At 72.3% G+C, this 57,671-nt stretch carries 42 protein-coding genes, 1 tRNA gene and 2 pseudogenes (1 of these 45 running past the window's edge); 19 read left to right on the top strand and 26 right to left on the bottom strand.

Translation table 11 applies throughout. The features are described from left to right. Together IE118_RS31220 and IE118_RS31215 are read right to left on the bottom strand one after the other, a co-directional pair. On the bottom strand, positions 1–75 hold the start of the coding sequence (locus tag IE118_RS31220) for a hypothetical protein (protein ID WP_189561464.1). It extends 630 nt beyond the left edge of the window; only the first 75 of its 705 coding nucleotides appear in the window; the start codon lies at positions 73–75; its stop codon lies beyond the left edge, outside the window. A gap of 634 nt (positions 76–709) precedes the next feature. Then, positions 710–1,945 carry an IS701 family transposase gene (locus IE118_RS31215; RefSeq protein ID WP_189561463.1) on the bottom strand — a complete coding sequence of 412 codons (1,236 nt, stop codon included), beginning with the start codon at positions 1,943–1,945 and terminating at the stop codon, positions 710–712. A 238-nt stretch (positions 1,946–2,183) separates the two neighbouring features. Here IE118_RS31215 and IE118_RS31210 point away from each other — a divergent pair, with 238 nt between their 5' ends. Then, entirely contained in the window at positions 2,184–2,465 is a 282-nt protein-coding gene (locus IE118_RS31210) for a hypothetical protein (protein WP_229847031.1), read from the top strand. 154 nt (positions 2,466–2,619) lie between these two features. Here IE118_RS31210 and IE118_RS31205 read toward each other — a convergent pair whose 3' ends face one another. The 4 genes from IE118_RS31205 to IE118_RS31190 form a co-directional block, all read right to left on the bottom strand. Continuing rightward, positions 2,620–3,066 carry a hypothetical protein gene (locus IE118_RS31205; protein WP_189561461.1) on the bottom strand — a complete coding sequence of 149 codons (447 nt, stop codon included), beginning with the start codon at positions 3,064–3,066 and terminating at the stop codon, positions 2,620–2,622. Further along, positions 3,063–3,329 (bottom strand): hypothetical protein, encoded by a 267-nt coding sequence (locus IE118_RS31200; RefSeq protein ID WP_189561460.1) that lies wholly within the window; start codon positions 3,327–3,329, stop codon positions 3,063–3,065. Before IE118_RS31200 ends, IE118_RS31205 begins: the two co-directional genes overlap by 4 nt. A 586-nt stretch (positions 3,330–3,915) precedes the next feature. Then, positions 3,916–5,712 (bottom strand): GmrSD restriction endonuclease domain-containing protein, encoded by a 1,797-nt coding sequence (locus tag IE118_RS31195; RefSeq protein WP_189561459.1) that lies wholly within the window; start codon positions 5,710–5,712, stop codon positions 3,916–3,918. Between the two features lie 232 nt (positions 5,713–5,944). Beyond that, positions 5,945–6,748, bottom strand: coding sequence for a GntR family transcriptional regulator (locus tag IE118_RS31190; RefSeq protein WP_189561458.1), 804 nt, complete (start codon positions 6,746–6,748; stop codon positions 5,945–5,947). Between the two features lie 237 nt (positions 6,749–6,985). Between IE118_RS31190 and IE118_RS31185 the strand changes: the two genes are divergently transcribed. Beyond that, a complete protein-coding gene (locus IE118_RS31185; RefSeq protein ID WP_189561457.1) occupies positions 6,986–7,435 on the top strand; it encodes an ATP-binding protein in 450 nt (149 codons plus the stop codon). 86 nt (positions 7,436–7,521) lie between these two features. Here the strand turns inward: IE118_RS31185 and IE118_RS31180 are convergent. From IE118_RS31180 to IE118_RS31150, 7 genes are all read right to left on the bottom strand, one after another. Further along, positions 7,522–7,597: transfer RNA gene (locus tag IE118_RS31180), tRNA-Arg, on the bottom strand. 303 nt (positions 7,598–7,900) lie between these two features. Then, positions 7,901–8,311: a nuclear transport factor 2 family protein gene (locus tag IE118_RS31175; protein WP_189561456.1), complete on the bottom strand. Its 411-nt coding sequence runs from the start codon at positions 8,309–8,311 to the stop codon at positions 7,901–7,903. A 459-nt stretch (positions 8,312–8,770) separates the two neighbouring features. Further along, a complete protein-coding gene (locus IE118_RS31170; RefSeq protein WP_189561455.1) occupies positions 8,771–9,844 on the bottom strand; it encodes an LLM class flavin-dependent oxidoreductase in 1,074 nt (357 codons plus the stop codon). Positions 9,845–9,887: 43 nt separating this feature from the next. Then, entirely contained in the window at positions 9,888–10,655 is a 768-nt protein-coding gene (locus IE118_RS31165; protein ID WP_189561454.1) for an SDR family NAD(P)-dependent oxidoreductase, read from the bottom strand. A gap of 70 nt (positions 10,656–10,725) precedes the next feature. Beyond that, complete coding sequence (locus tag IE118_RS31160; protein WP_189561453.1) at positions 10,726–11,187, bottom strand: nuclear transport factor 2 family protein; 462 nt, start codon at positions 11,185–11,187, stop codon at positions 10,726–10,728. 38 nt (positions 11,188–11,225) lie between these two features. After that, positions 11,226–11,666, bottom strand: a complete 441-nt coding sequence (locus IE118_RS31155) for a nuclear transport factor 2 family protein (protein WP_229847030.1) — start codon at positions 11,664–11,666, stop codon at positions 11,226–11,228. A gap of 4 nt (positions 11,667–11,670) precedes the next feature. Continuing rightward, a complete protein-coding gene (locus tag IE118_RS31150; protein WP_221345349.1) occupies positions 11,671–12,024 on the bottom strand; it encodes an antibiotic biosynthesis monooxygenase family protein in 354 nt (117 codons plus the stop codon). A 168-nt stretch (positions 12,025–12,192) separates the two neighbouring features. Here IE118_RS31150 and IE118_RS31145 point away from each other — a divergent pair, with 168 nt between their 5' ends. The 3 genes from IE118_RS31145 to IE118_RS31135 all read left to right on the top strand — a co-directional run bounded on the left by IE118_RS31145 (position 12,193) and on the right by IE118_RS31135 (position 15,528). Then, the gene (locus IE118_RS31145) at positions 12,193–13,812 is read left to right on the top strand and encodes an FAD-dependent monooxygenase (protein WP_229847029.1); all 1,620 of its coding nucleotides are present in this window, start codon (positions 12,193–12,195) and stop codon (positions 13,810–13,812) included. Between the two features lie 95 nt (positions 13,813–13,907). After that, positions 13,908–14,777: an SDR family oxidoreductase gene (locus IE118_RS31140; RefSeq protein ID WP_189561450.1), complete on the top strand. Its 870-nt coding sequence runs from the start codon at positions 13,908–13,910 to the stop codon at positions 14,775–14,777. Between the two features lie 103 nt (positions 14,778–14,880). Then, the gene (locus IE118_RS31135; protein ID WP_189561449.1) at positions 14,881–15,528 is read left to right on the top strand and encodes a TetR/AcrR family transcriptional regulator; all 648 of its coding nucleotides are present in this window, start codon (positions 14,881–14,883) and stop codon (positions 15,526–15,528) included. 58 nt (positions 15,529–15,586) lie between these two features. On the opposite strand, the gene IE118_RS31130 is transcribed toward IE118_RS31135, so the two are convergent. Next, positions 15,587–16,486: an AfsR/SARP family transcriptional regulator gene (locus tag IE118_RS31130; RefSeq protein WP_229847028.1), complete on the bottom strand. Its 900-nt coding sequence runs from the start codon at positions 16,484–16,486 to the stop codon at positions 15,587–15,589. 673 nt (positions 16,487–17,159) lie between these two features. Between IE118_RS31130 and IE118_RS31125 the strand changes: the two are divergent. Both IE118_RS31125 and IE118_RS31120 read left to right on the top strand, forming a co-directional pair. After that, a pseudogene (locus tag IE118_RS31125) lies at positions 17,160–22,658 on the top strand (type I polyketide synthase); the annotation flags it as partial. A 108-nt stretch (positions 22,659–22,766) separates the two neighbouring features. After that, positions 22,767–29,270, top strand: a complete 6,504-nt coding sequence (locus IE118_RS31120) for a type I polyketide synthase (protein ID WP_189561447.1) — start codon at positions 22,767–22,769, stop codon at positions 29,268–29,270. Between the two features lie 91 nt (positions 29,271–29,361). Here IE118_RS31120 and IE118_RS31115 read toward each other — a convergent pair whose 3' ends face one another. Continuing rightward, on the bottom strand, positions 29,362–30,093 hold the full coding sequence (locus IE118_RS31115; protein ID WP_189561446.1) for a TetR/AcrR family transcriptional regulator: 732 nt from the start codon (positions 30,091–30,093) through the stop codon (positions 29,362–29,364). Positions 30,094–30,440: 347 nt separating this feature from the next. Between IE118_RS31115 and IE118_RS31110 the strand changes: the two genes are divergently transcribed. After that, positions 30,441–31,223 carry a siderophore-interacting protein gene (locus IE118_RS31110; RefSeq protein ID WP_189561445.1) on the top strand — a complete coding sequence of 261 codons (783 nt, stop codon included), beginning with the start codon at positions 30,441–30,443 and terminating at the stop codon, positions 31,221–31,223. A gap of 66 nt (positions 31,224–31,289) precedes the next feature. Here IE118_RS31110 and IE118_RS31105 read toward each other — a convergent pair whose 3' ends face one another. Both IE118_RS31105 and IE118_RS31100 read right to left on the bottom strand, forming a co-directional pair. Beyond that, on the bottom strand, positions 31,290–33,476 hold the full coding sequence (locus IE118_RS31105; protein ID WP_189561444.1) for an ATP-binding protein: 2,187 nt from the start codon (positions 33,474–33,476) through the stop codon (positions 31,290–31,292). A 1,271-nt stretch (positions 33,477–34,747) separates the two neighbouring features. Continuing rightward, positions 34,748–36,223, bottom strand: a complete 1,476-nt coding sequence (locus IE118_RS31100; RefSeq protein WP_189561443.1) for a GMC oxidoreductase — start codon at positions 36,221–36,223, stop codon at positions 34,748–34,750. Positions 36,224–36,609: 386 nt separating this feature from the next. Here IE118_RS31100 and IE118_RS31095 point away from each other — a divergent pair, with 386 nt between their 5' ends. Genes IE118_RS31095 through IE118_RS31080 form a run of 4 tightly spaced genes read left to right on the top strand, consistent with a single transcriptional unit; the run spans position 36,610 to position 40,594 of the window. Then, the gene (locus IE118_RS31095; RefSeq protein WP_229847027.1) at positions 36,610–37,749 is read left to right on the top strand and encodes an acyltransferase domain-containing protein; all 1,140 of its coding nucleotides are present in this window, start codon (positions 36,610–36,612) and stop codon (positions 37,747–37,749) included. A gap of 11 nt (positions 37,750–37,760) precedes the next feature. Then, positions 37,761–39,029: a beta-ketoacyl-[acyl-carrier-protein] synthase family protein gene (locus IE118_RS31090; protein ID WP_189561441.1), complete on the top strand. Its 1,269-nt coding sequence runs from the start codon at positions 37,761–37,763 to the stop codon at positions 39,027–39,029. Continuing rightward, positions 39,026–40,261, top strand: coding sequence for a ketosynthase chain-length factor (locus IE118_RS31085; protein ID WP_189561440.1), 1,236 nt, complete (start codon positions 39,026–39,028; stop codon positions 40,259–40,261). The genes IE118_RS31090 and IE118_RS31085 overlap by 4 nt, the downstream gene beginning before the upstream one ends. Positions 40,262–40,318: 57 nt before the next feature. After that, the gene (locus IE118_RS31080; RefSeq protein WP_189561439.1) at positions 40,319–40,594 is read left to right on the top strand and encodes an acyl carrier protein; all 276 of its coding nucleotides are present in this window, start codon (positions 40,319–40,321) and stop codon (positions 40,592–40,594) included. Positions 40,595–40,697: 103 nt separating this feature from the next. Here the strand turns inward: IE118_RS31080 and IE118_RS31075 are convergent, their stop codons facing one another. After that, the gene (locus IE118_RS31075; protein ID WP_189561438.1) at positions 40,698–41,798 is read right to left on the bottom strand and encodes a phosphotransferase family protein; all 1,101 of its coding nucleotides are present in this window, start codon (positions 41,796–41,798) and stop codon (positions 40,698–40,700) included. 238 nt (positions 41,799–42,036) lie between these two features. On the opposite strand from IE118_RS31075, the gene IE118_RS31070 reads away from it, so the two are divergent. Both IE118_RS31070 and IE118_RS31065 read left to right on the top strand, forming a co-directional pair. Then, positions 42,037–42,765: an SDR family NAD(P)-dependent oxidoreductase gene (locus IE118_RS31070; protein ID WP_189561437.1), complete on the top strand. Its 729-nt coding sequence runs from the start codon at positions 42,037–42,039 to the stop codon at positions 42,763–42,765. A gap of 162 nt (positions 42,766–42,927) precedes the next feature. After that, a complete protein-coding gene (locus IE118_RS31065; RefSeq protein ID WP_229847026.1) occupies positions 42,928–43,854 on the top strand; it encodes a zinc-binding dehydrogenase in 927 nt (308 codons plus the stop codon). A gap of 218 nt (positions 43,855–44,072) precedes the next feature. Here IE118_RS31065 and IE118_RS31060 read toward each other — a convergent pair whose 3' ends face one another. Together IE118_RS31060 and IE118_RS31055 are read right to left on the bottom strand one after the other, a co-directional pair. After that, complete coding sequence (locus IE118_RS31060; protein ID WP_189561436.1) at positions 44,073–44,720, bottom strand: hemerythrin domain-containing protein; 648 nt, start codon at positions 44,718–44,720, stop codon at positions 44,073–44,075. Between the two features lie 70 nt (positions 44,721–44,790). Further along, positions 44,791–46,362 (bottom strand): DHA2 family efflux MFS transporter permease subunit, encoded by a 1,572-nt coding sequence (locus IE118_RS31055; RefSeq protein WP_229847025.1) that lies wholly within the window; start codon positions 46,360–46,362, stop codon positions 44,791–44,793. Positions 46,363–46,623: 261 nt separating this feature from the next. On the opposite strand from IE118_RS31055, the gene IE118_RS31050 reads away from it, so the two are divergent. After that, positions 46,624–47,568, top strand: a complete 945-nt coding sequence (locus IE118_RS31050) for an MBL fold metallo-hydrolase (RefSeq protein WP_189561435.1) — start codon at positions 46,624–46,626, stop codon at positions 47,566–47,568. 94 nt (positions 47,569–47,662) lie between these two features. On the opposite strand, the gene IE118_RS31045 is transcribed toward IE118_RS31050, so the two are convergent. Both IE118_RS31045 and IE118_RS31040 read right to left on the bottom strand, forming a co-directional pair. Then, positions 47,663–48,604: an aromatase/cyclase gene (locus tag IE118_RS31045; protein ID WP_189561434.1), complete on the bottom strand. Its 942-nt coding sequence runs from the start codon at positions 48,602–48,604 to the stop codon at positions 47,663–47,665. Between the two features lie 81 nt (positions 48,605–48,685). Further along, the gene (locus tag IE118_RS31040; protein WP_189561433.1) at positions 48,686–49,483 is read right to left on the bottom strand and encodes an SDR family NAD(P)-dependent oxidoreductase; all 798 of its coding nucleotides are present in this window, start codon (positions 49,481–49,483) and stop codon (positions 48,686–48,688) included. A 202-nt stretch (positions 49,484–49,685) separates the two neighbouring features. Between IE118_RS31040 and IE118_RS31035 the strand changes: the two genes are divergently transcribed. Further along, positions 49,686–50,207 (top strand): flavin reductase family protein, encoded by a 522-nt coding sequence (locus tag IE118_RS31035; RefSeq protein WP_189561432.1) that lies wholly within the window; start codon positions 49,686–49,688, stop codon positions 50,205–50,207. A gap of 202 nt (positions 50,208–50,409) precedes the next feature. Here the strand turns inward: IE118_RS31035 and IE118_RS31030 are convergent, their stop codons facing one another. Further along, complete coding sequence (locus IE118_RS31030; RefSeq protein WP_189561431.1) at positions 50,410–52,101, bottom strand: MFS transporter; 1,692 nt, start codon at positions 52,099–52,101, stop codon at positions 50,410–50,412. Between the two features lie 129 nt (positions 52,102–52,230). On the opposite strand from IE118_RS31030, the gene IE118_RS31025 reads away from it, so the two are divergent. After that, positions 52,231–52,845, top strand: coding sequence for a TetR/AcrR family transcriptional regulator (locus IE118_RS31025; protein WP_306430413.1), 615 nt, complete (start codon positions 52,231–52,233; stop codon positions 52,843–52,845). 405 nt (positions 52,846–53,250) lie between these two features. Beyond that, positions 53,251–55,338, top strand: coding sequence for a BTAD domain-containing putative transcriptional regulator (locus IE118_RS34255; protein ID WP_229847024.1), 2,088 nt, complete (start codon positions 53,251–53,253; stop codon positions 55,336–55,338). Between the two features lie 90 nt (positions 55,339–55,428). Here IE118_RS34255 and IE118_RS31015 read toward each other — a convergent pair whose 3' ends face one another. Continuing rightward, a complete protein-coding gene (locus tag IE118_RS31015; protein ID WP_189561429.1) occupies positions 55,429–55,620 on the bottom strand; it encodes a hypothetical protein in 192 nt (63 codons plus the stop codon). A 130-nt stretch (positions 55,621–55,750) separates the two neighbouring features. Between IE118_RS31015 and IE118_RS31010 the strand changes: the two genes are divergently transcribed. Next, positions 55,751–56,479, top strand: coding sequence for a TetR/AcrR family transcriptional regulator (locus IE118_RS31010; RefSeq protein ID WP_189561428.1), 729 nt, complete (start codon positions 55,751–55,753; stop codon positions 56,477–56,479). Between the two features lie 47 nt (positions 56,480–56,526). Here IE118_RS31010 and IE118_RS31005 read toward each other — a convergent pair whose 3' ends face one another. Further along, the gene (locus IE118_RS31005; RefSeq protein ID WP_189561427.1) at positions 56,527–57,276 is read right to left on the bottom strand and encodes a thioesterase II family protein; all 750 of its coding nucleotides are present in this window, start codon (positions 57,274–57,276) and stop codon (positions 56,527–56,529) included. Positions 57,277–57,410: 134 nt separating this feature from the next. Next, positions 57,411–57,671 (bottom strand): annotated as a pseudogene (locus IE118_RS31000) (hypothetical protein); the annotation flags it as partial.

Below are 57,671 nucleotides of genomic sequence, written 5' to 3'. Positions count from 1 at the left end.
GCAGCCGGCCAGCAGGGCCACCGCGGTAAGTGCCACCACAACAGCCTGGACTCGCCGCAGTCCGTCCACTTTCATTCCCGCTCCTTCGATACCAGCGCCCGGGCAATTGGCACCTGGGTCACATCCGGAAGAAGATGGCATAACGCGGCAGGGGTCGCGTCACTCGAAATGCGTACATTCGCTAAGCACACGGCCAGTTGGAGAACGAAACGGTCGCGGAACCCAGCAAGTGCCTCGATGGGGATCACCGTGTCCAGATGTTGGCCTGCGTGGAGGCGCAGATCATGCCGTTGTCGAATGGCTTGGACTGATACACGCAGACCGTGCACCCCGTGCGCATGCCCTTCCGTCAGGCCTCAGAGCCGAAGGGTCCTGCCTCCAGGCCGAACGAGCCTCACCGCCGGCTACCGCATGACCTGCTGCCAAGGACTATCACTACCCGCTTCCCCACGGGCGCCAGCGACAGGGCTCAAAATACCCCCGGGCGTCTCGCAGACGCCGGGGAGCACGTCATGTGCCTTGCTTCCGCCGACTTCGAAAAGGACTTAACGAGCACCATGATCGACCGTACAGCTCCTAGTAGTGCTTCGTTAGGTTCTGTGCTGTCTGCGGCGGCTTCGAGGGTTGGGCAGGGGGCGTCCGCAGGTGGTGCAGGCACCGGTCCAGCACCTCAGCAGGTCCTGAAGGGCGTCGAGGACCTGGTAGAGGGTCAGGCCGGTGTGCGGACTTTTGGGTCGAGCCGCCTGAGGGTGAGGAAAGCCTGGGCGGCGGTGACGAGGGTGACGTGGTGGTGCCAGCCGCACCAGGTGCGGCCCTCGAAGTGGTCCAGGCCCAGTCCGTGCTTGAGTTCGCGGTAGTCGTGCTCGATCCGCCAACGCATCTTCGCCCACCGCACCAGGTCAGTGACGGGGGTGCCGGCGGGCAGGTTCGATATCCAGTAGTCCGTAGGAGCCTCGTGTCCGTCCGGCCACTCGGCCAGGAGGGTCTGGGTGGGCAGGATGCCGTCCCAGCGGTTGCGGCCGCCGCCTGCTTCCTGGGCTGCGGCCAGGGACTGCTTGCCCGCAGGCCGCACTGTCAGGACCGCGAACCGTGAGGTCATCGCGCCTTTGCTGCCTTGCCGCCAGGTCACCTCGGTGAACCGGTCCTCACCGGTCTCGGCCGCGAGGACGGACACGGCTCGCGGAGGGGTGCGGTAGCGGGACAGCGTGGGCGGACCGAGCTCGCCGTAGGCAGGCTGGTGCGGCGTGACGTTCGCTGGGTGGGCGACTTCCTTGCCGGTCAGCGCGAGGACATAGGACAGCCCTCGCTCCTGGAGGCCGAGCCGGAACGGGGTACTGACCCCGTAGCCGGCATCGGCGACCACCACCGGCGCCTTCAACTGCCAGTCCTCGAGGGTGTCGAGCAGGCCGAGCGCGAGCCGCCACTTCTCCTGGTGGACGACATCGTCGGGGACTCCGGCCCGGCGGCAGCGGTCCGGGTCGTCCGCCCACTCCCGCGGCAGATACAACTCCCAGTTCAGCGGGCACGAGGTGGTGTCCGTTGCGGCATGGACGCTGACCGCGACCTGGCAGTTCGCCCGCTTGCCGACCGCCCCGCAGTACTGACGGGCCACCCCGGCCGACGCCTGTCCGCACTTGGGGAACGACACGTCGTCGATCACCCACACCTCAGGTGTGATCACCTCGGACAGCCGCTGGGCGATCCGCTGCCGCACAGGCAGCGGATCCCACGGCGACTGGTTCACGAACTGCTGCAGAGCCTGCATGTTCCCGTCCGGCAGCCGCTCGGCCATCGGCTGGATCGACTTGCGTCGGCCGTCGAGCATCAGGCCCCGCAGATAACACTCGCCCCACCGCTGCTGATCCCGCCGCGGCAACGACCCGAACACATCGGCAACGAACACCGCCAACTCGCCCCGGAGCCGTTCCACTTCCCCCAGCTTCACCCTGGGAGCCTGCCCACCACCAGCCGAGATCACTCAACGTAACGAAGCACTACTAGGAGTTCGATCCGGGCCCGCCCCGGAGGCCGTCGTCGGCAGGTGTGGCAGCCGGACAGGGATGCTGATGTACACCTTCGTCCGGCGTCGTTGATGTCACGCGTGGATGTCAGAGCGGAGCAACCCGCGCGCTCGCTGGCTCGATGAGCCAGTGGTTGACCCGGAGAGCATCAAAGCAGAGACCGTGGCGTACTTCCGAGCACTCGATGAAGCCGCCACCCAGCGGTACCACTTCCGCCACGCCGACGAGGAGGGCGGCTTGCGGTTCATCGAGGCCGTACCCGACCGCGGCGAGTTGGTCGCCATCAAGCAAGCCGAGCTGACTTCGGCCGGCCGGCTCCACCGGTACAGCTGGGAGCACCTGGAGGACGAGCACGGCGGCCTGGCAGACCAGGCGATCGACCCTGAAGAGGACCTGCTGGAGATCATTCCGACCGAAGAGTTCCAGCGGGTGTGGACGCAGTGAACACCGTCTGGTCCCGCACCGTGGTGCAGCCCTGCAAAGCAACTCGGCTGGGGACGCCAACGTGTTGACGGCATGCCGGTGGGTGCCGTCCGGTGAAGGCGCGGGTTGCCCGGCGGAAGCCGACGAGCAAGCCGAGCGAGGTGAACGTGCCCCGTCAGACCTTCTCGACCCGTACCGGACGGCCTGCGAGAAGCTCGTTCAAATCGTCGGTGTCCGAGGTGAAGACGGTCGCCTGGACTCCCTGCTCGGCTTCCCTTGCGGCCACGGCCGCCAGGACGGCGTCGATGGCGTACTTGTGCCCGTGCAGACCGGCGGTCATCAACATGTCCCGTGCCGTGGCGATCACCCGGTCGTCCGTGTGCACGATGCGGATCCGGGACAGCGCCCAGTTCCACAGTGCCTGCCTCGACGTTTCGCGAGGATCCCATGCCTCCAAGGTGGTGAGGGCCGAGGTGACGATGGGGATGTCGAGCCGCGGAGCCGCCTTGACCAGCGCGACCATCTCCCGCTCTCCTTGAATCGCCTTGGAAAGGGCCTCGGAGTCGAACACGAAGACGCGGTGTCGTGGCTGGTGCAGCTTTGCTCGGGTGGCGCGGCTCATGCGACCGCACCGGGGCGCGATCGCCGCTCGTCATGCCAACCGTCGATGGCGGCGATGCGGTCCAGCGCTGCCTGCTGCTCGTCGTCCGTCACCGGCCCGTGCTCCTCCTCGAAGCGCTCGGCCAGCTCGCGCAACCGGTCCATGGCGTCTTGATGGGCGGCGGCGGCCGCGATGTAGCCGGACACCCCTCGTGCGTCGACCCGCTCCTTGATCGACTCGACAAGCTCTTCCGGCACGGTGATGGTGATCTTCCGAGTTGCCATACTTGAAGTATGCCAGGCTCTGCGTCAGGCGACCTGACTTCCTCCGCGGCCCGGCCCGGAAGCCCCTGTCGTCTTCCTCGTTCAGGGCGCCGGCCTCTCCAGGTCACCACCAGGCGATCAGAGGTGTCGGGTTCTCCGGGCGATCGATGAAGGCCGATCTCTGACGTTCCTCCCGATGGCTCGGGCGCGTACCCGCGGACGACGTGGCGACAGCCGTCCCGCGCGGTCCTCGAAACGGCGAAGGGTCGGCCCCGGAGAAAAGCTCTCTCGAACCGGCCCTTCTGTCCGTGCCCCCGGCAGGATTCGAACCTGCGATACTCGCTTTAGGAGAGAGGTGGGGTGATCCGCAGCCTGAGCTGCGGCTTCGTCGGCTGAGGGAGCGGGTGATTACTTGCCCGCGTGCCACCCATTTTGACCGTGGCTGACCCCTGCATCTGGCACGGTTGTGGCACGAACCTCAACCGACGACAGTCAGCCACAGCGACGGGTGCGTCGACCGATCAGGCGCGCGTATGTCTCGCTGCACCCCTACCGGCCTCAGCCACGGTGTCGGATGCCATCGCTGATCCCGCGTGATTGCTGACGGTCAACGTGCAGGAAACCTGCGGACCAAATCAATGATGCCTGCGCCAGTCACCTCGTCAGTCGAGGGCCCACTCCGTACGTAGAAGCGTCCATCGTGCGTAACTGGAGCTTTGCCAGCCTCCGGCTCTAGCTTCCAGAGAAGATAGTCACGGTAGCGAAATGGCTCCAGCGTACCGGCCAGGGAGGACGCGAAACTCGGTTCGAGCTTTGATGATTTGATCCTGTCGACGAGCCACCGAAATTGCTCATCGACAGACCGTCCGAGAGCGTCAAGTTCATGCTGAGTCCCAGTAATGCAAAATTTATCGATTTTGTGAGAGTCCACTCCCGTAAACCGCTTAATAGCTGCCGCATCTTTGTCGTCATCGGCTACGCCAATGAAGATTACTCCCTTGGCCTTAGCGTGAACATTCGCCATCGCCGAAGCAATCTTCAAGATTTTCTCGAAGCTTCCATCGTCAAACTTCGACGAATCATTCACCTGGCAGAACCCCTGCTTCAGCTCAAAAAGTGCATCCTCTGTTAGAGCCATCCTCAGGGTAGATTCAAATTGAAGGGCTTGCTCCTGCAGCCTCAGAGCGTGCTCATCCGTGGTGGGCTCAAATGCGCGCCTCAGGGACCCCTTGACTGCCTCTACCAAGTCACTCTTTCGTGCGCTACCCCAATTTCCCCCGCCGGGAACGCTCAGGTCCTTGTCCCAGAACCCTTTAAGTGCTTGAGCCAGCTCTTCCTTGCTCTTTGGAACGAGGTTTTCTTGATTCAAAAGCTGTTCGAGGGCAACAAATAGGGCGTGAAAGTGGCGCGGTACCCCGCGCGGGTTCTGCTGAGTGACCGTCCAGGTTGAGTATGGAGCCTTTGCAGTGTCGAGTGTTTCCTTGATTAGGTCGAGTGTCCTCATGAATCGCCGCTCGATTTCCGCCTTTCCGTTAGCCAAGAGGCGAGACCGAATGGAGAGAGCGGAGGTGGAGTGCGCTACGCGCTCTTCGCTGTATGCCGCGTTCCGATACTCTGTACCACTCGAGGCGAATGGCTGAATGATCAGATCGAGAAGCAGGTCAAGAACCAGCTCTTCGTCTCGGGACTCCCGAACGGCGTCGCGCGAAAGAATACCCTGCTTTACCCAGAAGATGTCGGCGTCGTAAATACCGTAGTCGAGGTCCTTGTTGGTGATGCTGATTTTCGGCATGTCTTGCAGATTTACGTAGTCGGTGAGGGAAGAGTCGCCGCGAATCGCGGCACTAATTCGACGCACCAGGCTCGCGATTTCCGCTGTGGAGCCAGCTTGGCGAATCTCCTGCAGGCTCAAATGTCGACCCGATGAGTTAATGCGCCGGAAGACCTCATCTACAGATGACTCGCTGGCTGAACGATAAGTTGAGACGGGGAGGTGGTAATTGGTGAAGTCGCGACATGCGGACCGATCCCACACGGGGGACATCTGGGTCAGCGCCTGAGAATCCTTGAAGAATTTGGTGTCTGCTAGCGTTTCGAGATCGAAGTAACGGCCGTCGACCGGGTACTTATTCTCGATGAATGAGAAAATTGCGTCCAAGCGCTGCAGTCCGTCGATCACCTCCAGGCGTGCGCTCCCCTCGTGCTGACTCTCGGCCAAAAGGATGAGGGGGATGGGAAGTTTTTTTAGGGCGGAATCAATAAGGCGCTGCTTCTCCTCGACTGCCCAAACGAGCTTCCTCTGGTACCGGCGATTGATGAGAAAGCGATTTTGGATGTAGTCGCTATAGAGCTGCTGAAGGCTTTCTCCCTTGACCGAGAGTTCAGTGCCTTCGCTGACCGTCATCCGCTGTTCCTTCCGGAGGTAGCCGCGACACCACAGTATTGGTGCCAGCGCACAGAAGCCTACGGGTGCGGCGGTGGTCAGGTCCACGAAACGCTTGAAGGTGGTGGATGCGAGGCACCTGCCGAATCCAGACCACGCGTACCGTCTTGGCCGCGTCGTGGTTTGCCACCCATGACCACGCTGCGCCGCGCCGTGCGCGGCGGGTGCCTTGAACCAGTAGAGAAAGTTTGAATCAGGCCGGGGTTGTGGATGCTGTGGCGTTGGGGGAGGTGGGCTTCGGGTTTGCGTCGAAGTCGTATTCGAGGACGTAGGAGGCGGCGTCCAGGGTCATCTCATTGACCTCGACGGGGCGGCCCTGGTCGGTGAACGCGGTGCGGGAGATGAGGATGACCGGGGTGCCCGGGGCCATGCTCAGCTGCGTCGTCTCGTCCGGTGACGGCATGCGTGAGCGGATCTCTTCGCGGAAGTGCACCGGCTCGTAGCCGAGTTCGGCGAGCCGGGCGTAGGTGCCGCCCGGTCCGGTGTCCTCCTGGGTGATGGCGGATCCTGCTGCGAGGGACAGGGGGAGGTAGCTCGTTGCGAGCAGTACGGGCTTGTTGTCCAGGACGAAGCGCCTGCGCCTCACGCACGTGACGTCTTCGGCGGACAGGTCCAGGACGGCGCTGATGTGTTCGGGAGCCGTCTCTTCGGACACGGAGACCTGGTCGACCTCCAGCGCCCTGGAGTCGATGTCCGCCGACCAGATGGACCGGCCGTTGCCCCACTGGTCACGCGCCAGCCGCTGGATGCCGCGCCGGCGAAGCGGGCGGAAGGCCCGGACGAATACGCCGGCACCCTTTCGGGCCTCGGCGATGCCCTCGTCCCGCAGGACTCCGAGTGCCTGGCGGGCCGTCATGCGGGCCACGCCATGCGTGGCCATGAGGTCGTTCTCTCCCGGAAGCCGATCACCGGGACCGTACTCGCCCGACTGGATCGCCTCGCGCAGAGAGTCTGCGATCCGCTGGTACTTGGGCCGACGGTCGTCGGTAGCAGCCATTCCGGAACCCTCCTCGCTTCTCTAGACACCTTAGGCCATAGGTCCGGCGTGGGTTCGCTGCGTGTAGCCGCGCACACCCACCTTCCGGCGGACTTCGGGCGTTTTGATTGACATCTCTAGACAGGTATCGGGATGGTCGAGATGTCTAGAGAGGTCTCCTGGGGCCTCCGTCTGGGTGAGGGGCGTCCCCGTGCGGTGTGCGGTGGTGCCCCTCCCAGTAGCAAGGAGAGAGTGCTGATGGCCTTTGTGATCGACCGGCAGCCCTGGGAGGGGTCACCGAGACTCGGGTCGATGCTTCTGGAGCCGACGCCGGAGTCCGCCTCTCGGGCCCGACGCTGGTTCCGGAAGCTCATCGCCCCGTACCAGCCGGCCTGTTCGGTCGATGACTGCGTTCTGCTGATCTCGGAACTGGTGACCAACGCGATCCTCTACGGGCGGGCCGACGAGGAATGGGTCGTGCGGGTCGAGTGGTTCCGGGACGGATCGTCCTTGCGCGTGGAGGTGCACAACCCGGGGTGCCCCGCGAGCGTGCGCCTCCGGCGACCGGACGCAGACGACGCTCACGGACGCGGGCTGCTCCTGGTCGACTCCATCGCCGCGTCCTGGCGCTCCGGGCCGAGCCGCTTCGGCGGGACGGTCGTCGCCTTCGAGTTGGCTGACGCTTGGCCCTCATGCCCGCGTGACTAGAACGTGCCTCGTTCGGGGCCGCGGCTGTTGATGTCGGAGAAAGATGTCAAAGGCCCCGGACCATGATCGGTCCGGGGCCTTTGCGCTGGTGCCCCCGGCAGGATTCGAACCTGCGACACCCGCTTTAGGAGAGCGGTGCTCTATCCCCTGAGCTACGAAGGCGGGGCTCTGCCGGAAGCGGGTCCGAGGTCCGGCCCGGTGGGGCGGTGGGGCTCGGGACTGCTGCCGACAGGTCGGTGTGGACAGACTGGTGTGAGGTCTGGCCCACCGCCGACAGTGTAACGGGTGGCGTGGGATCCGAAGCGCGGTCGGGTCGGGGGACTGCTTCTGTGGCGGCTCGGTCGGGGATGGCGGGGGCAGGGGGACGCGGGTGCGGCTGTTCAGCCGGGTGCCCTCGCCGGTCGGGTGGCTCCTGCGGACCCGGTGGTGCCGGGCCCGCGAACCGGGGACCTCCCCGGGGCTGCCTCAGGCGTTGTCGAACAGCGTCCGTACGAAGTACTGGGTGTCGAAGAACTCGCGCATGGTCTTGATCCGGCCGTCCCGGATGGAGAAGACCGAGACGATGTTCGCCTCGTAGGGCTTGCCGGAGCGGGAGGCGGAGCGGGCCACGCAGTCGAGGACGACCGTGTCTCCCTCGGCCACGATCTGCGAGGTCTCGATGGTGTAGGGGACGTCGGGGGAGAACAGGTCCATCAGCGGCAGCATGAACTTGTTGAGGATCTCGTCCATGCCGACCCAGTTGCCGGCGAGTGCGTGGTCGCCGGGGATGCGGAACTCGACGTCCTCCCAGAGGGTCGCCTGGATGGCTTCCGGGTTCCGCTCGTCGATGGCCTTGAGGTAGGCGAGGACAACGCTCTTCGCGTCGGTGGAGGTCATGACTGCTCCCGGTGGTGGGGTGGTTGATGACGGTGGCCCGCTTCGGCGGTGGGACGGGGTCGGTGGTTCCGGTGCGCCGTGCGCACCGGAGCGGGCCGCGGGCCGGACGCGATCGGCACGGTCCGAGGTGATCGGACCGGGGGTTCGGGTGGGCGTCGCGGGATGCCGTCGCGGAAAGGGAGTCGCACGTCGGGCCGATGAGGCCCGGCACTGCGGACGCTACACGGGTTCGGCCCCGCCGCGACCGGCGTCGTGGGCGCTTGACGCCCTTTGTGGAACGGGTAGTTGCCGAGCAGTGGACGGGTTGAGACGGCGCAGTGGGAACGGTGGGTGGAGGGCGGGACGGTCCCGACGGCGGCGGCGCCTCCCGGGGTGGGAAGGCGCCGCTCCCGGCTGCACCGCCCTCCCGGCCGCGCCGTCGCCGGCGAGGTCCGCCGCGTCAGCGGGAAGCGGGCCGTCTCAGCCGGCGGTGGGCGAGGTGTCGCGGAAGTGCGGGATGACCTGCTCGGCGAAGAGCCGCATGCTGCGCGCGGACTCCTCGTGGGTGGGGTTGCCGGAGATCACCTGCAGGCTGATGGTGATGTCCCCGAACCACTCACGGATCGTCCGGAGCCGTTCGACGACCTCCTCCGGGGTGCCGACCAGCACCTTGTTCTCGGCCAGTGCCCGGTCGAAGTCCGCCCGGGCGATGTTCTCCACGACCTTCTCGTAGCCCGCGTACCCCTCGCTGCGCCGCTCCCCCCACGCGGCCACCGCGTCCCGCATCACCGCGTTGCTGCGCCGGGAGTACTCCTTGCCCTTGGCCCTGGCCTCGGCGGGGTCCTCGCTGAGGTAGCAGTTGTAGCTCATGTGGACCTCGCCCTGGCCGGGGTGGCCCGCGTCGGCCCACGCCTTGCGGTAGAGGCCGAGCATGTCCTGCACGACCTCGCGCTTGGAGATCGAGGGGACCATCATCAGGCCGTGGCCGTCACGGCCGGCCTGCTCGCAGGAGGACGGGGTCTTCGCCGTGGCCACCAGGATCGGCGGGTGCGGGCGCTGGTAGGGCCGCGGCAGCAGGGTGACCGGGCCGAAGGAGTGGAAGGTGCCGTCCCAGACGACGTCCTCCTCGCTCCACAGCCTCTGGCAGGCCTTCAGGCCCTCGTCGAACCGTGCCCTGCTCTCGTCCATGTCGATGCCGAAGGCGTCGAACTCGTCGGGCAGGAAGGCGCGTCCGAAGCCGACCTGGAGCCGGCCGCGGGAGATGTTGTCGAGCATGGCCAGCTTGCCGGCCAGTTTCAGCGGATGCGTGAACGCGGGGATGACCGCGCCGGTCACCAGCTTGATGCGGCTCGTGCGGGCCGCGGCGGCGGTCAGGAACGTGACCGGGTCCGGGCTGTAGCCGCCGTACTTGAAGAAGTAGTGCTCGACGGTTTTGACGTGGTCGAACCCGAGCTGCTCGGCGAGTTCGACCAGGCTCAGACTCTCCTCGAAGTAGTCCGCCGCGTCCTTGTCGTCCGGCCCGACGGTGGGAAAGAAGTTGATGCCGAATTGCATGCTGGCTCCCTTGTGCTGGCAGTCGAGGGGCGGTCGGGGGCGGTCAGAAGACGACGCTCGCGCCGCCGTCCACGGGCAGGACGAGGCCGGTGGCGAACGACGCCTCGGGGCGGGCCAGGGCGACCATCCACCAGGCCACCTCCTCCGGCCGGCCCACACGCCCCAGCGGCACCCGGTTGCGCTGCCGTGCGCGCAGTCGCGCGATGCCCTCGGGGTCGAGCCCGGCGTGCTCCGCGATCGGCGTGTCGACCGGCCCGGGGGCGATGCCCGCGACCCTGATGCCTTTGGGGGCGAGCTCCAGTGCCCAGGTGCGGGTGAGGAAGTCGAGGGCGGCCTTGGTGGCTCCGTAGACGGAGTGGCCGGGCCAGCCACGCTGGTTGCCGGCCGTGGTGACGTTGATGACGAGACCCTTGGAGGCCTCCAGGAGAGGCAGCGCCTCCTGGGTGAGGAACAGCGGGGCGAGCAGGTTCGTGGCGACCTGGCCGCGGGTGTTCTCGGGGTCGATGCGGCCCAGGGGCGCGGACTCCATCGTGACGGCGTTGTTGACCAGGACGTCGATGCCGCCGAGTTCGCGCTCGGCCGCCGCCACCACGGCGCGCGGTGTGCGCGGATCCGAGAGGTCGGCGCCGAAGGGGTGGATGCCGGTGTGGCCCTGGGCGGTCTGGGCGAGTACCGCGGTCCTGCGGCCGACCACGAGGACACGGGCACCTTCGGCGGCGAAGGCGTGCGCGGCCGCCCGGCCGATTCCCGTACCGCCCCCGGTGATCACCACTGTCCGGCCCTGGAGCAGGCCCTGTGCTGGCTGAGTCATGGCTGCACTTCCTCGCTGGGATGTGCGGGCCGTGCCGGGGGCGTGTTCCCGCGCACGGCCTCGCGGCGTGTCAGTACTCGTAGCGCTCGCCGTCGGCGCCGACCGGTGACCACCACAGGTTGCCCTGGGTGACACCGTCGGCGAACAGGGCGCTGCGGCCCTCGACGATCCGGCCGTCGTCCCAGCGCAGCATGTGCACGCCCTCGACCTGCAGCCGTTCGTACGGGGAGGTGGTGCCCTCCTTGGCGTGCTCGCGGTACCCGTCGAGGCGGTAGACGTCGATCGAGACGCCGGCCTCCTGGTCGATGAGGACGTTGAGGGTCTCGGAGGAGATGCGGCCGCCCGTGGCGGCCATCAGCTTGCCCATCTTCGCCAGGTAGTCGTCCAGGCCGACGAACCAGCCGGAGAACTGGTGGTTGCCCGGCATCTGGAAGCGGACGTCCGGCGACCAGTACCGGAGGATCTGCTCGCGGTCCCCGGTCACCAGTGACGCGTACGCCGCGGCCACCCGTTCGCGTGTCAGCTCGGTCATGCTCACAACCTTCTTTCCCTCGTTCGATGCCGGCCGGATCAGGTGCCGTCGTGGGTGATGAGGCGGTGCTTGACCCGCCACTGGCCGTCCTGGAGGACCAGGACGTCCTCGCCGACGGTGCTGAGATAGGTGGTGGCCCGGCCGCCCCGGGGCGTCTCGAAGACCATGGCGTAGTAGCGGGTCAGGACGGTGTCGGTGTCCTGCCGCTCCGCGGCGACCATGCCGAACCAGTGCCGCCGCTGCACGTCGCGCCCGGCCAGCCGGTCCATGCCCGCGCGCATCCGCTCGGCGATGACGGCGCGGCCCGTCCAGGGCTCCGGCTTGACGTTCTGCGCGAAGACACCGTCCTCGGTGAAGCCGTCCGCCCATTCCTCGGCCGCCCGCTCGTCGAGGAGTTGCATCTGACGGGCGTAGAACTGCGTGATCAGGGCGTACGTCTCACCGTCGACCGGGTTGTCGGTCTTGAAGGGTCCGGACACCGGATCAGGCCTCCCCGACGCCGGACTCGACCAGGTCCGACAGGTGCGGCTCTCCCTTGATGACCGTGCCCAGCGCCTTCAGGCGGTTGCGGAACTCCGGCTCCTTCAGGGCCTGTTCGAAGGACGCCTGGTCCTCCCACTCCGCGACGTTGAAGTACACGGAGGGGTCGTTCTGCGAACGGACGAGCTGGTAGCGGATGAGGCCGGGACGGGTGCGCATGAACTCGGCGACATGGGCGTAGACGCGTTCCAGGTCCTCGGCCGCTCCGGTGAGTGTCAGCTTGTTGACGAAGACGACCACGACGACTCCTGTGTCTCGAAGGGTGACGGCGGCGCTCGCGCGGACCGCCCCTGCCACCTTCGACGCCTCCGCTGGCGGCCGGTTGGGGCGGCGGTGGAGGAGGGCGCGCCCACCGGAACCCCACCGGACCTCCAACGGCCGGTCGCAGACTGGGCGCCCCGGCCCGCCGGTACTCCGACGGCGGCCCGGGACGATCCCGACGACCCAAGCGACCAAGGAGTGGCCGTGTCGGACGAGCACGTACCCGTTCTCATCGTGGGCGGCGGCCTCGCGGGCCTCACCACCGCGCTGTTCCTGGGCCTCCACGGCGTCCGGCCGCTGGTGGTGGAGAAACACCCGGGCACGTCGGTCATCATGAAGGCGCGTGGACAGTACCCCCACACCATGGAGGCGCTGCGGATCGGCGGCATCGCCGACCGGATCGCCGCCGCGGGGCCCGACGCCGGCACCGGCGAGTTCTACATGGTGGTGGCCGACAGCCTCGCCGGCCCCGTCCTCAAGCGGATCATGACCGAGGGCGAGATGGCGATGCGGCACGTCTCGCCCGAGAACTGGGCGATGGCGGGTCAGGAGCGGACCGAGGTGATCCTGGCCGACCGGGCCGCGGAACTCGGCGCCGAGCTCCGCTTCGACACCGAGCTGGTCTCCCTCACCCAGTCCGCGGACGCGGTCACCGCGGTACTGAGGGACGTGCGCACCGGCACGGAGCGGACGGTGACCGCCGACCACGTGGTGGGGGCCGACGGCGCGCACAGCGCCGTGCGCCGGAAGCTGGGCATCGCCATGCACGGCCGCGGGAACCTCGGTGAGATCTTCCGGGTCTTCTTCGACGCCGACCTGAGCGGACCGCTGCGGCAGCTGCCCGGCGTCGCGGAAGGCCGTAAGTTCGCGCTCTTCTGGCTCCAGCAGCCGGTGCCCGGCGTCTTCTACACCACGGACGTGCCGGGCCGTTACGGCTACGTGCTCGGCATGTCCCGCAATCCGCCGGACTTCGCCGCCTTCACCGAGGAGCGGTGCGTGGAACTGGTCCGTACGGGGCTGGGCCTGCCCGACCTGGCGATGAAGGTCGTCGAGACGGGGCGCACCGACATCGTCAGTGAGATCGCCGACCGGTTCAGCGAGGGCCGCGTCCACCTGGTGGGCGACGCGGCCAGGCTGGTGCCCGCACCGGGCGGCCTCGGCGGCAACACCGCGATCACCGACGGCTTCTACCTGGCGTGGAAGCTGGCGATGGTCGTCAAGGGGGAGGCCGGTCCCGGACTGCTCGACAGCCACGACGCGGAACGCCGTCCGGTCTCGGAGATGATCGGGGAGCAGCAGCTGCGCAACACCGTGGAACGGCTCGCGGGCTACCTGGACGACGGTGCGCTCGCCGATCCGCTCCCGCCCGTGGTCCAGGCCTTCGGCTACCGCTGCGCGAACGGCGCCGTGGTCCGCGAGCCCGACGACGCCGGGGAGTTGCTGGAGGACCCCGCCGCCCCGACCGGCCGGCCCGGATCGCGGGCGCCCTACGTGGTGCTGCCCGAGGGCTCACCGGCGGCGTCCACCACCGCCCTGTTCGGCAGGTCCTTCGTGCTGCTCACCGGGGAGGGCACCGGTGACGCGTGGACGGCCGCGGCCGCCGGGGCGGCCGGCCGGCTCGGCATCACCCTGCCGGTGCACCGGCTCGCCGGTGCCGAGTGGGAGAAGAGCTACGGCGTGACCGGGGCGGGTGCGGTGCTGGTGCGGCCCGACCGCTTCGTCGCCTGGCGCTCCAAGGGCCCGGCCGCGGACGCCGACGCCGCGCGGAAGGCGCTGGAGAGCGCCCTGCGCACCGTCCTGGACCGCCCCGGCCCGGTCCTCTAGCACCACCCCCCGGGCCGGCCCGCCCACCCTCACGGGCCGGCCCCTCGGTACCGACGAGCCACCCCACACCTGTTCGGACGATGGAGGAGACGACGATGATTCTGGTGACCGGAGCCACGGGAAACGTGGGCGGCAAGGTGCTGGCGCTGCTGCGCGCCGACGGGCACAAGGTGCGGGCGCTCACCCGCGACCCGGGCCGGGCGGCGTTCGACGGGGGAGCGGACCTGGAGGTGGTCGCGGCCGACCTGGGGCGCCCGGAGACGCTGGCGCCCGCGCTGGACGGGGTGCAGAAGGTCTTCCTGATGTCGCTCGGCGCGAACAAGGCGACGCACGACGCGCATCTGGTGGCCGCCGCGCGCGAGGCGGGCGTCGAGCACATCGTGCAGCTGTCCACCCTCGGGGTGGAGATGGCCGAGGACGCGGAGAGCAACCCGCTGGGCCACTGGCACCGTGTCGCCGAGGAGGCACTGCGGGACTCCGGGATCGCCTGGACGATCCTGAGGCCGAACGGCTTCATGAGCATGAACCTCGGCTGGGCCGAGTCGATCAAGGCCGAGGGAGTGGCCCGCGGGCCGCTCGCGGACGTACCGGAGGCGATCGTGGACCCGCGTGACATCGCCGAGGTGGCGGTGCGGGCGCTCACCGGGGAAGGGCACCGGGGCCAGGTGTACGACCTGACGGGACCGCAGGCGCTCACGGCCCGTGAGCAGCTCGCCGTGCTCGGGTCGCTGCTGGGCCGTGACCTGCGCTTCGAGACGGTGCCGCTCTCCGTGCAGCGGGAGATGATGCTGCGCCACTTCTCCGAGGAGACCGTGAACGGGGTGATCAGGACGCTGCAGGAGGCCATCGAGCACGGCAGCGAGCTGCACGGCCGGCTGTCGCCCGACGTGCGCCGCGTCCTCGGCCGGGAGCCCCGGTCCTTCGCCGCCTGGGCCCACGACCACCTGCACCTGTACCGTCCCTGACCGCCGCCCCGTCCCGCCCGGGCGGCCCGCCCGCCGCCCGGGCCGGGACGGAAGTGGCACACTCTGTACCGGACCACGGATCAGCGAACGACGAGGAGCTCCCATGCCCGTGCCGGCCGACCCCGCAGGAGGCACTTCGCGGACGCGGGGGCGCGGCATCGACCCACGGGCGGCCCGGAGCAGGGCCGCAGCCCTCGCGGCGGCCCAGGAACTGCTCGTGGAGCAGGGGTGGTCCGCGGTCACCCATGTCGCCGTCGCGGCCCGCAGCGGGGTGGGCCGCACCACCCTGTACCGCCACTGGCCGGACTCCCCCTCCCTCATCTACGAGGCCATCGCCCAGCGCATCGCGAGCGCCCGCCCCGCGCGGACCGGTGTCCTCCGTGACGACCTGGTCGGTCAGCTCCACGGACTGCGGTCCCTGCTGCACGACCCGGTGGGGGAACGGGGCATGCGGGTGGTCGTCGAGCGCGCCGGCGTGGACCCCACCTTCGCCAGGCTCAAGGAGTCGCTGTACCAGGCGGGCTCCGGAGGGTTCCGCGCGATCGTGGAGCGCGCGAAGGAGAGCGGCGAACTGCCCGGCGACCTGGACACCGAGCTGGCCATCGACCAGCTCGCGGGCCCGCTGATGTTCCGCCGGCTGCTGGCCGAGCGCACCTTCGGCGAGGAGTACGTGCACGCCGTCGTCGACGCCTTCCTCGCGGCCAACGCGCCGTCCCGGTCCCGGGCGGCGGACGGCGGCGGCGAGAGCTGAGGCGCCGCCCCCGACAGGGGTGTGCCGCCCCGGCCCCCGTCGGGGGAGCGGGCCGTGATCAGCGCCGCGCCAGCTGCTCGTACCGCCTGGCGGGTGCTCCCGCGGTCACCAGGTCGCCGCCCTGCGGTGCGGGACGCCCGTTCGGCACGCCGGGTTCGGCGGCCAGCACGGAGTCGGTGTGCGCCAGCAGGTCGATGGCGGGGTCGCCCGCCAGGATCGCCTGGTGCAGCCGGCGCACCCGCGGCGAGGGGTCGAGGCCGAGCTCCTCGCGCAGCACGGTGCTCAGCCGCCGCAGCACCTCCAGCGCCTGGGTGCGGCGGCCGGTGCGGTGCAGCGCGAGCATGAACTGGGCGTGCAGACCCTCGTGCATCGGGTACTTCGCCGTAAGCCGGCTCAGCTCGCCCAGCAGCTCCTGGTGCCGGCCGAGCCGGAGGTCCGCGCCGATGCGCTGCTCCTGCACGCTGGTGCGTTCCTCCTCCAGACCCACGAGATGGGCCCGCAGGACGGGACCCCGCTGTACGTCGGAGAGGGCGGCCCCCTGCCACAGGCGCAGGGCCTCGGAGAGACAGGCCGAAGCCCGCACGTCGTCGTGGTGGAGCGCCGAGCGGCCCTCGCGCACCAGGGACCAGAACCGGTTGGTGTCGAGTTCGTCGCTGTGCACGGTCAGCAGGTAGCCGCCGTCGCGGGTCTGCAGGATGTCGCGGGCGGCCTGGAGGCTGCCGATCCGCGGCACCCGCCGCAGGCTGCGCCGCAGCTGGAGGATGTACGACTGGAGGGTGGACAGTGCGCTGTTGGGAGGGGAGTTCTCCCACAGCTCTTCGATACACGTGTCGGTGGACACGACCTGGTTCGCGTTGAGGAGCAGCAGGGTGAGCAGTTGCCGCTGCTTCGGAGCCGTCGGCGTGTAGGACTCGCCGCGCTCGATCATGCGCAGGGGTCCCAGTACGGAGAATTCCACGTCGGTCTCGCACACCTTCCGGGAGAGTGACACAGGGGGTTGGCCGCGCCGGACGGGGCGGCTCACAGCACTTCCGACTCCTTCGGCCACGAGCGCGGCGCTGCCCCCGGCGGCGCGGGAAAGCCCGCACCCCGCGTCGGCCACCGCTCCGCACTCGGCGCGGAATTCTCCGTATGTCGCAGATCCATGATCCGAAATACCCCCTGTGTTGTGCGGCGTTAATTCGCCGAATGAAAATGCATATTAATCAGGGGGTGCACATCTGCCGTCAATCGGCGGCTCACCTGTCCCGGATCGGCCCTCAAGTGGCGCCCCCGGCCTGCGATCCCGTGGTGCGAAGGCGGGGAACCCCACGGTAACGGCCCGCTCTCCGGCCCGTCGAAAGACAGCGATTACCGGGCTGTGACTGGCCCCGGTCTAGGCTTCACGCGCATATGGGTCCGCTGAATTCCATGGCATTCGTCCTGGTGGGGGACATGGGCAATGGGGGAAACGCGGGCAGTGCGTCGCGGGGCGGAAAAGTGCCGGGGGGCGCACCACGACAGGAGGAACCGCGGCCTGTCCGCGCGACCAGCCGAACGCCGCGTGCGGGGCTCCGGCGGCCCGGCATGCCGATCTTCGACCACCCCACCCGTACGTACGACTTTGGAGCGGTTGGATTCAGATGGCTGATGAGAAGGAACTGCGGGAGTACCTCAAGCGCGCGGTCGCGGATGCGCGGGACGCCCGGCGGCGGTTGCGTGAGGTGGAGGACCGGGCGTGCGAGCCGATCGCGGTCGTGGGGATGGCGTGCCGGTTCCCGGGCGGGGTGAACGGCCCGCAGGAACTGTGGGAGCTGCTGGACCGCGGGGTGGACGCGGTCTCCCCCTTCCCGGACGACCGGGGATGGGACGAGGACGTCTACGACCCGGACCCGGACCGGGCGGGCAAGTCCTACGTGCGTGAGGGCGGATTCCTGGAGGACGCCGCCGATTTCGAACCCGAGTTCTTCGGGATGTCGCCGCGGGAGGCGCTGGCGGCGGACCCGCAGCAGCGGCTGCTGCTGGAGACGGCGTGGGAGGCGATGGAGAGCGCGGGGCTGGTGCCGGCCGCGTTGCGCGGCAGCCGCACCGGAGTCTTCGCCGGGCTGATGTACCAGGGGTTCGCCGCGAGCATCCTGGACGACGTCCCCGTCGACGTCCAGGGCTACGTCGCGGGGGGTGCCTCCAGCAGCATCGCCGTGGGCCGGGTCTCGTACACGTTCGGGTTCGAGGGTCCCGCGGTGGCGGTGGACACGGCGTGTTCGTCGTCGCTGGTGGGGATCCACCTGGCGGCGACGGCGCTGCGCCGGGGTGAGTGCGATCTGGCGCTGGCCGGGGGCGTGACGGTGATGGCCACGCCGACCTCGTTCGTGGAGTTCTCGCGGCAGCGGGCGCTGTCGCCGTCGGGGCGGTGCAAGTCGTTCGCTGCCGGGGCCGACGGCACGGTGTGGGGGGAGGGTGCGGGTCTGGTGCTGCTGGAGCGGTTGTCGGACGCGCGGCGTCTGGGGCACCGGGTGCTGGCGGTGGTGCGGGGTTCGGCGGTGAACCAGGACGGTGCCTCGAACGGTCTGACGGCGCCGAACGGTCCGTCGCAGGAGCGGGTGATCCGGGAGGCGCTGGCCGACGCGGGGCTGTCGTACGCGGATGTGGACGCGGTGGAGGCGCACGGGACGGGCACGCGGCTGGGTGACCCGATCGAGGCGCAGGCGCTGCTGGCCACCTACGGGCAGCAGCGCCGTGACGGGCGTCCGCTGTACCTGGGGTCGCTGAAGTCGAACATCGGGCACAGTCAAGCCGCCGCCGGGGTCGGTGGTGTGATCAAGATGGTGGAGGCGATCCGGCGCGGGGTGCTGCCGAAGACGCTGCACGTGGACGCGCCGACGCCGCAGGTCGACTGGGAGTCCGGCGCGGTGGAGCTGCTCACCGAGGCCAGGCCCTGGCCGGAGACGGGGGCGCCGCGCCGGGCCGCCGTCTCCTCCTTCGGCATCGGCGGGACGAACGCCCACGTGCTGGTGGAGGAAGCTCCGGTGGCTCCCGCGGAGGATCCGGCGGAGCCCGTGGCGCCCCCAGTCGCCGCAGGGGGCCTGTCGGTGGTGCCGTGGGTGGTCTCGGGGCGCTCGGCGGACGGACTCCGGGGGCAGGCGGCGCGACTGCTGACGGCCGGTGTCGGGGCCGAAGCCGGACCGCGGCCCCGGGACGTGGCCTGGTCCCTCGTGTCGGAGCGGGCGCTGCTGGTCACGACCGCGGTCGTGACCGGCGGCACGCGGGCGGAGCTGGTGCGCGGCCTGCGGGCGCTGGCTTCGGGGACGGCGGACGCTTCGGTGGCCGTCGCGGGGCCGTCGGCGTCGCGGAGCGCGGCGGATCTCGCCTTCCTGTTCACCGGCCAGGGGGCTCAGCGGCCGGGGATGGGACGGGAACTGTACGCGTCGGTACCCGAGTTCGCCGCGGCGTTCGACGAGGTGTGCGGGGCGCTGGACGCGCACCTGGCGTGGCCGCTGGCGGACGTGGTGTTCGCCGGGGAGGGGTCGGAGCAGGCGCGGCTGCTGGACCGGACGGAGTTCACCCAGCCGGCTCTGTTCGCGCTGGAGGTGGCGTTGTTCCGTCTCCTCGAACACTTCGGTGTGGTGCCGGACTTCGTGGCCGGGCATTCGGTCGGTGAGGTGGCGGCGGCGCACGTGGCGGGCGTCCTGTCGCTGGCGGACGCGGCCCGGCTGGTGACGGCGCGGGGCCGGCTGATGGGCTCGGCGCGGGCCGGCGGCGCGATGCTCGCGGTGCAGGCCGACGCGGAGAGGACCGCGGCGGACCTGGCCGGGCTGGAGGACCGGGTGTCACTGGCCGCGGTCAACGGCCCGGACAGCGTGGTGGTGTCCGGGGACGCCGACGTCGTCGAGGACCTCGAGGCCCGCTGGCGTGCGGAAGGCCGGAGGGTGCGCCGGCTGCGGGTGAGCCACGCCTTCCATTCGCCGCACATGGACGGCGTGCTGGAGGAGTTCGAGCGGATCGCCGGGAGCCTGTCGCTGCGGGCGCCGCGGATCCCGCTGGTGTCCACGGTCACGGGGAAGGTGCTGTCCGGACCCGAGGCATGCTCGCCGCGGTACTGGACGCGGCAACTGCGCGAGGAGGTGCGGTTCTTCGACGCGGTGCGCCGGCTGGAGCAGGAGGGCGCCGCCGCCTTCGTCGAGCTCGGCCCGGACGGAGTGCTCAGCGCCCTGGTCACGGCCGGGGCCGGACGGACACCCGGTCTGGTGGCCCCGGCACTCCGGGCGGACCGGCCGGAGCAGGAGTCGCTGGCCGCGCTGCTGGGCCTGCTGCACGCCCGCGGCCGCCGGGTCGACTGGACGCGGGTGCTGCCGGGCGCGGTGCGCGCCGATCTGCCGACGTACGCCTTCCAGCGCCGGCGGTACTGGCTGGAGGAGCGGTCCCGGCGCGGTGACGCGGCCGGTCTCGGCCTCGTCGGCGCGGGCCATCCGCTGCTGGGTGCCGCGGTGCAGGTCGCGGGCCGGGACGAGGTGCTGCTCACGGGACGCCTCTCCCGCCGTACCCACCCCTGGCTCGACGGGCACACCCTCCCCGGCACCGGTGCGCTGCCCGCCTCGCTCTTCGTGGAACTCGCCCTCCGCGCGGGCGACGAGGCGGGCCGCACCGTGCTGGAGGAACTGACGCTGTCCGCCCCGCCGGTGCTTCCGCAGACGGGCGGGCTGCAGCTGCAGGTCCGTGTCGCGGCGCCCGACCAGGACGGCCGGCGCCCCGTCACCGTGCACACCCGGCCCGACACCGGGGACCCCGCGCACGCGTCCGGCGACCCGTGGCGCCCCTGCGCCCGCGGGCTCCTCGCGGCCGACGGAGCACCGGTGCCCGCCCCGGACGCGGACCCGGCCGGCGAGGAGCGCGCCCGCGGGGCGCACACGGCGGACGTGAGCCTTCCCGAGGAGCTGCCCGCCGAGGCCGCCCGCTACCACCTGCACCCCGCCCTGCTGGACGCCGCGCTGTCCGCGCTCCCGGCACCGCCCGGGGCCGGCGGCGCGGACGGCGTCGTCGTGCCCGCGGTCTGGCGTGACGTACGGCTGCTCGCCGTGGGCGCCGACACCGTGCGGGTACGTTCCACCCGCGTCGACGACGACACCATCGGCCTGGACCTCCTGGACCCCAAGGGGCAGCCGGTGCTCCACGTCGGCGCGCTCACCCACCGGGTCGTACCCGCGGAGGAGTTCGACGCGGCCACCGACCCGGGCGGCGAGGGCCTGTCCGCGATCGAGTGGGTCCCCCAGGACGCCGCCCCCGACCCCGCGGCCCGCTGGGCGGCGGTCGGCGCCGACGTGCCCGGCATCCCCCGCTTCGACGACCTCGGGGCGGCCGCCCGGGCCGTCGAGGCGGGCGGTGAGGCCTTCGGCCTGCTGGCCGTGCCGTGGCCGTCCACGGGCGACGTGCGTGAGGGAACACGCAGGGCGCTGGCGTTCGTGCGGGAACTGCTGGCCGCGGACGCGCTGCAGGGCGTACCGGTCGTGGTGCTGTCCCGCGACGCGGTCGTGACGGGCCGGGACGACGCGGCGCGCCTGGACCTCGAGGCGGCGGCCGTGCGCGGGATGCTGCGCACCGCGGGTGCCGAGGGCGTGGGCAGCCTCGTACTGGCCGATACGGACACGGACACCCCGCCGCTGGACCTGCTGGCGTCGGCGGCGCGGTCCGGTGAGTCCGAACTGGCGGTGCGCGCCGGCCGGATCCACGTGCCCCGGCTGCGTCCGGTCCCGGCCGGAGAGCCGGCCGGACGGCCGTGGCGGACGGACGGCACGGTCCTGGTGACCGGCGGCACCGGAGCCCTCGGGGCCGAGCTGGCCCGGCACCTGGTGGCCGAGCACGCGGTCACGGACCTCCTGCTGGTCAGCCGTCGTGGTGCCGAGGCACCGGGAGCGGACGACCTGGCCGCGGAGCTGCGCGAGTCGGGTGCGCGGGTGGCGTTCGCCGCGTGCGACGCGGCGGACCGGGAGGCGCTGGCGGCGGTGCTGGCGGCCGTACCGGAGGACCGTCCGCTCACCGCGGTCGTGCACGCGGCCGGCGTGACGGAGGACGGCGCGCTGTCCACGATGACGCCGCGGCAGCTCGACCGGGTGCTGCGGCCGAAGGCCGACGCGGCCCGGAACCTGCACGAACTCACCCGGCACCTGGACCTCACCGCCTTCGTCCTCTGCTCGTCGCCGGCCGGTACGTTCGGCGGCCCGGGCCGGGCGAACACGGCGGCGGCCGACGCGTACGTCGACGGGCTGGCCCGGCACCGCAAGGCGCTCGGGCTGCCCGCCACCGCCGTGGCCTGGGCGCCGTGGGAGCCGGCCGGCCCGGCGCCGTCGCCGGCGGGCGTCCGGCCCGACGACGGTCCCGGTACCGCGGTACGGCGCTCCGGTCACCACCTGTTCAGGCCGCTCACCCCGGACCGGGGCCGTGGCCTCTTCGACCGGGCGGTCGCCCTCGGCGCGAGCGGGGGCGGTGCGGCCGCGGTGATCGCGGGCGTCGTGGACCGGGCCGCGCTGCGCGGCCACGAGGTCGTGCCCCCCGCCCTGCGCGACCTGGCCGGACGTACGGCCCGCCGGAGCGCGCACACCGCCGCCGACTCCGGAGCCGCCCCCCTGGCCGACCGGCTCGCGGACCTGGACGAGGCGGAACGCCGGACGTTCCTCCTCGATCTGGTCCGGTCGGAGGCCGCCGCCGTGACCGGGCGGCCGGACCTGCACGCGATCGCCGCCGACCAGGCGTTCCAGGAGATGGGCTTCGACTCGCTGGCGGCCGTGCAGATGCGCAACCGGCTCACCGCCGCGACCGGGCTGGGCCTGCCCGCCACCCTGGTCTTCGACCACCCGACCCCGCGCGACGTCGCCGCCCACGTCCTCGAACGGCTGGCGCCGGCCGAGGCCGACGGGGCCGCGCTGGTCCTGTCCGAACTGGACCGCCTCGACACCGTGCTCGCGGAGAACCCCGTGGACGAGCGGCACCGGCAGATGGTCCGGCGCCGCCTCCGGAGCATGGCGTCCAGGCTCGCCACCCCGGCACCGGACACCGCCCGGGCGGACGAACCGGCCCCGGCCGCCCGGATCGAATCCGCCTCGGTGGAGGAGCTGTTCGCCCTGATCGACACGGAACTCTCCGACGGCACCGCCGACTGACGGCCGCCCCCGCGCGCCCGCACCGGTCCCGCGGGCCGGTCAGCACCCGCTTCCCCGTACGACGGCTGCCCGGCCGTCACCAGACTTCCGGAAAGGGATACCGAGCCGATGTCCAACGAAGACAAGCTGGTCGACTACCTGAAGCGGGTGACGGCCGATCTCCAGGAGACCCGCAGGCGGCTCGCCGAGCGGGAGGCGGCCGACGAGGAGCCCATCGCCATCGTCGGCATGGCCTGCCGCTACCCCGGCGACGTCGCGTCCCCCGCCGATCTGTGGAACCTGGTCGACCAGGGGACGGACGCGGTGACGGAACTGCCGCACGACCGCGGCTGGGACATCGAGAGGATCAAGGAGAAGAGCTACTCGGTCGAAGCCGGCTTCGTGCACGACGCCCCCTTGTTCGACGCGGCGTTCTTCGGCATCTCGCCCCGCGAGGCCGTGGCGATGGACCCCCAGCAGCGGCTTCTGCTGGAGACCTCCTGGGAGCTGTTCGAGCACGCGGGCCTGGACGTCACCGCGTTCCGGGGCAGCCGGACCGGGGTCTTCGTCGGCATCGTCGAGGAGAGCTACCTCGGGCTCAACGCCCCCGAGGAGTTCGAGGGCTACCTCATGACCAGCAAGCTCAGCAGTGTCGCCTCCGGCCGGATCTCCTACACCTACGGCTTCGAAGGTCCCGCGGTGTCCCTCGACACCGCCTGCTCCTCGTCCCTCGTCGCGATGCACTCGGCGATCCGGTCGCTGCGGTCCGGCGAGTCGACCCTCGCCGTCGCCGGAGGCGTGACGGTCAGCTGCGACCCCGGCGGCCTGATCGACTTCGCCCGGCAGCGCGGTCTCGCCGCCGACGGGCGGTGCAAGTCGTTCGCGGCGGCGGCCGACGGCACCGCCTGGTCGGAGGGCGCGGGTCTGGTGCTGCTGGAGCGGTTGTCGGACGCGCGGCGTCTCGGGCACCGCGTGCTGGCGGTGGTGCGGGGTTCGGCGGTGAACCAGGACGGTGCCTCGAACGGTCTGACGGCGCCGAACGGTCCGTCGCAGGAGCGGGTGATCCGGGAGGCGCTCGCCAGTGCGGGGCTGTCCTACGCGGACGTGGACGCGGTGGAGGCGCACGGGACGGGCACGCGGCTGGGCGACCCGATCGAGGCGCAGGCGCTGCTGGCCACCTATGGGCAGCAGCGCCGGGACGGGCGTCCGCTGTACCTGGGGTCGCTGAAGTCGAACATCGGACACAGCGTCGCCGCCGCCGGGGTCGGTGGTGTGATCAAGATGGTGGAGGCGATCCGGCGCGGGGTGCTGCCTAAGACACTGCACGTGGACGCCCCGACCCCGCAGGTCGACTGGGAGTCCGGCGCGGTGGAACTGCTCACCGAGGCCAGGCCCTGGCCGGAGACGGGGGCGCCGCGCCGGGCCGCCGTCTCCTCCTTCGGCGTGAGCGGGACGAACGCCCACGTGGTGCTGGAAGAGGCCCCGCGGGAGGCCGTCGACGCACCGGTGCCCGAGGCCGCCGACGCCGGCCCGCCGGTGGTGCCGTGGGTGGTCTCGGGGCGCTCGGCGGACGGACTGCGGGGGCAGGCGGCGCGGCTGCTGACGGCCGTCGGCGCCGAGCCGGCGCCGGCTCCGCCGGACGTGGCCCGGTCACTGGTGTCGAGCCGTGCGGTCTTCGAGGACCGTGCGGTCGTCATCGGCGGTTCGCGCGACGAACTGCTCTCCGGCCTGGACGCGTTGGCGCACGGCCGGTCCGCACCGGGCGTCGTGCGGGGCACCGCGACCGGCACCGCGGGCCGCGCGGTGTTCGTGCTGCCCGGTCAGGGCACGCAGTGGGCGGGCATGGCGGTGGACCTGCTCGACTCCTCACCGGCGTTCGCCGAGCGGCTGGGCGCGTGCGGCCGGGCGCTCGCCGCGTTCGTGGACTGGGACCTGGAGGGCGTGCTCCGCCGGACGCCGGGAGCGCCGACGCTGGAGCGGGTCGACGTCGTGCAGCCGGTGTCCTGGGCGGTGATGGTGTCGCTGGCGGCGCTGTGGCGTTCCCACGGCGTGGAACCGGCGGCGGTGGTGGGCCACTCGCAGGGTGAGATCGCGGCCGCGTGCGTGGCCGGCGCGCTGTCCCTGACCGACGGGGCCCGCGTGGTGGCGCTGAGGTCACAGGCGATCGCCGCGGGCCTGGCCGGCGGGGGCGGGATGGTGTCCGTGGCACAGACGCCCGCGGACGTCGAGGCCCGGCTGGCCCGGTATCCGGGCCGGCTGGAGATCGCGGCGCTGAACGGCCCCGCCTCCGTCGTGGTGGCGGGCGACACGGACGCGCTGGAGGAGTTCCTCGCGGAGTGCGGGGCCGCGGGCCTGCGGGCACGGCGGATCGCGGTGGACTACGCCTCGCACACCTGGCACGTGGAGCGGATCGAGGACGAACTGGCCCGCCTCCTCGCCGACGTGCGGCCGAGGACGTCCGACGTGCCGTTCTTCTCCACGATGACCGGCGAGTGGCTGGACACCTCCACGATGGACGCCGGGTACTGGTACCGGAACCTGCGCCGGACGGTGCGCTTCCACTCCGCCGTCGAACGGCTGGCCGCCGAGGGCTTCGGGACGTTCATCGAGGTCAGCGCGCACCCCGTGCTGTCCATGAGCGTCCAGGAAACGCTGGAGAGCGCGGCACGGCCGGACATCCCGGTCGTGGTGACGGGGACCCTGCGCCGCGACGAGGGCGGCCTCGGCCGGTTCCTCACCTCGCTGGCCGAGGTGTGGGTGCGGGGCGTGGACGTCGACTGGACCGCTGCCCTCGCCGGTGCGGGCGGCCGCCGGGTGGACCTGCCGACCTACGCCTTCCAGCGCAAGCGGTACTGGCTCGACGAACAGGCCGTGGCCGGGGACGCGGCGAGCCTCGGCCTGTCCGGCGCGGGTCACGCCCTCCTGGGCGCCGCGGTGCCGGTCGCGGACGGGGACGAGGTCCTCCTGACGGGGCGGATGTCCCGGCTCACCCACCCGTGGCTCGCCGGCCACACCGTGCACGGCCGTGACGTCGTGCCGTCCTCGGTGTTCGTCGAACTCGCCGTCCGGGCGGGCGACGAGACGGGCTGCACCGTGCTGGAGGAGCTGTCCCTCACCACCCCGCTGGTCCTGCCGGAGACGGGCGGACTGCAGATCCAGGTCCGCGTCGGCGCGTCCGACGAGACCGGCCGCCGCACCGTCACGGTCTCGGCGCGCACCGACGCCGCCGACACGCTGTGGACGGTCCACGCGTCGGGCCTGCTGGGCGTGGCCGCCTCGGCCGACGGGACCGGCATCCCGGAATGGCCGCCGCCCGGCGCACAGGGCATCGCCCTCGGCGACGGGACCGCGGACGGGGCCGGATCAGCCGGCACCGGGCAGGCGCCGGCCCTCCCGGGCTGCACCGCGGCCTGGCGCTCCGGCGACACCCTGTACGCGGAGGTGAGCCTGCCCGAATCGCTGCGGGGTGGCTGCGCGTACTTCGGACTGCATCCGGTGCTGCTGGACATGGCCGCCCGGGTCACGGGCCTGGCCGGGGAACCGGTGGGCGTCCCCCTGCCGATCGCCGCCGACTGGGAAGGGGTGCGCCTGCACGCCACCGGGGCCGCCGCCCTGCGCGTGCGGCTCGACCGGGTCGCGGACGGCTTCACCCTGCTGGCGGCGGACCGTGCCGGACGCCCCGTCCTCAGCGCCGAGTGGGTCAGGCCGCGCGCACTGACCGCGCAGACCCTCGGCACGGCACTCAAGCAGGGCTACGACGCCTTGTTCGAGACGGCCTGGCAGCCGCTGCGCGGCACGCGGGAGGACACGGGCGGCCTGCGCTGGGGCCTTCTCGGTGACGGCGGGGACCGCATCGTCCCCGGGGCCCGGCGTTTCGACGGCGTACCCGCCGTCGTGGCCGCCGGGGAACCGGTGGACGCGGTGCTGCTCGACCGCACCGGCTCCCCCGAGCCGGCGTCCGGAGCGGCGTTCCCCGGCGCGGTGCGGGCGGCGACGCACCGCTTGCTGGAACTGCTGAAGGAGTGGCTGGCGGAGGAGCGGCTCGCCGGCGTCCGGCTCGTCGTGGCGACCCGGGGGGCGATGAGCCCGCGGGGAGAGGGGGCGGCGGATCCGGGGGCCGCCGCGCTGTGGGGGCTGCTGCGCTCGGCACAGTCGGAGGCACCCGGCCGGATCGTGCTGGTGGACCTCGACGGCGACCCGCGTTCCGCCGCCGCGCTGCCGGCCGTCCTCGCCTCCCAGGAACCGCAGACGGCCGTACGGAACGGGGACGTCCTCGTCCCCGGACTGCGCCGGGTCGCGCCGTCCGCCGTCACGGGGGCGGGCCTCGCCCGCAACCGGTGGAACCCCGACGGCACGGTCCTCGTGACCGGTGGCACCGGGTCCCTGGGTGCGCTGTTCGCCCGGCGGCTGGTCGTCGAGCACGGCGTGGCACGGCTGCTGCTGGTGAGCCGGCGCGGGCCGGACGCCCCCGGGGCGGACGCGTTGCGCCGGGAACTGGCCGGGCTCGGCGCCGAGGTGGAGATCGCGGCGTGCGACATCGCCGACCGGGAGGCACTGGCGGAGCTGCTGGCCGGCGTGCCCGCCGACCGTCCGCTGACCGGGGTCGTGCACACGGCCGGTGTCCTGGACGACGGGCTGGTGCAGGACCAGACGCCCGAGCGGCTCGACACGGTCATGCGCCCCAAGGTCGACGCGGCATGGCACCTGCACGAGCTCACCCGTGACCTCGACCTGACGGCGTTCGTCCTGTTCTCCTCCGTCGCCGGTGTGATCGGAGGCGCGGGACAGTCCAACTACGCGGCCGCCAACGTGTTCCTCGACGCCCTGGCCGAGCACCGTGCCGCCGCGGGGCTCGCCGCCACCTCCGTGGCGTGGGGCGTGTGGACCCAGGACAGCGGCATGACCGGCCATCTGGACGAGGCGGACCTCGCCCGCATCGCCAGGGGCGGCTTCCGCCCGATCGGGCAGGAACAGGGCCAGGCCATGCTGGACACCGCGCTGCGGCTGGGGACACCCGCCCTGGTGGGCATGCCGCTCGACGCGGGAACCCTGCGCGAACGTCCCGCACAGGTGCCGGCCGTGCTGCGGGGACTGCTGCGCACACCGGTGCGCCGCTCGGCCCAGAACGTCGACAACGGCTTCGACACGCTGCTCGGACGGCTGACCGCGCTCGACGAGAAGGAGCAGTCGCGCCGGGTGCTCGAGCTGGTCCTGGCGGAGACGGCCACCGTGCTCGGGCACACGAGCACCGACGGCCTCCGGCCGGCCCAGCGGTTCTCGGAGCTGGGCTTCGACTCCCTCACCTCGGTCGAACTGCGCAACCAGCTGGCCGGCACCACCGGCTGCCGGCTCCCGGCCACGGTGGTCTTCGACCGGCCCACACCGGCCGAGCTGGCGGACTTCCTGCGGACCGTGCTGCTGGAGAGGCTCGGGGAGCAGGTGGCCGCCCCGCGCGACGAGGTGGACTTCGAGGCCGAGATCGAGCTGCCCGCCGACATCGTGCCCGCGGCCGAGGTGTCGTACGAGGTGGTGGACCCGGAGGAGGTGCTGCTGACGGGCGCCACCGGCTTCCTCGGCGCCTTCGTGCTCCGTGACCTGATGCGCTCGGGACGCGGCACGGTGCACTGCCTCGTCCGCGGCGCCGACGAGGAGGCCGCGCGGGCACGGCTCAGGGCGGGCCTGGAGTGGTACCGGGTGTGGGACGACATCGACCCGGACCGCCTCTCCGTGGTCGTCGGCGACCTCGCCGAGCCGCTGCTGGGCCTCGACGAGGGGACCTTCGACACCCTGGCGCGGCGCGTGGACGCCGTCTACCACGTCGGGGCGACCGTCAACTGGCTGTATCCGTACACGCGGCTGAAGGCGGCCAACGTGTCCGGCACCGTGGAGGTGCTGCGGCTGGCCGCACGTCACCGCTCGGTTCCGGTCCACTACGTGTCGACGACGGGTGTCTTCGCCGGCGGTGAGTCCGGCGGCGGGCCGCGCAGGCCGGAGGACCCGACCGCGCCCGTCGAGCTGCAGCCCACCGGCTACGTGCAGAGCAAGTGGGTGGCCGAGCGGATCGTGGGCCTCGCCGCGGAGCGGGGGCTGCCGGTGACCGTGCACCGGGCCGATGTCGTCTCGGGCGACCAGTCCGAGGGGGCCTGCCAGACCGCTGACTTCGTGTGGCTCAGCCTCAAGGGCCTGGTGCAGGCCGGCGCGGCTCCCGAAGGCCTGGGCGGCGCCGTCCACTTCGTGCCGGTCGACTACGTCAGCGCGGCGATCGTCGCCCTGTCGCGGAAGAAGGAGGCGTCCGGGCAGATCTTCCATCTGTTCAACCAGAGCGGGGTGAGCTACCGCGACTGCGTCGAGTACCTGCGGGCGTACGGGTACGCGATCGACGAGCTGGACCGCGACAGCTGGCGCTCCGCCGTGCAGGCCGACCGCGACAACGCCATGCTGCCGCTCTTCGACGCCTTCGAGGCGATCGCGCTGGGCGGCGACGGGGCCTCCCCGGGCATCGACACGGCCTCCACGGAGGCGGCGCTGGCCGGCACCGGTGTCGAGTGCCCTCCGCTCACGGAGGAGCTCTTCCGGAAGTACGTCGACTTCTTCGTAGGGACCGGCCATTTCCCCGCGCCCGGGCACCGTTGAGGTGCCGAGGCGGCTCGGGCGGGCCCTCGCCCGGGCCGCGCTGCCCGAGCACGTCTGCCCGGGCCTCCCTCCGGGGGAGGCCCGGGCGTCGCTAGGGCGTCCGCGGCGGCTCGTACTCGAGGTGGTGCATGGCGCACAGCTCCCTGAGGTTCTCCTCGAAGACCGGCTCCAGGTCCGAGTAGGCGAAATCCAGCTGATGGAGGACTTCCATGCACAGCAGCCCGTAGAGCCTGATCCAGCTCGTCAGGAACTGGTGCAGCGCCTCGGGAGGCAGCGGGCTGTCGGTCCGGGACGCGTACTCGAGGATCTGCTCCTGCAACGAGGGGGCGAGGTCCTCGAAGGGCGTGGCCGGGTGGGGGTTCCTCTCCCAGATGTCGGCGAACTGGTCGAGGAAGACCTTCTCGAACTGCTGCCCGGCGCGCAGCCGCGGCGACTCCGCGTCGCGGCGGGTCGCGGCGTCGACCGGGCTGGCGAACATCCAGCTGAACTCACCCGGGTGGGTGATGGCCCAGGTCCGCATCGCGCGACAGGTGGCGGTCAGCCGTCTGCCGGGGTGCTCCGGCGGACAGGCGTCCCGCGCCGTCTGCATGGTCGTCGTCAGCTCCTGGTAGAAGTCCGCGATCAGGGCCTCGACCAGGGCGTCGTGGCTCGGGTAGTAGCGGTACACGGCGGGTCCGCTCATGCCCATCTCACGGGCCACGGCGTTGACCGTCACGCTCGCCCGCCCGTGCTCACGCAGGAGCTGGCGTGCCGTGCTGCGGATCTCCAGCAGGGTGGCCTGCCGGCGCTTCTGCACACGGCTGCTTGCCGTCTGCTGCGGCATCTTCTGTCCTCACTTTCGGGTCATTGACATGGTAGGCAACCTATGGTTTGTTAGTGGCAGTAATCTAAGTCAGCGCATCAAACATTAATGAGCAAGCGACGCATAGTCCACAGGTGCGGTGTGCGGGAGGCCGAGGTGTCAGAGGGTCGGGCGGGACGGAAGGCCGAGATGCCGGCCCGCCGCCACTGGTCACGTCCGGAGCCCCTGCCGGGCGGCGGCGGCGCGGGGCGCCCCGGTCGGGCGGACGGGCGGCGCGCCGGGGAGGCAGGCCGCCGCGGACCGCGCCGTGCGGCGGCGGAGCGACCGGACATGCCCCTCGCACCACGTGACCACGAGAAGGAGTCCTCATGCCGGACGGCACGGTGAAGCCCGCGCGGCGCCCGTCACTCAATCCCCTCGAACACCTCTTCGCCAAGCAGCGTCTGGACGGGGTGGTCACGGAGACGGGCTCAGTGACCCCGACGATGAAGCGCATCAGGATCTCCGCCGACGGGCTGGGCGGGACGGCCGTACCTCCGGGGCGGCACATCCGGATCCAGATCAACGACCCCCTGTCGTTGTACGGAATCCTGCGCCCGGGCGAGACCCTCCGTACCTACTCGGTCTGGGACCAGTCGGCTGACGGCCGGGAAGTTGAAATCCGAGCGCATCTGTATGACGGCGAGGGTATCGGACTGCGCTGGGCCCGTGATGTCCAGGTCGGTCAAGAGGTCTCATTCTGGGGCCCCTTGGGAGATTTCGACCTGAGGGCGGACGCTCCGTACCACGTGTTCGTCGGTGAGGAGACCGCGTCCGCCGCGTTCGGCCCCATGATCAGGGCGCTCGGGCCCGAGGCGCGGGTGTACGGGGTACTGGAGAGCGAGACCCCCGACGACGAGGTGCCCGTGCCGGGGCCGCACGTCCTGCGGCGCGCGCACCGCAAGGGGACGTCGGCCGTCTCCTCGCAGGCCCTGCTCGGCGCGGTGTCGGAGCTGGAGCTTCCCGAGGAGATCGGCATGGCGTACGTCGCGGGCGAGGCGCGTACCTGCCAGGCGGTCCGGGACCACCTCGTCCACGTGCGGAAGTGGCCCCGCACGCAGATCAAGGTCAAGCCCTTCTGGACACCCGGCAAGAAGGGACTTCACCACTGAGCCCGGGGGACGGGCGCGCCGCGGTCCGTCCCCGGCCCTCCTGTCGTCGCGCGTAGAACCAGGCGGTCAGGGTGTGCCGAGGCCGGAGAGCGGCAGGTGCGCGGATGCGGCGGGAGGGTGCGCCGGCCTGCGGTGGGACGGGTTCGGCGGATCGATGGAGAGGGTGGTGCAGTGCGGTGACCCGCCGCCCCAGTCCGGACGCCGGTCGAAAAGCCAGGGGCGCGCCGCGGCCACGATGAACAGGGAGGCCCGCGCCGCCTCACCGCTCACGCGGCCGACGAAGTCCAGCAGGGCGCCGTCCGCCTCGTGCAGATCGTCGACGAACATGACCAGGGGGCAGTCCCGCGCGATGCCCGTCAGGGGGTTGCGGCCGGATTTCAGCGACTGCGTCAGATCGAGCTCCACCGTCTCGTTCCCGTACGGATCGAAGAGCGGGCTCCTGCGCAGGAGGAACCGCTGGGAAGCACCGGCCGGCCGCCACTCCCGGTCCCGGCCGGAGGGCACCAGGAACCAGGTGGCCACCGGCTGCCCCATGGTGCGCCGCTCGAACTCCTTGAGCAGCCTGCTCTTGCCGCTGCCGGATTTCCCGACGACCGTGACGACGTGGGGGGTCTCGCGGCGCCGCACGCGCTCCAGCATGCCCCTGAGGAAGTCGAGTTCGATCTCCCGGTCCACCACACCCGCCGCCGGCGGCGGGTGCTCGGCACGCGAGGGCGTCCGGTTCACCTGCCAGGCCTGCGGAGTGTCGCCGACGGAGGCGAAGCAGTACGTCGAGGCGGTCAGGTGCCGGGTGTTCCCGCAGACCCGGACCTCCCCCGCGGAGGCCTGGGACAGCAGGGACTGGCATTCGTCGAGGAGGGCTCCGTTCACCGAGCGGACCGAGTCCGAGCCGTCGGCTTCGTAGCGCAGCAGCGCCTCGCCCGTGCACACCGCGGCGTGGACCGCCGCCTGGCCGGCGCGCGGTGCGGAACGGTCGAACGGAGTGACCGTGGGGGCCAGGTGGAACTCGTCCCGGACGGCGAGGGCGGCGCGGACCGCCCGTCCGGCATGGTCGTGACCCCCGGGCCCGGAGCCGAACACGGCCAGCTGCGTGGACCCGATGGCACTGATCACCGATCCGCCCTGCTCCTCCACGAGGTCCCGGACGCGGCCGGTCAGGCGGTCGTGCAGTTCGTCGGTGGGCTTCGGCCGGCCGTCGCCCGGGGACGACGCGAGCCCGGTCCTGAGTAACAGCACGCTCACCGGGCGGCGTCGGCTCTCCGAAGCGGTGCGCTGGGGCGGTACGCGTACGCGTCGCGGGGCGTGCGTGTCGGGGACGAGGTCCGTGCCCCGCTCCGGGCGCCCGTGCACCGCGTCCCGGTGGGTCCCGGGCCGGTCGGGGGCGGCGACGGCGACCGCCCGGGGCGGTGCGGGCCGCGCCGGTGCGGCGTCCTGCGCCGGGCCGGCGTCCCTCCGTACCAGGGTGAGCACCGGTGACGGCAGCTCGGGCGGTGACAGCTTGGAGTCCTGGGTCAGGATGGCCTGCTGGAGGGACTGCAGCTCACGCCGCGGCTCCAGGCCGAGGTTCTCGATCAGCGCGGCGCGGACCCGGCTGTAGACGTTCAGCGCGTCGGCCTGCCGTCCGCACCGGTACAGCGCCAGCATCAACTGGCCGCACAGACGCTCGCGCAGGGGCTGGGCCTCGACCATCGCCTCCAGGGCCCCGAGCGCGGACTGATGCCGCCCGCACCGGAGCTCGGCCTCGAAGAAGTCCTCCATGGCGCCGAGCCGGGCCTTCTCCGCCGCTTCGAGCTCGGGCCAGTTGATCCCGCTCTCGACGAGGTCGGACATGGCCTGGCCCTGCCACAGGGACAGCGCGTCGCGCAGGGTGACCGCGGCCTGCGCGGGGGAGCCGGACTCGAGGGCGGCGCGCCCCTCCTGGGTCCGGCGGTGGAAGAGATGCAGGTCGACCTGGTCGCGTTCCACTCGCAGGACGTATCCGGGGGCCTTCGTGAGCAGGAGGCCGCTCTCACGGTCGGTGCTGCCGGCCGCGAGGGATCCGCGAAGCCCCCATACGGCGTTCTGGAGGATCTTGCGGGCCGTCGTCGGCTGGGTCCCGTCGGGCCACAGGGCGCCGAGGAGTTCTCGGGTGGGGACCACGCGATTGGCGTTCAGCAGCAGGTACCCCAGCGTGGCACGCTGCTTGGTCCCGCCCAGGGCGATGGGCCGGCTGCCGTCGAGGACTTCCATCGGCCCGAGTACGCGAAACCACATGACTGCTCCTCAATTGACTGAATCCGTATCAGCAGATTGGTGTCTCTGTTGAGCATTCGGTTCTTGTGGTCCGGGCGAACGCCGGTGCCTGCCCGTGGCCGGCCCCGCCCTTTCGGCCGCGCGTGACGGCAGCCCGAAGGCGGGCATCCAGGAGGTCTCGGGCCGCAGGCTCGTGCCGGACCGCGGAGAGGTCCGCCCTCGCGATGGGCGGGTCCGCTGAGGGTTAGTGGGCGGAGCTGTGGATTCCGCGTCCCGTGCGCAGCGGGCTCCCGGCGTCAGTGACGGGTGGAGCGGGCTGCGGGGCGACGAGTGGCGCTGGAACGGCTGATGCGCGGGCTTGGTGCAAGGCGGTGTCTCCCCGTGTGTCACCCGCCGCTGCCCGAAGGCGGAAGCGGTACCCCGTGTGTGACAGTTCACCGGCCCCGCGGCGGTCTGGTCCTCAAGGCCCGGTAGGGTCACTCTAACCATCGTGAGGGCCTAAAACAAGTGTGACTATTATTGCCGGTCTGTGGTATCCGGTCCCGCTCGGGGCTCCGGCCGGGGTGTTCCGGACGGCGGAACGCACGGTGGGCGGCGGAGAGTCGCCGGGGGATTCGCAGGAGCCCGCCTCCAGACCTTTGCCACATCCGTCCCGGATCCACACTTCGCCGCTGTCACGGGAGGAAGGGGGAGGGATCGGAGGGCCACTCGGGCGTGGGTGACGGCCGGGGCGGCGGGCCGGTGCCCGGCCGTTTCCCCGAGCGGACGACGCCGCGACCGGCGGACGCGGTCCCAGGGGCGCGCGCCGTACGGGACGCCCGGGCGACACGGCGACGGCGCCGGGCCCAGGCCCGACGCCGCGCAGCGCACCGCCCGGGCTCACGAGGGTGCGGCCCGCTTCGCGAGCGGGGCCGGCACCGTCGGCCCGGACGGCGGGGGGAGGGTGCAGTTCACGCCGGAACGGCGGACGGCACCAGGGGGAGGCGCTCCCGCGGCACGAGGGGGAGGCGCTCCCGCGGCACCGGAGGACGAGCGCGGTCCGGGAGCGGACCGAGGGGCGCCGGTCACCGCCGCGCACCGGCGTCCGCGGCCCTCCCGGGCGGACCGCGGGGCAGGCCTGGGGCCGCCGCCACCGTGCCGGTAGGGGCCGGCAGGCGCGCGCGGACGAGTCCGGTCGTCACGGCGGCCGCCGGCCCCCGGGGCGGCTGCTGCCGGGGCTCACTTCGCCCACGGGTGCGGCACCCCCGGCCGATCACCCGGCCGGGGGGAGCGGGCAGTCCTTTCCCGAGCGGTCAGCGGGTGCCGACGAGTTCGCGCACCAGCAGCGACGTCAAACGCGCCGCGACGGCGGCCACGGTCAGCGCCGGCGGCACACCGGTGCCGGGCAGCAGCGACCCGTCCACCACGTAGAGGCCGGGGTGGCCCCCGACCCGTCCCGCGTCGTCGGTCACGGTGCCGAGCGGCACGCCGCCGACCACGTTGCCGCCGGTGGTGCCGATCCGGCTGAACGCCGTACGGCTGCCCGGATTCGCCTCGTTGAGCCGGTCGAGGGTGTGGGTGATGGCCGACTGCGCCCGGGCCAGGGCAGGATCGCCGGCCGGCCAGTGCAGGACGACGTCGTCCTTCTCCTGGTCGTAGCGGAAGGTACCCAGCGCGGGTGCCGGCACCGCTCCGATGGTGGTGATCCAGCCCTCCTCCGCCGGGGCGTCCGGCCAGGGGAAGTTGAGCAGGGACACCGGGCCGAGCGGGTTGTCCTCCCAGTCCCGCGCGAAGATCGCCGCGGGACCGCCCTGCCGGGGGTTGTTCTCCGCCATGCCCGTACGGGCCGTGATGACCTCGCTGTTGCCGACGCGGGTGCCGAGCGCGTGGTGCAGGGCGGGCAGTGCGCCGCTCTCCCTGGCGCGCAGCAGCAGCCGGTTGGTGCCCAGGGTGCCGGCGGCCAGCACGAGCCGGGTGGTGGTGATCCGGTGCAGGGACCGCACGGTTCCCCGCTCGTCGATCGACTCGTAGTCGACGTGGAAGCCGTCGCCGTCGCCGCCGGCCGGGCGCACGGCGGTCACCACGCTGAGCGGCCGCACGGTGATGTGCCCCGACGCCTCGGCGCGGGCCAGCAGCGTGCGGTCGAGGCTGCGCTGGGCGCCGCTGTTCACGCCGAAGACGTTCAGCCCGTCGATCTGGGAACGCACCCGGGTGCCGGCCATCTCCTCGCGGACCACGTCCCAGTCCACCGCCAGGTCGACCTTCTCCCACGGGATCCCGGCCTTGTCCAGCTGATCGGCGAACGAGCGCGCGGACCGGTAGAACCCGGACTCGTAGACGTCGTCCGGTATCGGGGAGCAGCCGATCAGCTCCCGCGCCTCGGGGTACCACCGTCCGCTCATCTCGCGGTGGTCCAGCACATCGCCCAGGGTCCGCCGGAACAGAGCGGCCGAGGGCTCGCACATCGTGCCGTTGGACGCCAGTGAGGCCCCGCCCACGCCCGTGCCGGCGAGGACGTTCATGCCGCTGCCCTCGACGAACTCCAGCACACCCGTGTAGACGTCGAGCTTCGCGTCCGTCAGCGGTGACGTCTCGCTGAGCCACGCGGCACGCCCGTCGGGCGCGGTCTGGGTCGCGAACGTGTCACCCGCGTCGGTGACGGGCCAGCGGCGGCCCCGTTCCAGCACGACGGCGTCGATCCCCGCCTCCGCCAGCCCGAGGGCGGCGATCGAACCTCCGTAACCGCTGCCGACGATCACCACGTCGGCCCGGTGCTGCTGCCTCTCCACTGAGCGGTCTCCCTGCGTCGTTCGTCCCGGACTGTCGGATGCGCGGAACCTCCCGGACGACGGTGGAGGCTCACAGCGAGGCCGCCGCAGAGCCGGTGATCCGGCGGCCGCGCGGGACCCGGAGACGGGCCCGTCAACTCCAACGGCCGCCGGACGGCGGTTTCGTGACCGCTGTCCGGCGACCGTGTGCGGTGGGCGCGCTGGACCGAAGGGCACGGATCGCGTTCCTTCGGCCGTGTCCCCAGTGTGGGAATCCGGGCTGGGAAGCAGATGGGGGCCCGCTGGAGCGTCACCACAGGGCGCTTCCCGGACCGAGACCGATCCTCCAGGGCGTGCTGCCAGGGTGCGGCTGTCACGCCGTTCCGTCCCCGTCCCAGGAGGCAGCCGTGCACCCGACCACCCCGTCCCCGGCTCCCGCACCGCGCGGTGTCGCGCTGCTGTTCCCCGGCCAGGGAGCCCAACAGCCGCTCATGGCCGTGGGCCTGTACCACGGACACCCGCCGTTCCGCCGCCTCGTGGACGAGGTGTTCGAGGTGTGGGGCGCCGAGGGCGCCGCGCTGCGCGCCGACTGGCTCTCGGGCTCTCCGGCCGCGAACCCGGACGGGGTGAGCCGTGCCCAGCCCCTGCTGTTCGCCGTCGACTGGGCCCTGGGCCGCATGGTGCTCGACTGGGGGGTGCGCCCCGCGGCTCTGCTCGGCCACAGCGTCGGCGAGGTCGCGGCGGCCACCCTGGCCGGTGTCTTCACCCTGGAGGAGGCGGCCGGGCTGATGGCCGACCGGGTGGCGCACATCGAGTCCGCGCCGGCCGGCGGCATGCTCGCCGTGCAGGCCACGGCCGCCGAGATGACGCCCTACCTGCACGACGACGTGGTCGTCGGCGCCGTCAACGCGCCCCGCCAGGTCGTCCTGGCCGGTTCCGAGGCCCCGCTCGCCGTGTCGGAGGCCCGGCTGCGCGCGGCGGGCTTTACCTGCCGCAGGACCCGCGCCCTCAGCCCCTTCCACAGTCCGGCACTCGCTCCCGCCGCACTGGCGGCACTGCCCGCGCTGTCCCGGCTGCCCCTGCGTGCACCGGGGCTTCCGCTGCACTCGGCCTACACGCCCGGACCGCTCACCCCGGCCCAGGCGGCCGACCCGCGGTTCTGGGCCGGTCAGCCGGCCGCGCCCGTGCTCTTCGGCCCCGCGCTCGACGCGCTGCTCGGCACCGGAGAGCTGCTGCTGCTGGAGGCCGGACCCGGGCAGGGACTCACCGCCCTGGCCAAGCGGCATCCGGCGGTGGGCGCCGGCGGCTCCGCCGCCCAGGGGCTGCTGCCCGCGCGCGCCCGGGGCGACGCCACGGACCTGCGCACGCTCCGCACGGCGGTCGAACGGCTGCTGGCCGGCGGGTGGCTGGCGCACGACCCGCTGCCGGCACCGGCGGGCACTGTCCGCACGAGGCCCAGCACGCAACCAGAGGCACACCAGCCCGCCTCCAGGCAGGACTGCGAGCGTGACAGGCCGGGGCCGGTCACCGGACCCCGCCGACTGTGAGTGAGGATGTCATGGAGCGTCGCATCGTCATTACGGGGATCGGTGCAGTGGCCCCCGGCAAGCCGGGCGCCAAGGAGTACTGGGAGCTGATCTCGAACGGCCGCACGGCCACGCGCACGATCTCGTCCTTCGATCCTGCGCCCTACCGGTCCCGGGTCGCCGCCGAATGCGACTTCGACCCCTTCACCGCCGGACTGGGCCGCCAGGAGGTCCGGCGCATGGACCGGGCCACCCAGTTCGCCGTCGCCGCCGCCCGCGAGGCCGTCGCCGACAGCGGGCTCGACCTGCCCGCGGACGACCCCGCCACCGTCGGGGTGTCCCTCGGCAACGCCGTGGGCTGCACGACGAGCATGGAGCGGGAGTACGCCGTCCTCAGCAACGAGGGCGCCGACTGGCTCGTCGACCACCGTTACGCCGTACCGCACCTCTACGACCACTTCGTGCCGAGCTCCATCGCGGCCGAACTGGCGCGCCTCGTGGGGGCACAGGGCCCCGTGGCGCTCGTCTCGGACGGCTGCACCTCGGGCCTCGACGCGATCGGCCACGGCGCGGACCTGATCCGCGAGGGCAGCGTGGACGTCGTGATCAGCGGCGGTACCGACGCCCCGATCTCACCCATCACCCTCGCCTGCTTCGACGCCATCAAGGCGACCACGCCCCGCAACGACGACCCGGAGCACGCCTCGCGCCCGTTCGACGCGACACGCAACGGGCTGGTGCTGGGCGAAGGGGCAGCCGTGCTGGTGCTGGAGGAGCTGGAGCACGCCAGGCGGCGCGGTGCCCAGATCTACGCCGAGGTCGCCGGTGTCGGTACCCGCTGCAACGCCTACCACATGACCGGACTGAGGTCCGACGGGACGGAGATGGCCGACGCGATCACGCAGGCCCTCACCGAGGCCCGCCTCACGCCCGAGTCGGTCGACTACGTCAACGCCCACGGATCGAGCACCAAGCAGAACGACCGGCACGAGACCGCCGCCTTCAAGACGGCACTGGGGCGGCACGCCTACGACGTGCCGATCAGCTCGGTGAAGTCGATGATCGGGCACTCGCTGGGCGCGATCGGCGCGCTCGAACTGGTCGCCTGCGTGCTCGCCATGCGCGAGGGACTCGTCCCGCCGACCGCCAACCTCCACGAACCCGACCCGGTCTGCGACCTGGACTACGTACCGCTGCGGGCCAGGGAGGCCCGGGTCGACAACGTGCTGAGCGTCGGCAGCGGGTTCGGCGGCTTCCAGACGGCCGTCGTCCTCGCCCGTCCCGAGCGGGAGGCGGCATGAGCGCCGACGGCGGGGTGCGCACCGTGGTCACCGGGGTCGGTGTGGCCGCGCCCAACGGGATCGGTGCCGAGGCCTACTGGGCGGCGACGCTGGCGGGCCGCAGCGGCATCGCCCCGACCACCCGTTACGACGCCGCCGGCTACCCGCTGCGACTGGCCGGGGAGGTACCGGCCTTCGACCCCGAGCAGCACATCCCGAGCCGCCTCATCCCGCAGACCGACCACGGCACCAGGCTCTCCCTGTACGCGGCCGACGAGGCGCTGCGCGACAGCGCGCTCGACCCCGCCCGGCTCGCCCCGTACGGCATGGGGGTGGCCACCGCCTCGTCGATGGGCGGGTTCGAGTTCGGGCAGCGTGAGCTGCAGAACCTGTGGAGCAAGGGCGGGCGCTTCGTCAGCGCCTACCAGTCCTTCGCCTGGTTCTACGCCGTGAACACCGGGCAGATCTCCATCCGGCACGGCCTGAAGGGCTCCAGCAACACCGTGGTGACCGACGCGGCCGGCGGCCTCGACGCGCTGGGGAACGCACGGCGGCAGATCCGCAAGGGAACCACCGCGATGCTCAGCGGCGGCGTCGACGGCGCGCTGTGCCCGCTCGGCGTCGCCGGGCAGCTCAGCTCCGGCGCGATGAGCACCGGCGACCGGGCGGACCGCGCGTTCCTGCCGTTCGCCGACGACGCCCCCGGGCAGGTGCCGGGTGAGGGCGGGGCGTTCCTGGTGCTGGAGGACGCCGCGAGCGCACAGCGGCGCGGCGCCCGTGACTACGGCGAACTCGCGGGCTACGCGGCGACGTTCGACCCCGGCCCGCCGCCGCCCGGCGGGGCCGCCACCGGCCTGGTGCGGGCGATCCGGGGGGCGCTGCGGGACGCCGGCATGGCCGCGGCGGACGTGGACGTGGTGTTCGCGGACGCCGCCGGTGTGCCGGACCTCGACCGGGCGGAGTCCCAGGCGCTCGGTGAGGTGTTCGGGCCGGGCGGTGTCCCGGTGACCGCGCCCAAGAGCATGACGGGCCGGCTCTTCGCGGGCGGGGCGTCGCTGGACCTGGCCACCGCGCTGCTCGCCCTGCGGGACGGCGTGATCCCGCACACCGCGAACGTCTCGCGCCCCGGCAAGGGGCATCCGATCGACCTCGTCACCCGGGAGCCGCGTGAGGCGGACCTGCGCAGCGCGCTGGTCGTGGCCCGCGGGCGCGGCGGGTTCAACGCCGCCGCCGTCGTACGACGGGACGTCTGAGGACGCGACGCACGCCCCTCCCGCCTTCCACGCCCACCCACGCCGAAAGGACATCTCATGAGTGACGCCCGTGCGACCGTGACCGAACTGACCGTGGAGGACCTCACCCGCATCATGCGGGAGTCCGCGGGCGAGGACGAGTCGATCGACCTGGACGGTGACATCCTCGACTCCGCCTTCACCGACCTCGGTTACGACTCCCTCGCCCTGCTGGAGACCACCGGGCGGATCGCCCGCGACTACGGTGTCGAGCTGAGCGACGACATCCTCGACGGCATCGAGACGCCGCGGGAGTTCCTGACGGCCGTCAACCAGTCGCTGGCCGCCGCGTAGTCACCGGTCCCGGAACCGGAACCGGAACCCGGAGACGGGCGGGCGGGGCACACCGCACCAGGTGTGCCCCGCCCGCCCGTCTCCCCGGCCCGGCCGCCCCCCGTCAGCGGGGCACGGCCGTCCCGCCGCACCGGTCGGCCGCCTCCTCCAGGACCCGGGCCAGCAGCCGCGTGGCGTTGCGGTGCAGGGGGAAGTCGGTCCCGGGCGGCATGATGCCGCTCTCCTCCAGCAGCCGGGTCACCCGTGCGGTGAGCACACAGAACCGGAACGCGGCGAAGACCTCGTAGTACTCCAGGTCCCGTACGGCATGCCCGGTGAGCCGCTCGTAGTGGCGCACCGTCTCGGCACGGCCGGGGAGCCCGGCGAGCCGCACCGCGCCGATTCCCTCGCTCAGGTGGCGGTCCAGGTGCAGGAACCAGGCGAGGTCCGACTCGGGCCTGCCCAGGGCGGCCATCTCCCAGTCCAGGACGGCGGCCGGGGTCTCCCCGTCGTAGACGATGTTGCCGAGCCGGGCGTCCCCCCACAGCAGCCGGGGCGGGGCGGGCTCCTCGGGCCGGTGCTCGTGCAGCCACGCCAGGGCCGTCGTCGCGGTCCGGTTGCCGTCCGCGCCGTAGAAGGGCAGGAACCGCGTGTACTCGGCCAGCTGCTGCGTGAGGTGGCCGGTGCCGTACCGCGGCCGGTCGAGGAAGCCGAGGCCCAGCGCGTCCGGGTCGAGCCGGTGGATCGCGGCGAGCATCTCGACACCGCCGAGCCAGACGGCCCGGCGGCGGTGCGGCGGCAGTGCGGCCAGCCATCCCTCCCGGTGGTACGAGGGGAGGTCCGCGGGCACCCTGCCCTCGATGCGGCGCATCACCAGGAACGGCGCCCCCAGCACCGAGGGATCCGGTTCGTGCCCCAGCAGGGGGGCCACGGGGACGTCCGTGCCGTCGAGGACCTCCAGCAGCCTGACCTGGTCCGCCCAGCGGTCGTCGGGGTGGACACGGTGCCCGGTGGGGGCCACCCGGACGGCCAGGGGCTCCCTGCGGGGCGGCCCGCTCCCGGTCCACTCGGCGTCGCACATGAGGATCTCTCCGGAGAATCCCGCGGCGCCGGGCACCCGGACCGGTCCGACCTCCACCTCGCCGGCCCGGGGTGAGCGGGCCGCCAGCCAGGCGGCCAGCGCCCGACGGGTCTGTTCGGGGTCGCGTTGCACGGGAACGGGCACGGACGTCCTCCTCGAGCGGTCGGCAGACGGCCGCCCGGACCACGGCGCGCGGCCCGGGCGGACACCGAGTCTCGCCGGGGCCCCTGGCACCCGGGTCGAGCGGCGCTGGAGCGGAGGTCGCCGGTTCCGCGCGCCGGGTGCCTCCAGCCGGGCTCCCTCGCCCCGCCACCGCGGCCCAGCAGCATCGTGCTCCCGGATCGCACGGGCTCTTCTTCCCGACCGGAACCCAGGAGGAGCGATGAAGTTGCAGGGCAGGACCGCCGTGGTCACCGGCGGAACGCGTGGTCTGGGCAGGGCCGTCGCGCAGGCACTGGCCGACGAGGGCGCCATCGTGGTCGCCGCGGCCCGGGACATGAGCCCGGACCCCCCGGACCAGGGCGGCCGGATCGTCCACGTCAAGGCCGACGTCACGGTGCCCCAGTCGGTGGCCTCACTGATGCGCACCACCCACGAGCGGTACGGCGGCCCGCACATCGTGGTCGCCAACGCCGGAGTGAGCAGACCGGGCCCGGTGTCGGTGCTGGCCGCCGAGGACTGGGACGCGGTGATCGGCACCAACCTGACCGGTGTGTTCCACACGGTCAGGGAGGCGGTGCCGTACCTCGGGCAGGCCGGGGCGGGCCGGGTCATCACCGTGTCGTCGCTGCTCGGACGTCGCGCCATGCCCGGAGCCGCCGCGTACTGCGCCTCCAAGGCAGCCGTCGAGCGGTTCACGGAGGTCTGCGCGCTGGAGCTGGCGCCCCGGGGCATCACGGTGAACTGCCTGGCGCCCGGTTTCATCCAGGAGGGCCAGGGCCGGGCCCTGATGGCCAACGAGACGCTCTGGTCCCGGCTGCAGGGCACCATGGCCACGGGCCGGCCGGGCACGGGGGACGAAGTCGCCCGCGCCGCCGTGTTCCTGGCCTCCACGGAGAGCAGCTACGTGAACGGCGCGGTGCTGCCGGTCGACGGCGGCGTGCGCTGGTGACTCCCGCTGGCGCCGGTCCGCGCCGCCGTGCGCGGCCGGTGACCGGCCCGCCGGGGGCACCGCATCCTCCCCCCGTGCCCTGAGCGGCGCCCGGGCCGCGCTGCTCCGGCACCCCTTCTTCCCGGTATCCCATCGCGACGACACCTCGGAGGCGACAGCCACGTGCACGCACTCACCACTCAGGCAGACGGCGGTACCCGGGTACGGCCGACAGCGGTTCCCGAGCCCGAACCGCGCCACGACCAGGCCGTCGTGGAGGTCCGGGCGGTCTCCGTGAACCGCGGCGACCTCTCCCTGCTCGGCATGCTGCCGCCGGGCTCACGGCTCGGTTTCGACGTGACCGGCACCGTGGTCCGTGCCGCGGCCGACGGCAGCGGGCCGCCGGCCGGCACCCGGGTGGCCGGCGTGGCCGACCGGGACGGCTGGAGCGAGCGGGTCGCCCTGTCGACAGCCCGGCTCGCCCCGCTCCCGGACGGCGTCGGGTGGACCGACGCGGCAGCCGTCCCGGTGGCGGGTCTCACCGCGCTGTACGCCCTGCGGCAGGCCGGATCCGTCCTGGGCCGCGCGGTCCTGGTGACGGGCGCCAGCGGTGGTGTCGGCCGGATCGCGGTCCAGCTGGCCCGGGCCGCCGGGGCCGAGGTGCACGCCTGGGCCGGTTCCCCGGAGCGGCTCAAGGGCCTGACCGGGCTGGGCGCCGCCGGCACCTCCACCTACGAGGCGGGGCCCGGGGCGACGCCGCCGGTGCACGTCCTCGTGGACAGCGTCGGCGGCGAGGTGCTGCGGAGCGCGTACCAACTGGTACGACAGCGGGGCGTCGTCGTCTGCTACGGCAACACCACGCGCTCCGACCTGTCCCTGCCCTTCGACTGGGGCAACGCCCGCCCCGGCGTGCGGATCCGCTACCTGCACCTGTTCGACGAGATGCCGCGCAGGACCGTCGGGGACGATCTCGCGCTGCTGCTGCGGCTCGTCGCGGAGAAGGCTCTGGACCCGCAGGTCGCGCTGGTCGGCGAGTGGTCGGACCCGGAGCCCGTCCTGCGCAGCGTCGGAGACCGGCAGGTCAACGGCAAGGCCGTCCTGGTGCGGTGACCCGGGCCGCGGTGCGGTGGTGACGACCCCGGGGGCGCGACGGCGCGGCCCCGGGGTTCCGGCCGTGAACGGCCGCCCGGCGCGGGGGCGTCCCGTGCCGCACCGGCGCTCCGGCCGCCGGCGGATCACGCCGCGGACGGCCGTACGTGCGGACCGGTGCCGGACGCACCGGGGGATTGCGCGTCCGGCACCGGAGTTCTGACGGGCGGCCGCCGCGGTCAGGAGACGGCCTTGCCCTTCCAGGGCGAGTTGCGCTCGTACCGGGGCCGCCACACCGCGCGGTACACCAGGCGCAGCGGCGGCGGGACCCGGTCGAGCACGGTGCGTCGGTCGGCCCGGGAGAACCCGTCGAGCAGCCAGGGGAAGAACGTCGCCGCTCCCTTGATGCCGACCTGGCTGCGCTGCTCCGTCACGAAGGCGTCCCACTCGGCCGCCGTCAGTTCGCTCTCCAGCAGCGGCAGGGCCTGGGCCTCCTCGTGATCGAGGTGGTCGGTCAGACAGGCGGCGACGTCCGCCATGAGGGCCGGCAGCGCCCGTTCGCCTCCCGCCTCGCCGAGCGCCGCGTCGACCTTCTCCACGGCCCCGTCGAGCTGGGCGTGTTCGGCCTCCATGGCCTGCAGCATGGTCAGCGCCTGCGGCCTGTCGGCCAGTTTGGCGCGCAGCACGGGCCACAGCGAGTGGTCCTCGGCGACGTGGTGGATCGTCAGGTAGGACCTGAAGAGCTGCCACCCCCGGCGGAAGGCGGGGACGTCGTCGTGCTGGGCCGCCTCCAGCAGGCGCAGATCCCGCCGGAAGGCGCGGTGGATCGCGTACATCATCGTCAGGTCGACGGGGGGTGCGCTTCCGGTCTGCGCTCGGGCGTTCACCGCGTACTCCTCCTGGTGGTCATGTGTCCGTACGGCGTGCGGGCCGGGGCCCGGTGGGTGTCCGGGCGGCTCAGATCACGACGCCCATCTCGGCGTTCTCCGCGTCCTTGGAGGAGACCCGGATCACCAGGACCGCGAGGACGAACGCGCCGAGCAGGATGAAGCCGGTCACCATGAAGGCCGTGCCGTAGCCCTGCGCGAGCGCGTCGAACACCGCCTCACGGACCTCCGGGGGCATGTGGGCCGCGTCCGCGGGCCCGTAGCCCTCCGCCGCCTCGGCGGCGGCCGGGCCCAGCAGTTCGGTGATCCGGTCCTTGGTGACGGTGACCGCGACGGTCCCGAGGGCCGCGAGACCGAGCGCGGCGCCGACCTGCTGGCCGGCGTTCAGGAGGGCGGAGGAGACACCGGCCTGGGCCTTGCGCACCCCCGCCACCGCCGCCAGCGTGAGCGGCACGAAGCACAGGCCCACGCTGCAGCCGGAGAGGACCAGCGGTCCGAGCAGATCGCCGCTGTAGCTGCCGTCCTCGCTGAGCCGCGAGAACCAGAAGAAGGCGACGGCGGCCAGCAGCGTGCCGGCGCCGAGCAGGATCCTCGGGCCCACTCGCCCCACCGCCTGGCTGCTGATCGTCGCGCAGACGGCCGCGCCCACGGCGAACGGCAGGAAGGCGAAGCCGGTCCTCAGCGGGCTGAAGCCGAGCACGATCTGCATGAAGAGGGTGAGGAAGTAGAAGAGGACGATCATGCCGGCGCCGAGCGTCAGCATGATGGCGTACGCGCCGGACCGGTTGCGGTTGCGGAAGATGCTCAGCGGCATGAGCGGGGAGTTGCTGCGGATCTCGATGACGAGGAAGAGGGCCAGCAGCGCGGCGCCGACGACGAGCGGGGTGACCGTGCCCGCACTGCCCCAGTCCTCGGTGGCCGCGTGGATCAGCCCGTAGACCACGAGCGACATGCCGACGGTCGAGGTGACGGCGCCCGGCAGGTCCAGGCGCCGCCCCGCGGTGGTGACCCGCTCGGCGGGGAACGCCTTGACCGCGGCGAGCAGCAGCAGCACGCCGATGGGGACGTTCACGAACAGCACCCAGCGCCAGCTGAGCGCGTCGGTGAAGACGCCGCCCAGCACGTTGCCGAGGGCGCCGCCGGCGCCGCCCATGGCCGCGTAGATGCCCATGGCCTTGTTGCGTTCGCCGCCTTCGGAGAAGGTGCTGGCGATCAGCGCCAGTGCGGCGGGTGCGACGAGTGCTCCCGCCATGCCCTGCACGGCCCGGGCGGCGATCAGCCAGCCCTGGTTGGTCGCCAGGCCGCCGAGCAGCGAGGCCACCGTCAGCAGGGCGACGCCGAAGAGGAACGTACGGCGCTGGCCGTACATGTCCGCGATCCGCCCGCCGAGCAGCAGCAGACCGCCGAAGGCGAGCGCGTAGGCGTTGACCACCCACTCCAGGTTGGTCGCGGAGAAGTCGAGGGCCCCCTGGATGGACGGCAGCGCCACATTCACGATCGAGACGTCGAGGACGACCATCAGCTGGGCGACCGCGATGGCGACCAGCGCCAGCCCTTTGCGGGAACCGGGCTCCGTCGCGGCGTCGGCCCGCGCGGAAGCGGGCGGGGCCGCGTGAGCCTGCCCCAGGGAACGTTCGGACACCAGAATCTCCTGCCGGTGAGCATGAGGGAACGGGACGGCGTGGGCGGCTCGCGCACAAGTGCGGAACAACCTGACCCACAACTTCGGAACAGTATGTCCCGCAGTTGGTTCCGGTGCAAGCTGTTCCACACCGGCTGGCCGGGGTGTCCTGCCGGACTCCTGCCCGTGGCCATCGGCCCACCTCCACGCCCCCAGCGGGACGGCAGATCGTGAGGACCGACGCGTCACGGACCACCCCCGCCTCGGGAAGGAACCCCTCCGATGACCCAGCCGCCGGCCACGTCCCGCGCCCCGTCCACGCCGGCTCCTCCCCGGATGGAGGAGCTCGCTCCGGGCGTCCACGCCTACATCCAGCCGGACGGTGGCTGGTGCCTGAACAACGCCGGCGTCCTGATCGGCGACGACGCGGTGGCCGTGGTGGACACCGCCGCCACCGAGCGGCGGGCCCGTGCCCTGCGCGCGGCCATCGCCTCGCGCACCCCGCTGGAGGTGCGCACGATCGTCACCACCCACCACCACGGCGACCACCACTTCGGCAACGCGGTGGTGGCCCCGCACGCCACCGTGGTGTCCCACGAGGTCACCCGGACCGAGATGGCCCGGCGCGGTCTCGCGATGCGGGAGGTCTGGCCGGCCACGCAGTGGGGCGACGTCCGCCTGACCCTGCCCACCCTCACGTTCCGCGAGCGTGCGACGCTCCATGTCGGCGGCCTCACCGCCGAGTTGATTCACGTCGGCCCCGCGCACACCACGAGCGACATCGTGGTCTGGCTGCCCGGACAGCGCGTCCTGTTCGCCGGTGACGTCCTGCTGCCCGGCTGCACCCCCTTCGTCCTCATGGGCTCGCTGAGCGGCACCCTGGAGGCGATCACGCGGCTGCGTGCCCTGGACCCCGCCGTCGTCGTCGGCGGACACGGCCCGGTCGCCGGCCCGGAGGTGCTCGACGCCACGCAGGAGTACCTGGAGTGGGTGCGCGACACGGCACGGGCGGGACTGGCCGCCGGTCTGTCCCCCCTCCAGGCCGCCCGCGACACGGACCTCGGCCCCTATGCCGCACTCCGTGACCCCGAGCGTCTGGTGGCCAATCTGCACCGCGCCTACGCCGAGGAGTCGGCGCTGCCGCCGGACACCGAGATCCGGTCGGCCCCCGTCTTCGCGGAGATGGCGCAGTTCAACGGCGGCCGTCCCGTCGCCTGCCACGCCTGAGGGGCGGGTGCGCGACCGCCGCCGGCCCCCGTGCACGCCACGGGCGCACCCGGACCGCCGGGGCCGGGCCGGTCCGGGTGCGCCCGTGACGCGGTCAGCGGGCGGGGCTGCGCTCGGTGAACTCCTTGGCGTGGCGCAGCGTCGCCAGACTGTTGGTGCCCAGGGCGTCCCGTACGAAGGCGCGCGCGCCGGCCACCGTGGTGCCGGGCCCCAGCAGCGTGAGCGAGGACGGGTTGATGACGACGGTGTGGCGTGCCACGGCCGTCGTCACGCCCTCCGACTCCTCCAGCAGCCACGCCCCGACGTGTGCGGTGAGCAGCGGCGGCACGCGGAGCTGCTTGTACACGATCCGGGACGGCCCGAGGCTCACCCGCACCGATGCGGTGGTGTGCCGGGAGCCGTCCCTGGCGAGGGTGTCCATCTCGAGGATCTGGACGTCCGTGTCCGGCTCCGTCAGCTTCACCCGGGCCACGTGCGGAAGCAGGTCCTGCCACTGTTCGGCGCGCCACAGGAACGCGTGCACGGCGGCGGCCGGCGCCTCGATGTCCACCCGGTCCTCGAACGTGCACAGCAGGTCCCCCAGCTGCCCGGCGGACTCCGCGGTGGCCTTCATCCGGCTCAGCTCGGCCTCGCTGTTGTGGTCCAGCGCCCGGTTGATCCACTCGACGTTCGCGGGGGCGTCGTCCTGGGCCGTGAAGTCGTGGAGCAGTACGACCTCGCACCGCTCCCCGGTCAGGGGGCGGATCTGCCACTCGCCCCCCATGGACGTCGCCGGTGCCGTGGTCCTCTCCTGCCGGAAGCCGACCGTGAGCCCTTCCGGGTCGAGCCGGCGACGGGACTGCCAGGACTTCACCTCGTCGTTGGCCGTGGCCCAGATCCGCAGGATCTCCTCGCCGCCGCCGAGCGGCGTCTGCTCGACGTGCACCGACGGGGGGAAGACACGCGGCCAGTCGGCGGCGTCCGCGATGATCCGGTACACCGTCCGTGCGGGAGCGTCGACGGTGATCGTGTGCCGAGCGTGATGCGTCACTGTCATGGTGGGTCCGGCTCTCCTTCGGTGGGGCTGGGCGCGGGTGCGCTCCGTCCGTACGCCGTCGCGCGTGCGGACGTGCGCTCGTCAGTAGTTGCCGAGGCCACCGCAGACGTTGATGGCCTGGGCGGTGATGGGGGCGGCGGCGGGACCGGCCAGGTAGGCGACCAGGGCGGCGACTTCCTCCGGCGCGGTGTAGCGGCCCAGGGGGATCTTGGCCTCGAACCGCTTGAGCACCTCTTCCTCGGCGATCTCCCAGTGGCCCGCGTACCCCTGCCTGACCGACCTGGCCATGGGGGTCTCCACGTACCCCGGGCACACGGCGTTGACGGTGATCCCGGTCTTCGCCAGTTCCAGCCCGAGCGACTTGGTGAAGCCGATGACGGCGTGCTTGGAGGCGCTGTACGGAGCCCCGAGCATCACGCCCTGCTTGCCGCCCGTCGAGGCGATGTTGATGATCCGGCCGGACGGCCTGGCCGCCATCCCGCCCGCGTTGAGTACCTCGCGGGTGACGCGGAAGACGCTGGTGAGGTTGGTCTCGACCACGTCGTTCCAGAGTTCGTCGGGGATCTGCGCGGTCACGCCGCCCCCGCTGCGGCCCGCGTTGTTGACCAGGATGTCGATCGGGCCGAAGCGGTCGACGGCCGCCGCGACGGAACGGGCGACGTCGACGCCCGACCGCACGTCGGCGGCGACGCCGTCGATCGTGATGCCCGCCTCCGTCAGCTCCTTCACCGTCGCCGCCACGTCCTCGGCACCGCGCGCGGTGATGAAAACCTTGATACCGGCCGCCCCCAGGGTCTCGGCCACCGCACGGCCGATGCCCCGCGTGGCCCCCGTGACCAACGCGACCCGAGACTCCCCGCTCTGCGGCTCCGCCGTCATGATGCTCCCTCCCGACCTGCCCGATGCTGCCTGTACACGGCCGAGCCTGGCGGGCGGCCCTGGAGGATGACTGAAGACCCGGGAGTGCGGAGGGGCGCGGGGCCGCGGGAGGGCCGAGCCGCCCCGCACCAGTTGACGATGACCGGCTCTCCAGGTCCGGGTGCCAGGGTCGGGCGGACGATGACTCGACCGGGAGGACAGCATGGGCACGACTTCGCCCGCCCGCGGCCACGAAGGTGTGGAGGTGCCCGTCGGTCCGGGGACGCTCCGCAGTGTGCTGCGCGAGGTTCCGACGGCCGTCACCGTGGTCACGGCGACCACGGGAGGCAGGCCGGCAGGTTTGACCGTGGGGTCGTTCGTGTCGGTGTCCCTGGACCCGCCGCTGATCGGGATCTTCGTCGACGAGAAGTCCTCCAGCTGGCCCCTGATGAGGGACTCGGCCACGTTCACCGTCAACGTCCTGTCGGGTGACCAGCAGGAGCTGTGCGCACGCTTCGCGACCAGCGGCGGTGACAAGTTCGCGGGGCTGGCGCTGCAGCAGTCCCCGCTGGGGAACCCCCTGCTACCCGGCATCGTCACCTGGCTCGACTGCCGGGTCGAGGAGATACGCAAGCTGGGGGACCACTACTTCGCCCTGGCCCGCGTGGCCGGTGTGGGCACGACGGCGACGGGGGGCGCGACGTCGATCGTCTTCCACCGGGGCGCCCTGCACGCCATTCCGTGAGGCCCGCTGCCCCCGTGCCCCGACGACCGGAGTCCGGGACGGCGTTCCGCCGGCTCCGGAGGCACCCCGCGGGGCCGGGAGGACGGTACGGGGGGCGCGGAAGGCGGCAGCCGCCGGGCGGCCCCGGTAGAGCTCACCGCCCGCCGTCCCGCCCGCGTCCCGCCCGTGCCGTCCCATCCGGCGCACCGGTCGGAACGCCGGGTCAGCGGCCGGCCCCGGTGGCGACCGGAGGCCGCTGCGGCTCGGGGTGGGGGCCCTGCTGCTCGGGCGGTCGCGGCCGGGCGGGCTTCCCCCGCATGAGCACGGCCACGACCAGGGTGGCGGCACCGAGCACGACCGCACCGATCAGGCTCGTCCGGGACACCGCGTCGGAGAAGGCGGATCCCACCGCGTCGGCCATCTGGACCGAGCCCCGCGCGACCTCCGCCGCCTGCCGTTCGAGCGCGGCGGCGTCCTCGGGAGACGCCTGTGCGGCCTGTTCGGCCAGTTGCCGCGCCTTCTCGTCGAAGGACTGTGCCACGGCGTTGCCCGCGGCGACCGAGTCCGTCGCGGCCTCCAGCGCCTCCGGGGGGACGTCGCGCCCCTCGGTCGCGTCGGTGAGGTTCGCCGCGTACGAGGAGGCGAGCGCCGAACCGAGCACGGCAATGCCGAGCGATCCCCCGAGTTCGAGCGAGGTGTCGTTCACCGCGCCGCCGACGCCGAGTTCCGACTCGGGGAAGGCGCCCATGATGGTGTCGGTGCACGGGGAGACGGCGAGACCCAGGGAGACGCCGAGCAGGGCGAGCGGGGCCACGAAGTCCGCGTACGTGGAGCTCGCGTCGACGCCGACGAGCAGGGCCAGGGCCGTCGTGCCGCCCACCATCCCGACCGTCACCATGACGCCCGGGCCGAGACGCGGTGTCAGCGCACCGGTCGCCGCGGCGCCGAGGAACACCCCGAGGGCGAGCGGCAGCATGCGGATGCCGGTCTCCAGCGGGTCGTGGTCCAGGACGAACTGGAAGTGCTGCGTGAGGTAGTAGAAGACACCGAACACGGCGAGGAAGAACACCGCGATGGCGAGGTTCGCGCCGGCGAAGGCGCGCTGCGCGAACTTCCGCACGTCGAGGATGGGACGCGGGTGGCGCAGCTCCCACCCGACGAACAGCAGCAGACCGAGCCCCGCGATCCCGGCGGCGGTGAACGCCGACGCGCCCCAGCCGAAGTGGGGACCGTCGATGATCATGTAGATCAGGGCGCCGGACCAGATCACCGAGAGCACGCCGCCGCCGTAGTCGATGCGGCCGCGGTCGCCGGCCTTGGACGGCGGGACCAGGACGTACGCCGCCAGGACGGCGATGACGCACACCGGGACGTTGATCAGGAACGTGGACTCCCAGCCGTTGCCCTTCAGGAGCACGCCGGCGATGAGCGGTCCGGCGGCGATGGAAAGCCCCGAGGTCGCCGCCCAGATGGTGATGGCCTTGGCCCGTTCCTCGCGGGGGAACGTCGCCGCGAGCAGGGAGAGCGTCGCGGGCATGATCATGGCGGCGCCGAAGCCCATGACCGCGCGGACCACGATGACCTGCACGGAGGTGTCGGCGAACGCGCCGGCCACCCCGCCCGCCGCCATGATCAGCAGACCGAGCACGAGCGAGCCGCGACGGCCGTACTTGTCGCCGATCGCGCCGAGCAGCAGCATCAGCGCGGCGTACGGAACGGTGTACGCGTCGATGACCCACTGCAGGTCGGAGCTGGACAGGTCGAGGTCGCGGGTCATGGCCGGCGCCGCGACCGTCAGGGCGGTGTTCGCCATGACCGAGATCATCAGACTCAGGCAGAGCACCAGCAGCGCCCACCAGCGACGGGCATACGGCCTGCTCAGACGCTCGACCGGCTCGTTGACGAATAAGGGCATGGGTCCCCCTCCGTTCTGGGTTCCGGCTCCGCGGCCGACTGCCGGCACGCGCGGAGCGGCGCACAACAGTAAGTTGCACACGACTGTGCAATGTAGCGGTACTTGCACATGGCTGTACAACTAGGAAGCATGACTCCACATGCGTCGAGCCTCAGAGCCGAGGCCAACCGCCGGCACATCCTCGATGTCGCCCTCACCGAACTGCTCCGCGCCCCGGATGCCTCCATGCATCACATCGCCCTCGCCGCGGGCGTCGCGAGGCGCACGGTGTACGGGCACTTCCCCAGCCGCGACGCGCTGGTCGCCGCGCTCATCGGCGAGGCCGTCGAGGCAGTGGAACAGGCCCATGCGGTGGGCCGTGAGGGGGTGGCCGATCCCGCGGAGGCGCTGGCCCGCTCGCTCCTCGCCGTCTGGGAGGTCGTCGACCGCTACCGCCTGCTCCTCTCCCTCGCCCGGCAGAGCCTCACGATGGAGGGCATCCGGGACCGCCTGGGCGCCGTGCACGCGGCCGGCACGCGACTCATCCAGCGCGCGCTGGACGACGGGGCGTTCACCTCGCCGCTGCCGGCGGAGGGGCTGCGCTACGTGCTGGAGGGTGTGCTGTTCTCGGTGATGGAGGCCACCAACGCCGGACATGTGCGCCCCGAGGAGGCGGGCCGCGCCACCACGGTCACCCTCCTGTGCGCGGCGGGCATGCCGCACGACCGTGCCGCCGAGCTGGTGGCCGGCATTTTGGACCGGTGAGACCCGGCGTCGCGGGGTGCCGTCACCGCGCCCCGCGACACGCCCCGGGCGAGGGTGCGCCCATCGGGCGCCCACCGTCCGGTCATCGCGCGGTCTGCGGCCGCCCTCGCGGTGCCCGCCCGTGACCGCCTCGGCGCCCGTCACTTCCTGGTCAGCGAGGTGACCGCGATCGGCGCGGGTATGGAACGCTCACATCCGGTTTGTCCGGTAGAACGGCAGACACCGTTAATCTTGTTTCGGCCACTCACTGCCGTTAGGTTGCGGTGCGGTTCGTCCGTGCCGCATGTCGCCCCCCGAGGGGGCGCCGCCGAGGTCCCCCCATCGTCGCAGTGACGCGCCGCCGTCGGGAAGAGCAACTGAATCCGTACCGTCTCAGGCAAGCGGGGAGTCCTGATGTGGTTTCGTATGCTTGGCCCTCTCGAAGTCATCGAGGACGGGCGGTCGATAGCCCTGGGCGGTACGAAGCAAAGGGCCACGCTGGCCTATCTGCTGCTGAACGCGAACCGCGTGGTACCGGCCTCGGAACTGCTGAACGCCCTGTGGACGGACGGGGACACCCCCATCACGGCGCGCAAGATCCTGCAGAACTCCGTGTGGGGGCTGCGCCGTGCCTTCTCGGCCCACCACGCCGGACGCGTGGCCGACACCCTGGTGACGAAGGCGCCCGGGTACATGATCCAGGTCGATCCCGACCAGGTCGATCTCCAGGTGTTCCACCAGCGCATCACCGAGGGGCGGGCCGCCCTGCAGGCGGGGCTCCCGGACAAGGCGGCGAGGGCCCTCAAGGGCGCGCTGGACCTGTGGCGGGGGCGGCCCCTCGCCGACCTCGCGGAAGCCGGGTTCCGCTGGCCCCAGCTCACGACGGCCGCGAACACGCGGCTCGACGCGATCGAGGACTACTTCGAGGCCGAACTGCGGTGCGGGCGTCACCAGTCGGCGCTCGACGCGCTGGAGTCGACGGTCGAGGCGGAGCCGCTGCGTGAACGCCTCTGCGGCCAGCTCATGCTGGCGCTCTACCGCTGCGGCCGGCAGGCGGACGCCCTGGACGTCTACAGCCGGCTGCGGACCTCGCTGATCGACAACCTCGGCCTGGAGCCGGGGCGCGAACTCCAGTCGCTTCAGCAGGCCATCCTGAACCACGACACCGAGCCGGCCCCGTCCTGGCCCGCCGCCCGCGAGGCGCGTGCCGAAGGCGTCCGCGCCGACGACGTCGCGACCCCGGCCGCGGCCGGGGAACCGGCGGAGCCGGGGACGGAGGTGCTCGACCGGGCGGAGCGGCCGGCCGGCATGCCGCCGGCGCCCGGCGCCGAGGCGGCCGGGCGGCCGAGGATCCCGTCGACGGCACCCGCCGGCGCGCACCGGATCGTCAGTGTGCTGCTCCTGAGGCTGGACTTCGGGCCCACGCCGGACGATCTGCCGGCGGGCGGAGCCGACAGCCTGCGCGACGGTACGGCCGACCGCGTCCGCAGCCTCGTCACCGCGTTCGACGGCATGGTCATCGGCTCGCTCGGCTCCACCCACCTGGCGGTGTTCGACGCCCTCGACTCCGGCGGCAACCACGCGTGGTCCGCCGTGCGCGCCGCCATGGCGATCCGGGACGAGCTCCACACGGCGGGACCCTCGGCCCCGCTCCCGCGGCCCGTCGGGGAAGGGCGGGGACCGGCGCTGCACGCCGCGGTGGCGACCGGAGAGGCACGCCTGCGGCCCGGTGGGGGCGGGTCCGCCGCCACCGGGTGGACGGTCGGCGGGGAGCCGCTGGAGGAGAGCCAGCTCCTGCTGGGCCGTGCCGGGCCGGGCGAGATACTGGTCTGCGGGACGACGCGCCGGATGACGGCGTCCGCCGTCCGCTACGACAGCGCGGGCGGCCTCGCGCACGCGTGGCGGGCCAGGGAGGAACGCACCCGCTTCCCCGGGGCCCAGCTCACGCTCGCCGACCGGGAGGTCGAGCTCGACGTCCTGCAGGCCCTGTGGCACAGGGTGCGCCATCACGGCACGCCCCATGTCGTCACCATCCTCGGCGGCCCCCACACCGGGAAGAGCCAACTGCTCGAGGAGTTCGAGCGCCGCATCCTGAACCAGGCGATCCCGCCCCGGTTCCTCTCGTTCTCCCTGTCCCACCCGTCGAGGACGTACCCCCCGTTCAGCGAGCACGGGACGGAGGCCCGCATGGCCGAGTTGGCGGCCCTGCTCGACTCGGGGGCACCGTCCGGCGGCCCGGCGGAACCGCGCCCGGTCGTGATAGGCATCGACGACCTGCACCTGACCGACGAACCCCTGCTGGACTACGTGGACAGCGTGTGCAGCGGGACGGCCAGCGGACCGGTGTTCGTCGTCACGACGGCACGCCCGGGACTCTTCCGCAGGCGGCCGGCGTGGGGCGGGGGCACCTCGCTCATGACGTCCCTCTCGCTGGACCCGCCGGCCCTGTGCCTCAGGAACGTCCTGCGGAACGCGCACCTCGGCACACCCGACGCGCCGGACGACTCCTACTGAGCGTCTCCGCCCGGAGCCCGGCAGGTCGCCGGCCCCGGGCCCACCGCCGTGCTCCCGGACCGGGGGACGGGAGCACCCGAGCGCGCGGTGTCAGTGCTGCCGCGCCTCCTCCAGGGCCCCCTGGCTCAGGGCGCCGCCGCTGACCGCCGCGTCCAGCACGTCGATCAGCCGGGCGATCTGCGCGTCCCGTACGGAAAGCGCCCGGGAGACGCCCCAGATGCTCCCCGCGGCAAGGACGAGAGCCGCCGCGGTGAAACGCCAGTCCTCAAAGCTCTTCAGCATTGTCATCCCGTGCTTCAACTATGGACAGTAGGAGTTCCACTCAGTTACATTCTAGCCAATGACATAACTTACGAGCTATAACAAACCATAGGCCAGCTATCATGTCAATGGATACGACTGCGAGGAAGCAATGGGCCAGCAAACGTCAAGTCCCTGGGTGAAACGGCGCCGGCAGGCCACGCTTCTCGAAATCCGTACGACGGCGCGCCAGTTGTTGCGCAAACACGGCCCGACCGGAGTGACGGTCAATGCCGTGGCCCGGGAGATGGGCATGAGCGGCCCGGCCGTGTACCGCTATTACGTCAGTCACGACGCCCTCGTCGAAGCGATCATCACGGACTTCTACCAGGAGCTCACGTCGACGATGCTGGCGGCGCGGGACGCCTGTCCCCCCGAGCACCCCGGCCGCAGACTGCTGATGACGTGCCGGGCCATGCGCGCCTGGGCCCTCGACCATCCCAGTGAGTTCAGCTGGATGTTCGCCAGCCCCGTGATGTCGGCGGCCAGACCGGACGAGGAGTCCCCCCGGCAGCGGGCCGGCCAGCAGTTCGAGAGCGTCTTCCTCGACCAGCTCGTGGACGTGTGGGAGCGGGCCCCGTATCCGGTGCCGGCCTTCACGGACCTGGCGCCCTCCATCCAGCGGCAGATGACCGACTACTCGGCCCGGACGAACAGCACCCTCCCGCCCGAGGCGCTGCACCTGTTCCTGTCGAGCTGGATCAAGCTCTACGGGCTCCTGTGCATGGAGATCCTCCGCCAGCTCGACTTCGCCTACAGCGACCTCGAACCGGTGTGGGAGGAGAACCTGTACGAACTGTGCGCCATGCACAACCTGACGTACGAGCCCCCCGCCACGTGACACCCGGCCCTCGCCGTCGCGGCCCCGCCCGTCGGCACGGCGGCAGGTCAGCGCGGGAGCAGCGAGCCCCGCACCGTCGCCGCGACCTGCTGGACCTGGTCATGGAGATAGAAGTGACCCCCCGGGAAGATGCGCACCCCGGCGGGGCCCGAGGTGAGGTCCTTCCACTGCGCCGCCTCTTCCGGCGAGACGATCGGATCCGCCTCCCCGGTCAGCACCGTGACGGGACAGTCCAGCGAGGCTCCGGGCGTCATGCCGTACGCCGCCAGTGCCCGGTAGTCGGCCTGCACCACCGGCATGATCATCGCCACCATCTCGGGGTCGCGCAGCACGTCTTCGCCGACGCCTCCCAGCCGGTGCAACTCGGTCAGCAACTCCTCCGCCCCGGCCAGCAGATCACCGGGGCGCGGGCCCGACTGCGGGGCGGCGCGGCCCGAGGCGAACAGGTGCGTGAGGTCCTTGGCGGGCCGCCCCCCGCGCAGTGACAGGGCGGTCTCGAAGGCCACGAGCGCCCCCATGCTGTGCCCGAAGAACGCGTACGGACGTCCGTCCGAGAGAACCGCCTCCAGCTCCTCGCGGACCGCCTCGGCCATACGGGGAATGTCCTCGACCGGCTGCTCCCTGTGACGGTCCTGGCGGCCCGGGTACTGCACGCCCAGCACCTCGACGTCCGGTGCCAGCGCCCGCGCGAGACCCGCGAAGAAGGTGACGGCACCGCCCGCGGGCGGGAAGCACACCAACCGGATGTCCCCCGGACCCGTCGTCCCCATCCGCCGTATCCAGTGGCTGCTGTCCATCGATCGGTGCCCTCTTCCTGTCCTGTGGTCCGTCTTGTTGGTGGTCCCCCCGCTCGCGCGGGTCCCGCGCGGGGTGGGCGTCCGGGACAGGCGGCCGGCCCCGTTCCCGGGGCCGGCCGCCTGGGGATGTGCGGCTACTCGGCCCCGTCGACCAGCGCGAACAGCTCCTCGTCACTGGCGTCGTCGAGGTCGTCGGCGGGCTCGTGGCCTCCCTCCGCCCCGTTCCCGGCCAGCTCCAGGAGCCGTTGCAGCTGCTCGGTGACCTGCCGGCGCAGCGCCTCGTCCTCTCCGACGCCCCGGATGCGCTCCTCCAGCCCGCCCAGGGTCGTGATCAGGGTGTGGGTGGTGGGGGTGTGGTGGGTGAGTTGTTGGTCGAGGTGGTGGGCGAGGGTGGT

It is taken from the genome of Streptomyces pilosus (assembly GCF_014649835.1).
GTDB classification, from domain to species: domain Bacteria; phylum Actinomycetota; class Actinomycetes; order Streptomycetales; family Streptomycetaceae; genus Streptomyces; species Streptomyces pilosus.
Note: the sequence above shows the minus strand (reverse complement) of the source record. Positions and strands in the feature narration are given on the sequence as shown.

What these genes read in the sequence shown, in the direction of transcription:
- IE118_RS31205 (WP_189561461.1), bottom strand. Translation starts at nt 3,066, where the DNA reads ATGAGCCGCGCCACCCGAGCAAAGCTGCACCAGCCACGACACCGCGTC.
- IE118_RS31200 (WP_189561460.1), bottom strand. Translation starts at nt 3,329, where the DNA reads ATGGCAACTCGGAAGATCACCATCACCGTGCCGGAAGAGCTTGTCGAG.
- IE118_RS31195 (WP_189561459.1), bottom strand. Translation starts at nt 5,712, where the DNA reads ATGACGGTCAGCGAAGGCACTGAACTCTCGGTCAAGGGAGAAAGCCTT.
- IE118_RS31190 (WP_189561458.1), bottom strand. Translation starts at nt 6,748, where the DNA reads ATGGCTGCTACCGACGACCGTCGGCCCAAGTACCAGCGGATCGCAGAC.
- IE118_RS31185 (WP_189561457.1), top strand. Translation starts at nt 6,986, where the DNA reads ATGGCCTTTGTGATCGACCGGCAGCCCTGGGAGGGGTCACCGAGACTC.
- IE118_RS31175 (WP_189561456.1), bottom strand. Translation starts at nt 8,311, where the DNA reads ATGACCTCCACCGACGCGAAGAGCGTTGTCCTCGCCTACCTCAAGGCC.
- IE118_RS31170 (WP_189561455.1), bottom strand. Translation starts at nt 9,844, where the DNA reads ATGCAATTCGGCATCAACTTCTTTCCCACCGTCGGGCCGGACGACAAG.
- IE118_RS31165 (WP_189561454.1), bottom strand. Translation starts at nt 10,655, where the DNA reads ATGACTCAGCCAGCACAGGGCCTGCTCCAGGGCCGGACAGTGGTGATC.
- IE118_RS31160 (WP_189561453.1), bottom strand. Translation starts at nt 11,187, where the DNA reads ATGACCGAGCTGACACGCGAACGGGTGGCCGCGGCGTACGCGTCACTG.
- IE118_RS31140 (WP_189561450.1), top strand. Translation starts at nt 13,908, where the DNA reads ATGATTCTGGTGACCGGAGCCACGGGAAACGTGGGCGGCAAGGTGCTG.
- IE118_RS31135 (WP_189561449.1), top strand. Translation starts at nt 14,881, where the DNA reads ATGCCCGTGCCGGCCGACCCCGCAGGAGGCACTTCGCGGACGCGGGGG.
- IE118_RS31120 (WP_189561447.1), top strand. Translation starts at nt 22,767, where the DNA reads ATGTCCAACGAAGACAAGCTGGTCGACTACCTGAAGCGGGTGACGGCC.
- IE118_RS31115 (WP_189561446.1), bottom strand. Translation starts at nt 30,093, where the DNA reads ATGCCGCAGCAGACGGCAAGCAGCCGTGTGCAGAAGCGCCGGCAGGCC.
- IE118_RS31110 (WP_189561445.1), top strand. Translation starts at nt 30,441, where the DNA reads ATGCCGGACGGCACGGTGAAGCCCGCGCGGCGCCCGTCACTCAATCCC.
- IE118_RS31105 (WP_189561444.1), bottom strand. Translation starts at nt 33,476, where the DNA reads ATGTGGTTTCGCGTACTCGGGCCGATGGAAGTCCTCGACGGCAGCCGG.
- IE118_RS31090 (WP_189561441.1), top strand. Translation starts at nt 37,761, where the DNA reads ATGGAGCGTCGCATCGTCATTACGGGGATCGGTGCAGTGGCCCCCGGC.
- IE118_RS31085 (WP_189561440.1), top strand. Translation starts at nt 39,026, where the DNA reads ATGAGCGCCGACGGCGGGGTGCGCACCGTGGTCACCGGGGTCGGTGTG.
- IE118_RS31080 (WP_189561439.1), top strand. Translation starts at nt 40,319, where the DNA reads ATGAGTGACGCCCGTGCGACCGTGACCGAACTGACCGTGGAGGACCTC.
- IE118_RS31070 (WP_189561437.1), top strand. Translation starts at nt 42,037, where the DNA reads ATGAAGTTGCAGGGCAGGACCGCCGTGGTCACCGGCGGAACGCGTGGT.
- IE118_RS31050 (WP_189561435.1), top strand. Translation starts at nt 46,624, where the DNA reads ATGACCCAGCCGCCGGCCACGTCCCGCGCCCCGTCCACGCCGGCTCCT.
- IE118_RS31045 (WP_189561434.1), bottom strand. Translation starts at nt 48,604, where the DNA reads ATGACAGTGACGCATCACGCTCGGCACACGATCACCGTCGACGCTCCC.
- IE118_RS31040 (WP_189561433.1), bottom strand. Translation starts at nt 49,483, where the DNA reads ATGACGGCGGAGCCGCAGAGCGGGGAGTCTCGGGTCGCGTTGGTCACG.
- IE118_RS31035 (WP_189561432.1), top strand. Translation starts at nt 49,686, where the DNA reads ATGGGCACGACTTCGCCCGCCCGCGGCCACGAAGGTGTGGAGGTGCCC.
- IE118_RS31030 (WP_189561431.1), bottom strand. Translation starts at nt 52,101, where the DNA reads ATGCCCTTATTCGTCAACGAGCCGGTCGAGCGTCTGAGCAGGCCGTAT.
- IE118_RS31025 (WP_306430413.1), top strand. Translation starts at nt 52,231, where the DNA reads ATGACTCCACATGCGTCGAGCCTCAGAGCCGAGGCCAACCGCCGGCAC.
- IE118_RS34255 (WP_229847024.1), top strand. Translation starts at nt 53,251, where the DNA reads ATGCTTGGCCCTCTCGAAGTCATCGAGGACGGGCGGTCGATAGCCCTG.
- IE118_RS31015 (WP_189561429.1), bottom strand. Translation starts at nt 55,620, where the DNA reads ATGCTGAAGAGCTTTGAGGACTGGCGTTTCACCGCGGCGGCTCTCGTC.
- IE118_RS31010 (WP_189561428.1), top strand. Translation starts at nt 55,751, where the DNA reads ATGGGCCAGCAAACGTCAAGTCCCTGGGTGAAACGGCGCCGGCAGGCC.
- IE118_RS31005 (WP_189561427.1), bottom strand. Translation starts at nt 57,276, where the DNA reads ATGGACAGCAGCCACTGGATACGGCGGATGGGGACGACGGGTCCGGGG.